The sequence below is a fragment of the Rudaea sp. genome (genome assembly GCF_036560865.1).
GTDB lineage: Bacteria > Pseudomonadota > Gammaproteobacteria > Xanthomonadales > Rhodanobacteraceae > Rudaea.
In genome coordinates, this window is sequence record NZ_DATBQK010000038.1 from 1 (window position 1) to 42,631 (window position 42,631).

The following is a 42,631-nucleotide window of genomic DNA, read 5'->3' on the forward strand; positions in this document are numbered from 1 at the left end:
CTGATCGGCGACATTTCCGGCAAGGGACTCGACGCCGCCTTCCTGATGGTGCGCGTGGCGAGCCTGTTGCGCTGGGCCGGCAAGGAAGCGCCGGCGCCGGCGGTGTGGCTGTCCAGCGTCAATGCGGAATTGTGTAAAACGCTGCAAAATGGACGTTTCGTCTGTGCCGTGGTCGGTCAGTACGACCGACGTACGCGCGAGGTCGAATTCGCCAACGCGGGGTTTCCGCCCGCGCTGCTGCACGACGGCGTCGATTTCGAGGAAATCCATGCCGACGGGCCGCCACTCGGCATACTCGGCGAGGCGAGTTACGCGCAGCACCGCGTCGCGCTTGGCACGCGCGCGCTGTACTTTTTTTCCGACGGTGCCACCGATGTGCGCGACGCGCAGCGCAACACGCTCGGCGGCGACGGCCTGCGCGAGATCATTGCGCGCCATGCCGGCCTTGCGCCCGAGCCGCGCCTGCGCGCGCTGATCGGCGAGCTCAGAAAGTTGCGCCTGGTCGACGACACGACATTCTTGCTGTTGCAGGAGCCACGCGGCACGACCGCGCACACCCTGCTCGACCTGAAATTTCCTGCGCGCGCCGAGGAAATGCGCAAGGTGCGCGCCGCCCTGCGCAGCGCACTGGACGGCGAGGAAATCGCGCCGGGGCTGCGCGACCAGCTTGTGCTTGCGGTCGACGAAGCCTCCACCAATATCATCCGCCACGGCTATTCGAACTGCGAACCGGGAACCATTGCGCTGCGCTTGACCCGCGACCGCGATATGCTTGGCTTCGAGCTGCGCGACGAGGCGCCGGCGGTCGATCCCGCGCGGATCAAGCCGCGCGACCTGTCCGAGTGCCGCGCGGGGGGAATGGGCGTGGCGTTTATCGACAAATTGATGGACGCCTGGCACGTGCAGCCGCTGCCGGGCGGCAAGGGCAATGTCCTGATCATGCAGAAGCGGCTGGCGGCAAGAAGAAAAGGGGAGAGCGAGACGTGAACAACGAATGTGTCAGCGAAACGCTGGGCGATTACATCCTGGTGCGCCTGAAGGGCGAGGTGGATCTGTCCTGGTCGCAGCAGGTGCGTCTGGCGATCCTCGCCGCGCTGCGCAGCACGGGCAAGGTCGGCGTCGAGCTGTCCGAGGTCAGTTACATCGATTCCTCGGGCATCGCCGCCCTGGTCGAAGGGTTTCAGAATGCGCGCGGCAAGGGGCAGCAGTTCGGCCTCGTCGCGGTCAGCAAGGCGGTGATGGCGGTGTTGCAACTGGCGCGCCTCGATCGTGTGTTTCCGATTTTCCCGGATCTCGATGCGGCGCGATCGGCATGATCGAGAACAGAGCATTTCGCCGCGAAAGACGCAAAAGACGCGAAGAAGGAAAGAACAAGTATTTCATTCGCTGTCTTTGCGTCTTTTGCGTCTTTCGCGGCGAAAAATTTCTTGATTTGAGCTACCGCATTTGACCAATTTCACCCGCCCACTCGAAAACCTAGGCCGCGTCACGGTGCAGTCGCTCGCCGGCATCGGCCATGCGGGAATGCTGCTGCTGGAAAGCTGTTATTTCGTCGCCACCGGCTGGCGGCACGGGCAGCCGGTGCGCCTGCGCATGGTGTTCGCGCAGATGCGCCAGATTGGCGTCGACGCGCTGCCGATCGTCGCCCTGCTGGCGTTCGTGATCGGCGTGATGCTCGGCATCCAGTTTATTGCCGCGCTGAGCGAATTCGGTGCGCAGTCGCAGGTCGTCGTCGCCGTGGCAAAATCGGTGACGCGCGAATTCGCCGCGCTGATCACCGCGATCTTGGTCGCCGGTCGTTCCGGTTCCGCGCTCGCCGCGCGCATCGGCTCGATGAGCGTGTCTCAGGAGGTCGATGCGCTCGCGGTGATCGGCATCGATCCGGTGCGTTATCTCGCCGCGCCTGCGCTGATATCGATGCTGGTCATGCTGCCCGTGCTGACCGTGTTCGCCGATGCGGTCGCGATCAGCGGCGCCGCGCTGTACAGCTCGCCCGCGCTGAATATCTCGCCGAGCGCATACATATCGCAAACGCTGACCCTGCTCACGCCGGGCGATGTCGGGCAGGGTATTGCCAAGTCCCTCGTATTCGCCCTGCTGATTTCGCTGATCGGCATCAGCACCGGATTTTCCGTCAGCGGCGGCGCCGAGGGCGTCGGCCGCGCGACCACGCGCGCGGTGGTGTTGTCGATCTGCTACATCATCGTCGCGGACATGATTTTCAGCTTCTTCCTGAATCGATGAACGCCGCCGCGCCACTCATCGAAGTCGAGCAACTCGAAGCCTGGTACGGGCGGCGGCGGATTCTGCACGGCATCGATTTCAACGTGAACGCCGGCGAGATCCGCGTGATCATGGGCGGCTCGGGTTCGGGCAAAAGCACGCTGCTGCGGCATCTGCTGGGCCTGCATAAACCGCGCGACGGTACGGTCAAGATCCTCGGCGTCGATATCGCGAAGGCGAGCGAGAACGAGATGCTCGCGGTGCGCAAACAGATCGGTGTGTCGTTTCAGGGCGGCGCGCTGCTCACCTCGATGAGCGTCGGCGACAATGTCGCGCTGCCGTTGCACGAGCACACGCGGCTCGACGAAAACACGATCCGCATCATGAGCCGGCTCAAGCTTGAGGTGGTCAATCTCGGCGGCTTCCAGGACCTGATGCCGAGCCAGTTGTCCGGCGGCATGATCAAGCGCGCCGCGTTGGCGCGCGCAATCGTGATGGATCCCAAGCTGTTGTTCTTCGACGAGCCCTCGGCCGGACTCGATCCGGTAGTGTCCGCCGAACTCGACGAACTGATCCTGCGCCTGCGCGATGCCTTGCGCATGACGATCGTCGTCGTCACCCACGAACTGGAAAGCGCGTTCAAGATCGCCGACACGATCACCGTGCTCGACCAGGGCGAAATCCTGCTGACCGATACGGTCGCCAAAGTGAAGTGCGCGGACAACGAGCGCATCCAGGACCTGCTCAACCGGCGCCCGCGCGAAACGCCGGTCGACGCCGACGCGTATCTGCGCCGGCTGACCGAGGAAAGCGCGGCCGTGGGCTAGTGAGCGAGTGTATTATGTGACAAAGTCAACAAATGCGGCCCGCGTTTCGCGTGATTCTGTGCGGCGGCCGCATTGAAACGGCACAGGCACCGGGAGAAGTATGCGTTACGGCATTGTGGTGGATTCGTGCTGCGATCTACCGGCGTCGATCTATGCGCAGAACCGGATCGTGATCATGCCGATCCGCATTCGTATCGATGGCGAATGGTTCGACGACGATCGCGATCCTGCCATGCTCGCGCGTTTTTTCGCCGACAACCTCGGCGCGCACAGCCATGCCGCGGAGACCGAACCGCTTTCGGTCGACAAGGTGACCGATCTGTTCCTCAGCCGCCTCGTCATCGACTACGACTGCGTGTTCTGCCACACGATCACCACCTCGCGCAGCCCGATCTACGCCAACGCGCGCCAGGCCGGCTTCGCGATCCTGCAGAAGTACCAGCCGATCCGCAAGGCGGCTGGCGTTCCCGGTCCGTTCGTGATGCGTCTGGTCGACAGCCGCAATCTGTTCGCCGGCCAGGGCATCGGCGTACTCGAGGCGGTGCGCATGATCGGCGAAAACGCCACGGGCGGCGCGATCCGCGAGCGCCTGGAATTCATCGCCGAGCACACGTACGCCTACATGATTCCGCGCGATCTCTATTATCTGCGCGCACGTGCGCAGAAGAAGGGCGATCACAGCGTCGGCTGGATCGGCGCGACGCTCGGTAGCGCGCTCGACATCAAGCCGGTGCTGCAGGGCTTTCGCGGTGAAACCCGGCCGGTCGGCAAGGTGCGCGGATTCGATCAGGGCACGAGCAAGCTGTTCGCCTATGTGCAGGAGCGAGTGCAGGCCGGCCTGCTGACGCCGGCGCTGTGCGTAAGTTATGGCGGCAATCTGGCCGAGCTGGAAACCATGTGGGGATACACCGCGCTCAAGCACACCTGCGCGGAGCACGGGGTCAAGGTGTACGAAAGTCCGATGAGCATTACCGGCATGGTCAATGTCGGCGTCGGCTGCGTGGCGGTCGGTTTCGCCGCGCCGGAACACAAGTTGCCTTTCTGATGTGTTCCGCAGCATGCGCAGGGATTCGCGCCGCAGCACGCCGACGCCCGTGTATCATGCGTAGAGATCGCGGCCGATGATGTTGCGTCGTCGGCTCCGCGCCTGGGTGGGATTTGAGGAGAAGCGCGCGTGCAACGCGACAATGTGAATTACGTATTGGTCGGCGTGGTCGTGGCGGTGGCGTTCGTGCTGCTGCTCGCGGCACTGGTCGCAATCACCGGGCGCGGCGGCGCGAGCAGCGACTACGTTGTGCATTACCGCAACGTCACCGGTCTGCGTTACGGCGCGCCGGTATTCTACGAGGGCTATCGCGTCGGCCAGGTCGGCGCGATTGATCCCGAACGCGCGGTCACCGGCACGCGCTACAAGGTCACGCTCGGTGTACGCCGCGACTGGCCGATCCCAAAAGACAGCGTCGCGCGTCTGACCTCGACCGGGCTGCTGGCCGACGTCGCGATCGGCATCAGTGAAGGCGCGAGCAAGCAAGCCGCCGCGCCGGGCAGCGAGCTTGCCGGTATGGAAAACGCCGACCTTTTCACCTCGATGAACGATCTGGCCATCCAATTGGGCGACCTGACGCGCAACCAGATCGCGCCGCTGGTGAAGAACCTGTCGCAGCATGTCACCTCGATCGCCGAGGTGCTCGACAAGAGCACTCCCGAGCTTATCGACCAGTCGCGCGCGCTGCTGCAGCGGCTCAACACCGCCACCGAATCGGTCAACGATCTGCTCAAGCCACAGAATCGCGCGGCGATCGGCACGATCCTCGGCAACATCCGCGATCTCTCGCACGACCTGCGTGCGACCCAGGACCAGCTCAAGGACGCGTTGACCCAGATCGACAGCGTGGTACGCGAAAACCGGTCCGGTGTGCACGATTCGATCGACGACCTGCGCGGCATCATGTCTGCACTTTCCGGGCGCATCGATTCGATCACCCAGCACCTGGAAGTCGCCTCGCGCAATGTCGACGAGTTCGCGCGCGAAGTACGCATGAATCCCAACCGTTTGCTGCTCGCGCCCAAGGGCGACAAGGTCGAGGAAGAACCCAAATGATGCGACTGCGCTTTCTGGCTCTGGCCGCTGGTACGCTGTTGCTTGGCGCCTGCGCGCCGCCGAGCGTGCCCGACGTGACTTATTTCCGCCTACCCGCGGTTGCGCCGCTGGCGCGCGCGGCAAAACCGTTGTCCGTGCTGCCGATCGAGGTCGAGACGTTTCGCGCCGAAGGCCTGTACGCGGAGCAGGCGCTGATCTACGCGACCACGGCCGACGCCGGCGCCTTGCGCGCATACCACTATCAAATGTGGAGCGATCCGCCCTCGCGCGGTCTGCAGGAGCGCCTGACCAATCGCCTGCGCGACAGCGGTATCGCGCCGCTGGTGTCCGACCGCCTGCCCGCGAGCGTCGAGGCGTTGCGTGTGCGGGGCCGGATTCTGCGATATGAGCGCGTGCCGCAGGCGCAGGGCGTGATCGCGGCGGTCGCGTTCGAGATGCGCGTCGAGCAGGACACCGGCGAACCCCTGCTCGAGCAGACCTATGCAGCCGAACAAGTCGCCACGGGCGACACGATGGCCGCGACCGTGCAGGCGTTCGCTATTGCGGTCGATGCGGCATTCGCGAAATTCCAGACCGACCTGGTCGCTCTCGAAGGCGGCGCGCACGATGGTTGATGCGGAGCGCCTGCGCATGCTGATGGCGATGGGCGTCGATGTCTACGCGTTGCGTTCGCGCACGGCCACGAACGCTGCCGCGATGCAATCCGTGTCTGCGTCGGCGAACGCACCCGCTGAAGTCGCCACGCCGCCGCGCGTGGTCGTCGTCTGCGCGCAAGGCGTGCGTCGCGATGCGCGCCTCGCACGTCTGCTCGCGCAACTGCCGCAGGCCATCGGGGTCGACGCGGTCGATTGGCTCGATGCCGACGCGCATGGCACGCTGGCCATGCCGCCATCTGCGCCCGCATATCTCGTGCTCGGCGCGGCGATGGCGCGCGCGCTCGGTGTACAATTGTCCACAATGCAGCAAAATTCCTCCACCATCGCGGTTACCGCCGACCCCGCGCAGCTGCCCGGCAGCGCAGCGGACAAGCGCGCGCTGTGGCAGGCACTCAAGCCGCTGGCAAAGCGGCTGCGTGGGCTGGCAGGTTAAACATGGTCGCGATTCTCAGCGAGCCGCGCCTGGAACTGCATGCGATGCAGGTGGGCGATCTCGACGGGGTCAGCGCGTTCGAAACCGCCGCCTACGAATTCCCGTGGACGCACGGCATCTTTCGCGACTGCCTGCGCGCGGGCTACGAATGCTGGGTACTGCGGCGCGGCGACGAACTCGTCGGTTACAGCGTGCTTTCGGTCGCCGCCGGCGAGGCGCATCTGCTCAACGCCTGCATCGCGCCGACGCACCAGGGCCGCGGCTACGGCCGGCATCTGGTGCGGCGCATGATCGAAATCGCACGCTGGCATCGCGTGCAGCGCATTTTTCTCGAGGTGCGACCGTCGAATGCGATCGCGGTCGGGCTCTACCAGCGGCTGGGCTTCAACGAAATCGCCACGCGCCCGAACTATTACCCGGCGCGCCACGGCCGTGAGGACGCGATCGTGATGGCGATGGAACTGCTGCCGCCCGAATAGATTCTTCGGGCGGGAAGCTTATATTCAGATCAAATGGATAACTACTTTTGTATCAGGGTGGCGGCTCATTCCGTAGTTTTTGCAGTTCCAGTTTGATTCGAGTTAGTTCTATCGAGAAACGATTGATACGCTCTCTTTCCTGGTAGACGACTGCGGGTGGAGCATTTGCGGTGAAATTTGCGTTCGCGAGTTTCGTCTCAGCCCGCAAAACTTCACTTTCAAGACGTTTAAACTCTTTATCGAGACGAGCGATCTCGGCTTGGCGGTCGACGAGGCCATCGAGTGGAATCCGTATTGCCAATTCACCGAGCGTGACAAGTGCGCAGAACCTTGGGGGGGCCTCGCCCACATACAGGAAGCGGATGGCGTTCGCCTTGGCTAGGGAGCGGATGGCCTCATCGAATTTATGCACAAGCGCAATGTCATTAGGGGCCCCATCGTCGAAGATCACTTCAATTGACACGGATGGTGCGATGTTGTTTTCGCTGCGCATGCGGCGGATCTGGCTCAGCACCGCACGCAGCCATTCGATAGCTGCGCTCGCAGCGGTGTCGTCCGCGGGTAGTTCGTCGGCGCGCGGCCACATGCGCTGCGCAATGCTGGTTTCCTTCAAACCGAGCAGCGGCGCGACCGATTGCCAGATTTCCTCGGTGATAAATGGCGTGATCGGATGCAGCGCGCGCAGTGTCGCTTCTAAGACATGCACCAACGTATACCGGACAGATATCAGTTTCTCGATATTTGTGCTGCTGCCGGTCTCTCCCGATAGATCGGCTGCTACCTTGGGGTTGACGTAAGGTTTGGCGAGTTCCAGAAACCAGTCGCAATATTCATTCCAGACGAATTCGTATATCACCTGAGCGAGCAGGTCGAAACGATAGTTGGCGAAATGTTCGTCGATCCGCGTCAGCGTATTTCTCAAGCGCCCAATGATCCATTGTTCTTCCGGCGTAGCTGGCCAAGATGTGGGTCGATCAAGAACCGCACTGGGCTCGATCAAATCGCCGCGAGCCTTTGCATGCTCTGGCGAGGGCACTTCCGCTTGCCAGGTCAGCACGAACCGCGCCGCGTTCCATAGCTTGTTGCAGAAATGCCGGTAGCCTTCAGCGCGCTTCAAGTCGAAATTGATCGTGCGCCCATAGGTCGCCAGTGCCGCGAAGGTGAAACGCAGCGCATCGGTGCCGACCGCGGCGATGCCCTCGGGATAATCCTTGCGGATGCGCTTCTCGACCTTCTCGCGCACCTGCGGGATCAAAAGTGCAGAAGTGGATTTTTTCACCAGCGCATCGAGCTCGATACCGTCGATCAGATCGAGCGGGTCGATCGTGTTGCCCTTCGACTTCGACATCTTCTGGCCTTCGGCGTCGCGCACGATCGCGTTGATGTAAACCTCGCGAAACGGCACCCTGCCGGTGAAATACTGCGTCGCCATCACCATGCGCGCGACCCAGAAGAAGATGATGTCGAAACCGGTGACCAGCACGGCGCTGGGCAGAAACACCTGATCCTGCTTCCAGTCGGCAACGATCTTGCCGTTCTCTTTTACCGGGCCGTTTGCCGGCCAGCCAAGCGTCGAGAAAGGCCACAGCGCCGACGAGAACCAGGTGTCGAGCACATCGTCGTCCTGGCGCAACGCGCCCACGAGTGGGGCAGTCGCATGCGCGCGCGCGTCGGCCTCGTCCTGGCCGACGAAGATGTTGCCGGCTTCGTCGTACCACGCCGGAATACGATGGCCCCACCACAGCTGACGGCTCACGCACCAATCCTGGATATTGTCCAGCCACTGCGTGTAGGTCGTGCTCCAGTTGTCGGGCACGAACTTGATCGCACCGTCGCGCACCGCGTTCAACGCGGGCTCGGTGATCGCCTTCCTGCCACCTAGGCCGGGTTTGCCGTCGACGCGCGTGTTCGACGTCAGATCGAGGAACCATTGATCGGTCAGCATCGGTTCGATGATGGCGTCGCTGCGCTGGCTGATCGGCACCTGCCGTTTATGCTTCTTCGTCTCTACGAGCAGGCCCTGCTCCTCAAGCTTGGCGACGATCCGCTTTCGAGCAACAAACCGATCTAAGCCTCGATATTCCTCGGGGATGGCATTCAGGGCATTTGCAGCTTCGATGCCCGCCTCAAATGCTTGAATATCAGTCTTGCTCAGGCCCGACTGAGCATGGGTTTTCGCATCACCTTCACCGCCGAGAATTTTTCCATCCAACGTGAAGATGTTGATCGGTGTCAGCTTGTGTCGCGCGCCGATCTGCCAGTCGTTGAAATCGTGTGCTGGCGTGATCTTCACAGCGCCGGTGCCAAATTCGCGGTCGACATAGTCGTCGGCGATCACCGGAATCTCGCGATTGCTTAAGGGCAAGGTCACGGTCTTGCCGATCAGTGCCTGATAGCGCTCGTCGTCCGGATGCACGGCCACGGCGACATCGCCGAGCATCGTCTCCGGGCGCGTTGTCGCGACGACCACGTGATCCGGTTCGCCGGGCTGCGGATCAATCACGTTATAGCGAATCGACCAAAGGCTTCCGTCCTTCTCCTCGCTGTTTACTTCAAGGTCGGACACCGCCGTCATCAGCAGCGGATCCCAGTTCACCAGGCGCCGGCCGCGGTATAGAAGTCCATCTCTATACCATTGCACAAATACGCGGCGCACCGCGGCGGACAGACCTTCGTCCATTGTGAAGCGCTCGCGCGACCAGTCGACCGAGGCGCCGAGGCGGCGCATCTGATGCGTGATCGTCGAACCCGACTCGGCTTTCCATTCCCACACGCGCTCGATGAATTTCTCGCGGCCCAGGTCGTGGCGCGTCTTGCCTTGCGCGGCGAGCTGGTTTTCGACGATCTTCTGCGTCGCGATGCCGGCATGGTCGGCACCACCTTGCCAGAGGGTACGAAAACCACGCATGCGGTGATAGCGGCTCAGCGCATCCATGATCGTCATCTGGAACGCATGACCCATATGCAGCGTGCCCGTAACGTTCGGCGGTGGCAGCAGAATGCAGTACGGTTCGCCGTTGCCGGCGGGCTTGAAATCGCCCGCAGCTTCCCACGCGGCGTACCACTTCGATTCAATCAGGGCGGGTTCGTAGCTTTTTTCCATTTGTATACTTCATCAGATGACAACTACAGCTCTTATGGGTGTAGATCATTCCAGCCTTCGCGGAACGACGAGCACTAAGGCTTACATATCGAACTTGTTCACTTCGAATCCCACAGCCTTGTAGGTCTTCCAACGCTCGCGCGAGCCGAGCCGCTGTCCCTCATCAGCCGGCACGACTTCGAGCACGCGCTCGAACAAGCCCGGCGCGCATTCGTCGCGCAGATTGATCACCAGTATGCGATCGGCAGTCTGCGCATCCGGCGGCACGATCAGAATCGGCGTGATCGCATCGTCCTCGTCGCCGGCAATCTGATGCGGGATAAACGCATCCGCGTCGAATTCCCAGAGTTTCTCGTCGAGCTGATCGGCCTGATCCACCGAGCGCACGAGGATCAGGGTCGGCTTGCCGCCGTCGAAGGCGCGTTTGGCGAGCTCGCACACGAGCAACAGGGGATCGTTGCGGAAGCGTGGTTTGTCGATCAGGTAGAAATCGGCGCGGGGCATGAGAGCGTTAGTGGTGAGTAGTAAGTAGCAAGGATGGGAAACGGTGCTTTTTCCGCGGGCCGCTCACCATCCGGCATTCACGCAACCCGATCCAGCAAATACTGCACCAGCATCGGCACCGGTCGACCCGTTGCCGAGCCCTTGCGCCCTTCTTCCCAGGCTGTACCGGCGATATCCAGATGCGCCCAGCGGAAACCTTCGGTGAAGCGCGCGAGGAAACAGCCGGCGGTGATAGCGCCGGCGTACTTGCCGCCGATATTGGCGATATCGGCATAGCCGGTTTCGAGCTGGCTCTGGTAGTCGTCCCACAATGGCAGGCGCCAGGCGCGATCGAGCGTCGCCTCGCCGGCGGCGATGAGCTCATGGGCGAGCGTATCGTCGTGGCTCATCAGACCGGTCGCGTGCTTGCCGAGTGCTACGACGCAGGCGCCGGTCAGGGTCGCAGCATCGATGATCACCTGCGGTTTATACTTTTGCACATAAGTCAGCGCATCGCAGAGAATCAATCGCCCTTCGGCGTCGGTATTGAGCACTTCGACCGTCTGTCCGGACATCGTCGTGACCACATCGCTGGGTCGCTGCGCGTTGCTGCCCGGCATGTTCTCGACTGCCGGCACGACGCAGACCAGATTGAGCTTGAGCCGCAATTTGGCCGTGGTGAGGAATGCGCCGAGCACGCCGGCCGCACCGCACATGTCGAATTTCATTTCCTCCATGCCCGCGCTGGGCTTGATCGAGATGCCGCCGCTGTCGAAAGTCACGCCCTTGCCGACCAGCGCGTAGGGCTTGTCGCTTTCGCCCGCACCCCGCCACTGCAGCACGATCAGGCGCGGCTTGTTCGCCGAACCCTGGGCGACGCCGAGCAGGGCACCCATGCCGAGCTTGCGCATGTCGTCCTCGTCGAGCACTTCACAGCTAACGCCGGCGTGGTCCAGGGCGATCTTCTGCGCCTCGTCGGCCAGATAGGCTGGTGTGCAGATATTTGGCGGCAGATTGCCGAGTTCGCGCGCGTAGCGCACGCCATCGGCGATTGCCGAAGCTTGGCGCAGAACGGCAGCGTCGGTGTCCGCCGCTGCGGCGAATGCGATCGCGCCGAATTCCGGCGTCTTGGGCTTTGTTGACGACGTGTCGCGCGGCTTGAACGTTGCGCTGTATTTGTATACCTGCGCATCGGAGGCGAGTGCCGCGCTGCGCAACTTCCAGACGCTGTCCCTGCCCGGTACGTCGAGTTCGCTCAGATACGACGTGGCGTGGTCGATCGGCAGACCCTTGAGCGCGCGCGCGGCATCGCCATTCGCGCGCGCGAATCGCGCGGCGTCGAATTTCTTCGTTTCGCCCAAGCCGACCACGAGCACGCGCGCCGCAACGATGTTGGGCAAGGCGAACAGCAACTGTGTCGCGCCGAGCTTGCCGTTCAAATCGCCGGATTCGATCAGGCGCTTGAGCGCGCCGCCGCTGGCTGTGTCGATGCGCGTTGCCGCGCCGCTCAAGGTTCGCTCGTCGAACAGGCCGACCACAACGCAGGGCGCCGTGCTGATTTCGGGGAGTTGCTGGCTCAAACTGAATTGAAGTGTCATTTCGCTACCGTGGACTTGCTATCCGTCTTGAAAAAAAGGAGGTCGCCGTGCCGGGCGAACGAGGCGATAACCCGACTCAGCTACAATTAAGGCCCTTTGAACCTCATCCAGTGTGCAATCGCGGGCTATACGCACCGCAAAGCGCACGAGCCTTCTAGTTTACCGCATCATGCCGTTACCCACGCTGCGCATCATCGATCGCTACCTCGCGCGCGAACTCCTGGTGAGTTTCGTGGCGGCGACGGCGATCCTGTTGCTGGTCACGGTCGGCGGCAATGTTGCCGACCTGCTCAACAAGATCGCGCACGGCAAGATTCCGGCGGAATTGCTGTTCGCCCTGATCGGCTTGCACACCGTGGAAGCGCTGACCGTGCTCGCGCCGCTGGCGGTGTTCATCGGCGTGCAGCTCGCCTACGGACGTCTCTATCGCGAGAGCGAGATGGCGGTTTTCGCCGCCTCGGGTCTGCCGGTGACCGGCTTGCTGCGTCCGCTGATGCTGCTTGCCGTGCCCTTGATGATCGTGATGGCACTGATCTCGTTCTGGTGGGCGCCGGCATCGGAACGCTTGTCGCAGAGCCTGGTGCTGGAAGCCAATCGTTCGCTGATCATCGCCGGACTGGAGCCCGGCCGTTTCGTCGAGCTGCCGAACAACGACGGCGTGATGTACGTCGAGTCGATGAACGAGGACGGCACGAAGTTCAAGAAAATGTTCGTGGCCAGCGAACGCACAGACGCAGCGGACAAGACGGCGCCCACCAAAGCGACAGCAGCGAAGAAGGCACTTGATAATGGCCCGGGCGACAAGTCCGTCGCCGACAACGCTGTGCGCATCAATGTGATCACCGCGGCCGACGGCGAGCTGTATCACGATGTGAACGGTTCGGAACGCTATCTCGGCCTCAACAACGGCTTTCGCGTCGAAGGCACGATCGGCGAGGACAACTATCGCCTGCTGCGCTACGAACGCAACGACGTCAAGCTGACCGATTCGGATGCGGACAGCAGCAGCGATTCGGCCAAGATCGCCGCGCCGACGCTGGATCTGCTGCGCAGCGACGATCCGGTGCAGCGCGCCGAACTGCATTGGCGGCTGGCCGCGCCGTTGTCGATGCTGGTGCTCGTCCTGCTCGCACTGCCGCTGTCGAAATCGAGTCCGCGCCAGCCGCGCTACGCCGGATTGCTGATTGCGCTGTTGTCCTGGTCGATCTATTTCAGTGCGCTGTCGTTCGGGCGCAACTGGATCAAGATGGGCAAGTTGAGCAACCTTGCCGGCCTGTGGTGGATCTACATTCCCACCTTGCTGATCGCCGCGTATCTGCTGTGGAGCGGCCAGCAATTGCCCAAACCCAAACGTGCGGCGACGCTGGCGCGCGCGGGCAGCGCATGACTGCCGCGCGCGCTCTAAGCTGGGTTTCGCCGGCGAATTTTTACTTCAAGAAGGTCGACAAGCTGGTCGCGTTGTCGGTGATCGGTTCGGTGCTGCTGGCCTGGGGCTTCCTCGTCGCTTTCGATGCGCTGTACCAGTTCGTGCAGGAGATCAACGACGTCGGCAACGGCGACTACACCTTGAGCAAGGCGGTGACCTACATTCTGCTCACCGTGCCGCGCCGCGCCTATCAGCTGTTCGTCTACGGCGGCCTGATTGGCGGCCTGATGGGCATGGGCATGCTGGCTGCGAGCGGCGAACTGACCGCATTGCGCGCGGCCGGATTGTCGAAGCTGCGTATTTGCGCCTCGGTGGTGTTCGCGCTGACCGTGATCACCGCTCTGGTCGCCGTGATGGGCGAAGTCATCGCCCCACGCGCCGAACAGAAAGCCGAAGCGCTGCAGCTTTCGGCGAAGAACCACGATGTCACCATCGGCAAGGGCGGCACGCTGTGGGCACGCGATGGCGAGGCGGTGATCAACGCCAAGCACAGCCGCACACACAGCACGAAGAACGGGCCGACCGTCGAGCTGTTCGACGTGCGCGTGTTCGAGTTCACCCCGATGGGTCAATTGCTCGCGCTGTCGATCGCGAAAACCGCGACGCACGTGAACGGCGAATGGACCATGCGTGACGTGCGTCGCACCGAGTTCGAGGGTCGCTCAGCGCGCAGCACGCTGACGGCGCAGACCCAGTGGAAATCCGGGCTCGATCCGAATGTGCTGGTGGTGTCGATGATCCATCCGGAATATCTGTCGATGAACGACCTGCAACGCAACATCGACTACATGCGGCGCAACCGCCAGGATGCGACGAGTTACCAGCTCGCCTACTGGGGGCGGATTTTCTATCCGCTCAACGTGCTCGTGCTCGCGTTCTGCGCGGTGCCGTTCGCGTTCGGTTCACTGCGCACGGGTGGCTTGGGCAAGCGTCTGTTCATGGGCATGGTGCTGGCGATCACCTACTACTTCTTCCAGAAGTCCGTGGTCAACATGGGCGCGGTATACAATTTCAATCTGGCCGTGGTGAATGCCTTGCCTTCGTTGTTGCTCGCGCTGGCGGCGTTCATTTATTTCAGACGAAATGCGTGAGAGCAGGGCTGAGGGCTGAGGGCCCATGGCTGAAGATCAAGAGCCACGGTTGCACTGCTTTTCAGCCCTCAGCCCTGCTCTTCAAGGCCCTCAGCCCGCTGTTTCTCCATCCGCACCAGCAACGTCCCCGCAGCGATGTCGTGCCAGCCACGGCGGTCGCTATCGATCAGACACCAGAGAAATCCAAGGCCGCCCGCCGCGAGCGCGACCAGTGCGGCGACGAAACGCAGCAGGGCGCGCGACGGGGTGACGGGCGTGCCATCTGCGGCGACGACGCGCAGCCGCCAAGCGCGCATGCCGACGGTCTGGCCGCCACGCAGCCAGGAAGCGATGAAATACAGCGCGGTCAGCGCAAGTACGCATCCCTGCATCAGCAGTTTGTCGCCAAGGCTACGTACATCGAGCTCGCCGCCGGTGACCAGCAGCGCGATCACCGCTGCGACAAACCACAGCGCGAGCAGTGGCAGCAGATCGTAGACCGCGGCGATCAGACGCAGGCCGAAGTGGGCCGGCGTGGCGGATTCTTTTGGGTCTTGCGCCGGCGCGGAAAATTGCGAAGACGAGTCTGGTGTCTGTGGCATGGTGGCGTGACGCTGCGCGCCAAACTGGCTTAGGCTGTGCGCGAGAGTTCAGGAAGGGCGATGAAGAAAGCCGGCAGAAGGATACCCGATGCGCGCGACGCGGTGCGTGCGGATGAGCGCGCGCTGATCGAGGGCTTCCTCGAACGTGCTTGGTCGGAAAGTGGGCTCGCGGAAAATTCGCTGGCCGGCTACCGGCGCGATCTGGAAGGCCTCGCGCGCTGGAGCGCGCGCGCGGGTACCTCGCTTGCGCACTGCACGCGCGCGCAGCTGCACGATTATCTGGCCGAACGGCATGGCGCAGGCTACAGCGCACGCAGCAACGCGCGCCTGCTGTCTACCTTGCGCCATTTCTATCGCATGCAGCAGCAACTCGGCGTGGTCGCGGCCGACCCGACGTTGCTGCTCGACACGCCCAAGCTGCCGCGTACGCTGCCGAAGGCCTTGAGCGAGGCACAAGTCGAGGCGTTGATCCACGCGCCGGATGTCGAAACGACGCTGGGTCTGCGCGACCGCGCGATGTTCGAGCTCCTTTACGCGACCGGTCTGCGCGTGAGCGAACTGGTCGGTCTGCGCGCCGATCAGGTCAATCTGCGCCAAGGCGTGCTGCGTGTGCTGGGCAAGGGCAGCAAGGAGCGCCTGGTACCGCTCGGCGAGGAAGCGCAGGACTGGATCGAACGCTATTACCGTGACGCGCGGCCGCTGCTGCTCGATGGCCGGGTCGTCGAGGCGGTATTTGTCACCGCGCGCAAGGCGGCGATGACGCGGCAGATGTTCTGGACGATGGTCAAGCGCCATGCGGCGAAGGCCGGTATCGACGCCAGACGTATTTCGCCGCATGTGCTGCGGCATTGCTTCGCCACGCATCTGCTCAATCATGGCGCCGATCTGCGCGCCCTGCAGATGCTGCTCGGCCACAGTTCGCTTTCGACCACGCAGATTTACACCCTGGTCGCGCGGGAAGCCCTGAAACGTCTGCATCAGCGGCATCATCCAAGAGCCTGAACGGTGCGCCGGAGCATTTCCGCGCCGCGCACATGCATGAGACAATGCAAGCAACCAGGCCTCAGCCCGGTCTGCACAGAGGTTGCGAACTGTTTTCCCGATTCGCTGTCCCAAGCAACGCTCTGCGCCCAACACCATCTCAACCGGAAACCGCCATGTTCAAATTCCTCCTTGCCGCTGCTGTCCTGACTCTTGGCGCCGCGGCCGCGCATGCCGACGATAGCGAAAAAGCCGTCCGCGACGCGTTGCACGCGGTAGTGCCCTCGGCGACGCCCGATAGCGTGCAAAAATCCGAACTGCCCGGTTTTTATGAGATCGTGATCAAGGGCCAGGTGTTTTTCATCAGCAACGACGGTAAATACCTCGTGCAGGGCGATGTCTACAACATCCCGGAAAAGACCAGCATCACCAGTCATGCGCAGGCTTCGTTCCGTCGCGAGTTTTTGAAAAAATTCCCGCGCGACAAGCTTCTGGTGTTTGCACCGCCCAAGCCCAAGCACACGGTGACCGTGTTCACCGATGTCGACTGCCCGTATTGTCGTCAGTTCCACAAACAGATTAACGCTTTCAACCAGGCCGGTATCGCCGTGCAGTACGTTCTGTTCCCGCTTTCGATCCATCCGGGCGCGGACAAGAAGGCGGTCGCGGTTTGGTGCTCGGCGGATCGCAATGCTGCGTACACCGCGGCGATGAACGGCCAGGATCCGGGCAAGCAGACCTGCAATAACCCGGTCGCGGAAACCACGGCGTTCGGACTCAAGCTCGGAATCAACGCCACGCCGACCATACTTTCCGAGAACGGCACGCAGGTGAACGGCAATTACGCGTCGGATCCGAAGCTGCTCTTGGCCGAACTGGACAAGATCGAAGGCACGGTCACGACCGCGAAGACGCCTGTCGCGGCGAAGTAAGCGCGGCGGTTGATTGGCGGTCGGCGCGGCGCGGCGGAATTTCTCGCCGTTGGCCGGCGCATCGGGGTAAAATAACGCCCCGTCCGAATCAGCCGATTCCCCGCATGATGGTTTTCGATGGGCAACCGGCCCTGTCGGCGTTCCGCCTGGAACGCCTGAACCGGGAAGTCAGCCGATTGTTGCCGGGCAGCAGGCTGCTCGCGTCCCGATTCGTGTACTTCGTCGCCGCGGATTCTGCCGACGCGACGATCGATCACGATGCGCTTTGCCGCGTGTTGCGCGCGACGCCCGGCGACGCCAGGCAGGCCAGCATCTGGGTCGTGCCACGCCTTGGCACGCTCTCACCCTGGTCGTCCAAGGCAACCGAGATTCTGCGCGGCTGCGGCTTCGCCGTGCTGCGCGTCGAGCGCGGTGTCGAGTTCATCATCGACAAGCCGCCGGCACCGGGTTCGAGCCACTGGCACAAGCTCGCGCAGGCGCTGCACGATCCGATGACGCAGTCGGTACTCGCGAGCCTGACCGAAGCCGACGCGCTGTTCCGCGCCGCTGCACCGGCACCGCTCGGACGCATCGTGCTCGGCGGCGATCCGGCGAGCGCGCTGCGTGAGGCGAATATCCGGCTGGGCCTCGCGCTCGCGCCCGACGAAATCGAGTATCTGATCGCGCGTTACGCCGAACTGGGCCGCGATCCGACCGATGTCGAACTGATGATGTTCGCGCAGGCCAATTCCGAGCACTGCCGGCACAAGGTGTTCAATGCGAGCTGGACGATCGACGGGCAGGCGCAGCCGCAATCCCTGTTCGCGATGATCAAGCAGACGCACGCTGCCGCGCCGCAGTTCACCCTGTCGGCGTATTCGGACAACGCAGCGGTGATCGAGGGCAATCCCGGCGCACGTTTCTTCGCCGGCACCGACGGCCGCTATGCCGCGGTAAACGAGGCGATCCCCTACGCGATCAAGGTCGAGACGCACAACCACCCGACCGCGATTGCGCCGTATGCGGGCGCCGCCACCGGTGCGGGCGGCGAAATCCGCGATGAAGGCGCGACCGGTCGCGGCGCCAAACCCAAGGCCGGCCTCGTCGGCTACACGACCTCGTATCTGCGCTTGCCCGAGATGCCGCGTCTTTGGGAGAAGGAGCGTCCGCTGCCGCCGCGTTTGGCGACCGCGTTCGAGATCATGCGCGACGCGCCGATCGGCGCCGCCGCATTCAACAACGAGTTCGGCCGCCCCTGCCTCGGCGGCTATTTCCGTACCTTCGAAACGGAGACCAGCGACGCCACCTACCGCCGCGGCTACGACAAGCCGATCATGATCGCTGGCGGTCTGGCGAACATGCGTTTTCCACATGTGGAAAAGGGTACTTTGCGCTCCGGCGATGCGTTGATCGTGCTCGGCGGCCCGGCGATGCTGATCGGCCTCGGCGGCAGCGCTGCTTCGTCCGTGGCTGGCGGCGACAGCACCGAGGAACTCGATTTCGCCTCGGTGCAGCGCGACAACGCCGAGATGGAGCGGCGCTGCCAGGAAGTCATCGACCGCTGCTGCGCGCTCGGCGCCGCCAACCCGATCGTCAGCATCCACGATGTCGGCGCCGGTGGGCTGTCGAACGCGATTCCGGAAATCCTCAACGATTCCCATGTCGGTGGCCGCGTCGAGCTGCGCCGGATTCCCTCGGCCGACGCTGCCTTGTCGCCGATGCAGATCTGGTGCAACGAAGCGCAGGAGCGTTACGTCATCGGTCTGCACAAGAATGACCTGGCGCAATTCGAGGCAATCTGCGCGCGCGAGCGCTGTCCGTATGCCGTGGTCGGTGAAGTCACCGAAGATCGCCGCCTTGTGCTCAGCGACGCGACCGCTGCCGCGCCGAATCCCGAGTCCCAACCGATCGACCTGCCGATGGACGTGCTCTTCGGCAAGGCGCCGAAGATGCAGCGCGACAGCAAGCGCAAGAGCCCGCGCATGGATATCGTGCCCGATCTCGACGGCATCACGATCGAGGACGCGATCGGGCGCGTGCTGCGTGCGCCAGCGGTGGGTTCGAAGTCGTTTCTCGTCACCATCGGCGACCGCACCGTCGGTGGCTTGTGCGCACGCGACCCGATGGTTGGACCATGGCAGGTGCCGGTGGCCGACTGCGCGGTGACCCTGGCCGACTTCGAAGGTTACGCGGGCGAAGCGATGGCGATGGGCGAGCGCACGCCGGTCGCGGTGCTGTCCGCTCCGGCATCGGCGCGGCTCGCGGTCGGCGAAGTGATCACCAATCTCGCCGCAGCGCCGATCGCGGATATCGGCCAGATCAAGCTTTCGGCGAACTGGATGGCGGCGATTGGCGTTCCCGGTGAGGACGCCGCGCTGTTCGATGCGGTGCAGGCGGTCGCCAAGCAGTGCGAGCAATTGAACATTTCCATCCCGGTCGGCAAGGATTCGCTGTCGATGCACGCGGTCTGGCAGCTCGACGGACGCAAGCACAAGACCGTGTCGCCGGTGTCGTTGGTCGTCACCGGCTTCGCGCGCGCGACCGACGTGCGCCAGGCGCTCACGCCGCAGTTGCGCACGGATGCGGGCGAAACCGAGCTGTGGCTGATCGATCTGGGCGCCAGCAAGAACCGTCTCGGCGGATCGATGCTGGCGCAGATGTACAACCGCGCGGGCGGCCTGCCTGCGGATGTCGACGATGCGGACAAGCTCAAGCGCTTCTTCGCCGCGATCCAGGCGGCGAATGCGCAGGGTCTGCTGCTCGCCTATCACGATCGCTCCGACGGTGGCGCGATCGTGACCCTGATCGAGATGGCGCTGGCCGGTCATTGCGGGCTCAATGTGGAGTTGAACGGCTGGGGCGAGTCGGCGCTGTCGGCGCTGTTTTCCGAAGAACTCGGTGCGGTAGTGCAGATCCGCGCGAGCGATCGCGCGGCGTTTCTCGCGTTGCTCGCCGTACACGAGCTGCACAAGGCCGCATATTTCTGCGGCGCCCCGCACAAGCGCAAGCGCGTGAAGCTGTGGCTGGGCGGCGAATCGATCGCGCGTTGGCCGTGGCGCGACCTGATGCAGGCGTGGTCGGAAACCAGCCGCGCGATGGCCGAGAGTCGCGACAATCCGCAGAGCGCGAAGGACGAAGATGCGCTGCGCTGCGACGATGAGATGCTCGGCATCACGCCCAAGCTCCTGTTCGATCCCGCAGTCGATATTGCCGCGCCGTACATCAATACCGGCGCGCGGCCGCAGATTGCGATCCTGCGCGAGCAAGGCGTCAACGGCCAGGTCGAAATGGCCGCCGCATTCACACGCGCCGGTTTCGATGCGTTCGATGTGCACATGACCGATCTGCACAGCGGGCGCTATCGGCTGAGCGAATTTCGCGGCCTCGCTGCGTGCGGCGGCTTCTCCTACGGCGATGTGCTTGGTGCTGGCCGCGGCTGGGCCACTTCGATCCTGTTCAACCCGGTGTTGCGCGATCAGTTCGCGGCATTCTTCGCGGATTCGTCGAAGTTCGCGCTCGGCGTGTGCAATGGCTGCCAGATGATGGCAGCGCTCAAGGACATCATCCCGGGTGCGGCGCACTGGCCGGGCTTCGAGCGCAATGCCTCGGAGCAATACGAGGCGCGGCTGGCCACGGTCGAGGTGCTCGACTCGCCATCGTTGTTCCTGCGCGGCATGACCGGATCGCGCATTCCGATCGCGGTCGCGCATGGCGAAGGCCGCGCCGTATATGCCGAGGCGCGCTCACCGCGGCTGACGATTCCGTGCCTGCGCTATGTCGACAACCACGGGCGCGTGACCGAGGCCTATCCGCTCAATCCGAACGGTTCGCCGCAGGGCGTCACCGGCCTGACCACCGCGGACGGGCGCATCACCGTGATGATGCCGCATCCGGAGCGCGTGTTCCGCACGGTGCAGATGTCGTGGGCGCCGCGTACCTGGGGTGAGGACTCGCCGTGGATGCGCATGTTTCGCAATGCGCGCGCGTGGGCGGACTGAGCGACGATGACGATTTCTCCGTTACGGCGTTTCATTCTGGCTGCCATGCTCTGGCTGCCGTTCGCGTTCTTCCTCTGGTTCGAGTTCGCCGCGCAGTTCACCTGGCCGGTGATCCAGATCGCCAAGACCGTACTGCTCAAGGCGTGGCCGGCCATTTACACGGCGATCTCCCAGGGTGCCGACGTATTGGACATGAGCGGACGTGTGCTCGCGCATCACGACTATCTGATGCAGTTCGAAAGCGCGATGTTGATCAATGTCGCGCCAGCGGGCATGCCGGCGAAATTCGGTTTCCCCGAGTACGTGATCAATCCGTTGATCTACGGCTACTCAGTGCCGTTGTTCGCCGGTCTGGTGATGGCGACGCCGAACGAAAAATGGCGCCGCGTGGCGCAAATGGCAGCGGGATTGCTGTTGCTCTGGGTCACCCAGGCATTCGGCGTCGTCTGCGAGGCGCTGGAAATCATCGGCATCAAGGGCGGCGCCGAAGGCGCGGCGGCGATGCATCAGGCGGGCATATCGCTCGATGCGATTGCACTTTGCTATCAATTCGGTTATCTGATCCTGCCACCGCTGGTGCCGGCGGTATTGTGGATCTTGTTCAACCGGCCATTTATCGAAGAGCTCACGCGATCCGCAGACACGGTGCTTCCCGCGACCCATTCGCCGCCACTGGAACCTAATCGCAACGCAAGGGTCGAAACGCAGCAGCCAGGGGATTAGAGTTCATCATGTCAGCCGTCCAGCCATTGCCGAATCCGCAGGAGCCGATCGAGTCGCTTGATGAGCGCATTTGCGCACATCTGGTCGCGCGCGGCCGTTTGAAGGAAAACGACCTGGTTCGTGCGCGCCGCCTGCTCGAGGAAAACGGCGAGGGCACCCTGGTGCCGCTGCTTACCCGGCTGGGCCTCGTTTCCGAACGCGAAATGGGCGATGCGCTATCCGAGGTGATGGGCCTGCCACTGGTCACCGCCAAGGAATTCCCGGAAGCGCCGCCGCCGAATATCTCGATGTCGATCCGTTTCCTCAAGCAGCATCACATCGTGCCGATCGGCGAGGGCGAGGGCAGTGTGACCATGCTGGTGGCCGATCCGGCGGAAACCTATCCGATCCAGGCGGTCGAACTGGTCACCGGGCGCAAGGCCGAGGTGAAAGTCGGCTTCCGTTCGGAAATCGACGATCTGATCGAACGCTATTACGGCCAAGGCCGCTCGGCGATGGGCACCATCGTCGAAAATCTTTCCGACGAGGCCTCGCGCAGCGAGGACGACATCGAACATCTACGCGATCTGGCTTCCGAAGCGCCAGTGATCCGCCTGGTCAACCTGGTGATCCAGCGCGCCGTCGAACAGCGCGCATCGGATATCCACATCGAGCCGTTCGAAAGCCGGCTCAAGGTGCGCTACCGCATCGATGGCGTACTGCTCGAAGTCGAGTCGCCGCCGGCGGCGTCGACCGCGGCCGTGATTTCGCGCATCAAGATCATGGCCAAGCTCAATATCGCCGAACGCCGCCTGCCGCAGGACGGCCGCATCATGCTACGAGTGCAGGGCAAGGAGCTCGATCTGCGCGTCTCCACCATACCTACTTCGTTCGGCGAATCGGTGGTCATGCGTATCCTCGATCGCGAATCGATCGTGTTCGATTTTCACAAGCTCGGCTTCACCGATGAGTTCCTGCCGCAGTTCAACAAGGTACTCGAACTGCCGCACGGCATTCTTTTGGTCACCGGCCCCACCGGCTCGGGCAAGACGACGACGTTGTACACCGCGCTGTCGAAACTCAACACACCCGACGTCAAGATCATCACGGTCGAAGATCCGGTCGAATACCAGATCGAAGGCATCAACCAGATCCAGGCCAAGCCGCAGATCGGGCTGGACTTCTCGCATGCGTTGCGCTCGATCGTGCGCCAGGATCCGGACATCATCATGATCGGCGAAATGCGCGATCTGGAAACAGCCAAAATTGCGATCCAGTCGGCGCTCACTGGTCATCTTGTGCTCTCCACGCTGCACACCAACAACGCCGCGGGCGGCATCACGCGCATGCTCGATATGGGCGTGGAAGACTACCTGCTTACTTCGACCGTGAACGGCATTCTCGCCCAGCGTCTGGTGCGCCGCCTCGATCTGGAACATGCGCAGCGTTATGAAGCGATGCCCGAGGTGATCGAGGAATTCGGCCTGCGTCGCTTCCAGCCCAATGGAAAAGTGGAATTGTATAAACCGATGCCGTCGCCGCTCACCTTGACCGGTTATCACGGCCGCACGACGATCATGGAATTCCTGGTCATGAGCGACCCGATCCGGCGTCTCGTCATGCAGCATGCGGACATGGGCAAGATCGAGGAGCAGGCGCGCGCCGAGGGCATGCGCACGATGTACGAGGACGGCCTGGTCAAGGCGCTCGGCGGCACCACCACCCTCGAAGAAGTGCTGCGCGTGACGCAGGAATCGTGAGACGGGAAGACGATGAAACGGGAAAACGAAGAGACGGATTATGCAAATTTCTCGGTATGAAGTCGGGTTCAATTGCAAGGCGGGCGTGAAGCAGTGGATGTGCGCCGCTGCGCTTTTTCGTCTGCCCGTCTCTCCGTCTCTCCGTCTATCCATATCTCGATCGCGCTGACCCATCTCATGGCCTTATACCGCTACAAGGCAGTCACCTCGGCTGGCGACGTCGTCGAAGGTCAGTTCGACGTCGCCTCGAACGAGGAGGCCGTGGCGAAAATCCAGGACGCCGGCAATATTCCGCTGGAAGTGACTGCGGCCGACAGCGCGGACGGCGGCAGTGTATTCGCCGGTTTGTTCAAGCGCGAGGCGATGAATCAGACCCAGGTGCTGCAATTCACCCAGCAGCTGGCGACTTTGCTCGGCGCGGGCCAGCCGCTCGATCGTGCGTTGCAGATCCTGCTCGATCTGCCGGAAAGCGACAAGGCCAAACGCATCGTCGAGCGGATTCGCGATCATGTGCGCGGCGGCGCACCCTTGTCCGAGGCGCTCGAAGCCGAGCCCGGCGTATTCTCGCGCTTGTACGTCAACATGGTACGCGCGGGCGAAGTGGGCGGCGCGCTGGACACGACGCTCGCGCGTCTGGCCAATTATCTGGAGCGCGCCAAGGCGCTCAGGGAAAGCGTGATCAACGCGATGATCTACCCGGCGATCCTCATCGTCATGGTGTTCGCCGCGCTGTTCGTGCTGCTCGTTTTCGTCGTGCCGCAGTTTCTGCCGATGTTCAAGGACATGAACGTGGAATTGCCGCTGATCACGCAGATCGTGCTGTTCGCCGGCACCACCCTGCAGGATTTCTGGTGGCTGCTGCTGATCGGCGCGGTGTTCGCGGTCTGGTTCATACGCAAGCGACTCGCCGACCCCGATACGCGCCTGGTCTGGGACGCACGCCTGCTGACGATGCGTGTGGTCGGGCCGCTCGTCGGCAAGCTCGAAACCGCGCGTCTTGCGCGCACCCTGGGAACTTTGCTCAAGAATGGCGTTCCTTTATTGACCGCCCTCGGCATCAGTCGCAATGTGCTGGGCAACAGCGCGCTGGCCGAATCGATGGACAAGGCCAGCGAGGAAGTGAAAACCGGCGGCGGCCTCGCGCATGCGCTCGCGCAGAGCAAGCGTTTTCCGCGCTTGGCGACGCAGATGATCAGTGTCGGCGAGGAATCCGGCGCGCTCGACGACATGCTCCTGAAGGTGGCCGACACGTTCGACATCGAGGCGAAGAACACCGTCGACCGTCTGCTCGCCGGCCTGGTGCCGGTGATGACTCTGATCATGACCGGCGTGGTCGGTTTCATCATGATGGCGATTCTGTTGCCGATCATGAGCATCAGCGGCTCGATCCAGTGAACCTCAACGATCCATTCGAAGAGACGAATATGAAGAAGTATAATTTTGCAATCCTGGCAATGCGCGCTCCGCGTGCGGGCGCGCAAGCGCGGCCGATGCGCCCGGCGGCTGGTTTTACCCTGATCGAAATGGTCATGGTCATCGCCCTGATCGGCATCGTCATGAGCGTGGTCGGCAGCTATGCCGTGCAACGCTTCAATCAGGGCAAGTACAACGCGGGCAGGGCCGCGGTGCACTCGATGGACATGAAGGTGCAGGCCTACATGCTCGACAACGGCGCCCCGCCGCAAAGCCTGAATGACCTCGTCACGCGCCCTGGCAATGCGGCCAACTGGAACGGCCCGTACGCCAAGCCGGGCGACGTCAACGATCCGTTCAATCATCCATTTCAGTACAAGGTGCCCGGCGATCACGGCGACTACGACATCATTTTCCTCGGCAAAGACGGCCAGGTCGGAGGCGACGGCATGAACAAGGATTACGGCAACTGGGAATAAGGAATAGCGTGAGCGGTCAGCGGTCAGCGGTGAGTGTGAGGCGACCGCCCAAATACGCGGTTGAATGCCCGATAGGCGTGCCTTCTGGTGGGTTGCGCCGACTCGGAAATACGGTTTCCGCGAACGCGGTGCCCGGCACCACGGCTCGCCGCTCATCGTTCACCGCCAACACTTCACGCGGCTTCACGCTGATCGAGCTGGTCGCGGTGCTTGTGCTGATCGCGATCACGATCAGCATCGTCACCCTGTCGTTCTCGCGCAATTTCGCCAGCGCGAAAATCCATGCGGCGAGCCGCGATCTGGTCGCCGCGTTGCGCTACACGCGCGGCCAGGCGATCGTCAAAGGCAAGGAAGCCACGTTCGATCTGGATCTTGCGCAAAACAGCTATCAGGCGCCGGGCCGCGGGCCGGTGCAGTTGCCGAAGACCATGCACCTGAATTTGTATACCGCGGAGCAGGAGCAGACCAGCGAGACGTCGGGACGCATCCGCTTCTTTCCCGACGGTGCATCGACCGGCGGCCATATTTCGGTATTGATGGATCGCATGGAGTGGCGCATCAACGTCGACTGGCTCACGGGCGCGGTCACGCGTGAGGAGCTGCGGCGGTGATGTTGTTGATCGACCGCTCTTTGCGGGCCAATGCCCCTCACCCCTTGCCCTCTCCCGCATGCGGGAGGACCCTCACCCCTTGCTCCTCCCGCTGGCGCGGGCGAGGGGGAGTGATCGTCGCGCGACGCGCGACAACGGTATTGCAATGGAGCCGGGAGTGATCGTCGCGCGGCGCGCGACACCGTCGTTTCATAAGAGCGGCGGCTTCACCCTGATCGAACTGATCGCTGCGTTCGTCATCTTCGCGCTCGGTTTCGGCATCCTGCTGCAGATCCTCGGCAGTGCGCTGCATACGACGCGGCAGTCGGCCGAATACACCAAGGCCGCGCTGTGGGCGCAGTCGCTGCTCGATGTGCAAGGCATCGGCGAGCCGCTCAAGGAAGGCGGCAGCAGCGGCCAGTTCGACGATACGTACGGCTGGCAGCTCAACGTCACGCGCTATCAGCCACAAGCGGTTGCGGGCGCGACCCAGGTTGGAAATCCGGGCGCGCTCGTCGCGGTGGCGCCGGGGCAGCCGGAAATATTCCAGCTCGAACTGATCGTGAGCTGGGGCAATGCCTATCTGACGCATCACGCACGGTTCGTGACCTTGCGCGTGATGGGTCCCACTGCGCCCGGTAACGCGCCCGGCAATCTACCGATCGGTAGCATACCGGGATTCGGATGACCATGCACAGGACGCAAAGCCAACGCGGCTTCACCCTGCTCGAGATGCTGCTCGTGATCATGCTGCTCGCGCTGCTGCTCGGCGGTGCCTACGGCGGCATCAGCGCGGCGGTGCGCGGCATGCGTTCGGGCGAGGCGGCGATCGAGCGCGTCGACAAGGTGCGCACGGTGCAGGAATTCCTGCGCCATCAAATTTCGCGCACGCTGCCATTCCCGTATGCGCAGACCCAGACCACGCGCGAGATTTTCCATGGCGACGACAAGTTCATGCGCTTCGTCGCGCCGATGCCCGGCTACCTTTCGCACGGCGGCGCCTACGTGCAGACGCTGCAACTGGCGTCGGGCGAAAACGGTCTGCAGCTGGTCTTCACCAGCACCCTGCTCAACGGCTTCAGTACGGACAAATCCGGATCGGGCCAGGTATCGACCGTGGTGTTGCTCGATCATCTCCGCGATGGCAAGTTCAGTTATCGCGGCCTGGATCCGCAACATCAGCTCACCAATTGGAGCGACGACTGGCCGGATCCCAGCGCGACCCCGCTCATGGTCAATATCGATCTCACCCTGGCGGCGGGCGGGCAAATCGACTGGCCGACATTGTCGATACCGTTGATGATGGATTCCAGTGCGCAACGCGGCGTAGGCGCTGCGGGGCTAAGGCAATGAGACGAATTCAATCGCGTGCACCCGCGCGTGGTGTCGCGCTGATCCTCGTGATGTGGGTCATCGCGCTGATGGGAATCCTGCTCGGCAGCTTCGCGCTGATCGCGCGCACCGAAAATCTCGAGGCACGCCACTTGTTCGACACGACCACGGCGCGCTACGACGCGATGGCGGGCATGGAGCGAGCAGTGTTCGAACTGCGCAATCCCGACCCGGCCCAGCGTTGGGTCGCCGATGGCCGGCCCTACGAGTTCCCCTATGAGGGCGCGCAGGTGCGGGTCGAGATCACCAACGAATCGGGCAAGATCGACCTGAATATCGCCGACGGGGCGATGCTGATTCCGCTGTTCGAGTCGGTCGGGGTCGATGCGGCAAATGCGGAGGCGCTGTCCGACGCGATCCAGGATTGGCGCGATACCGACGACATGCCGCGGCCGCATGGCGCCGAGGTCGAGCAATACGCGCAGGCCGGTCTCGACTACGGTCCGACCAACCGGCCGTTCCAGACCGTGTCGGAGGTGCAGCAGGTACTGGGCATGAATTACGAGATCTACGGGCGCATCGAACCTGCAATCACCGTCTATTCCGGGGTGGGCATACCAAACGCCGCGTACGCGCCGATCGAGGCTCTGCGCGCGATTCCCGGCATGACCGAAGCGCTTGCGCAGCAGATCATCGTGACCCGCCAGTCGGCGCCGCCGGGAACCGCCGGTGCGATCGGCGGTCTGACCTTGCCTGGAGGGGTCGCTCTCGTGGCATCGGGTGGGGGCCTCACGTATAGTATCAACTCCAGCGCCACCCTCCCCAACGGCGTCAGCACCGTGTTCGACGCCAGCGTGCGCGTGGGCGGCGTCAGCGCGGCGGGACGGCCTTACACAGTACTGCGCTGGCGCGATGACGAAACATTGAAATGACGATCACAGACGCCTTAGACATCCCGCTTGCCCGCTTGCGCGTGCGCTACGCCAAGACGCCGCTGCCGCAATTTTTTGCGTGGTGGCGGGGCGAACTCGTGGGTCTGCTGCCCGCGCGCTGGCGGGTTTTGGTCGCCGAGCGTCCGCAAGAGCTTTTGCTCGATGCGCGGCCGCATGAATTTGGCGTGTGGCGCTCGTCGAGCGCGGGCTGCGCGGACTACGGACGTATTCCGCTCGACGTGCCCAGCGAAGAACAGCGCGCGGAATTCCTGCGCCTGCGCGGGCAGATCGATGAGCCCAATGTGCGCGTGTTCTACTGCGTCCCCGCCGAACGCTGCCTGCGCCGCGAGCTGACCATGCCCGCCGCCACCGAGGACAAGCTGCGCCAAGTGCTGGCCTTCGAAATGGATCGGCAGACGCCGTTCAAGGCCGATCAGGTGTATTTCGACTATCGCATCATCGAACGCGACATTGCGGCGAAGAATCTCAAATTACATCTCACCGTGCTGCCGCGCGCGCAACTCGACGCGGAGGTCTCGACGCTCGCGGCCTGCGGCATCGCGCTCAGCGGCGTGGATTGCTGGCGCGATGCGCCGGGCAGCGGACGCGCGGGCCTCAACCTGTTGTCGCCCGAGCGGCGCGCCAAGCACAAGGATCGGCGCCTGCGCCTGAATCTGGCTCTGGCTGCCGCGGCGTTGCTGCTGCTCGTGTTTGCAATGGAACAATCGCTGGCCAATCGCCAGGCCTCGCTCGATGCAATGACTGTAGAAGTGGAAAAAGCGCAAAATGACGCAAAACGGACCGCGGCGCTGGCAAAGCAACTGCAAGACCACACTGCGTCGGCCAACTTCCTGTTTCACATGAAGCACGACACGACGACGGTAACCGAGTTGCTCGCCGATCTGACCAAGCGTCTGCCCGACGACACCTTCCTCGAGCGCCTGACGATCGATGAGAAGGGCAAAGTCGATGTCACCGGACAAAGCGGCAATGCGGCGAAACTCATCGACGGGTTGCAGAAATCCGAGGTCCTGGTCGACCCCAAGTTCATCGGCACGATCCAGACCGATCCACGCACCAGGAAGGAGCGCTTCAATTTGACCTTCCAGTTGCGCAAGTGGCCGCAGGGCGAGGCCGAGCGCAAGGATGCCAAGCAAGCCGACGACAGAACTGACAAGCGGGCGGAGGCCGGGCATGCGTCTGCTACCTGAGTCCGCGCGCAACCAACGCTTCCTTGCGGTCGTGCTGCTGCTGATCGTCATCCTCGTGGCGTATCTGCTGTTTGTGCACTGGTGGTTCGTCGCGCCGCACCTGACAATCAGCGATCAGCGCCGCGACCAGCTCGAACAGCAGCATCATTTCGCCGAATTGATCCAGCGCAAACCGGCGATTGAGGCGCGGCTTGAGGAAGTGGCGTCATTCGAGCGCGGCAACCAGGCCTTCCTCAACGATGCGGATGCGACCAGCGCATTTTCCGATTTGTCGGAGCGCCTGAAGCATGTGGTCGACGAGAACGCCGGCGCGCAGTCGCGCTGTGTGGTCGTCGGCGTATCTCCATACGCGAATCGCGAGCAGGAGGTGTACCAGCGCGTCTCGGCTGCGGTAGTGATGACCTGCGACTCGGAGGTTCTCAGCAAGATCCTGTACGCGCTGGAAACCAGCAATCCCTATCTGTTTATCGATCGCCTGGTGCTCTACCGCCAGCAGGCCATGTTCGTACCGGGCGCCAAGGGGCCGTTGCCCGCGGCCCCGCTTGGCGTGCAATTCACGTTGTCGGGCTTTTTGCGCCAGCCCGGCAGAGGCAAGGGCGCAACATGAATTCGCGCCTCTCGCAACTTCTGACCGTAGCCCTCGCCGGAACCTGCGGTGTCCTGCTGCTTTTGATCCTGATGTTCGAGCTTGGCCTTGGGCGTGGCTACAGCTGGTGGCCGCTTGACGATGCGCAGAGTTCCACGGTCAAGCAGGACGAATTGAACCGCTCGACGTTCAAGCTTGCTGCCTGGCAGGAATTTGCCGACGTCAACGTACGCCCGCTGTTCAACGAGGATCGCAAACCATCGCCGCCGGCGCCGCTGGACGCACAGCGCGACGGCAAGCCGATTCCGAGGTTGAATGTGGTGCTTTCCGGCGTCGTCATCACGCACAAACTGCGCATGGTGATGGTCAGGGAGAATGGCAAGACGGAAACGACCACGGTCAGGGAGGGCGGCGCCTTGTCGGGCGATCTGGGCGCATGGAGCCTCGTTCGGGTCGAGCCGCGCAGGGCGATATTCAAAAATACGGCGGGCGAAGATGCCGAGGTGGAACTCATTGCCACCGGTAACGGTCAGAAACCTCCGCCACCGGCCATTGCGGCTTCTGCGCATCCACTCGGGCCGGGTCAGTCTGCCATTGCGGCAGCGGTGCCAGCTGGTGCGGGACCGGGGCAAATCAAACCGATCGAACAGGCAGCCACCGAATTGCAGCGACGGATCGAAGCCCGTCGTCAGCAGATACGCGACGAGAGCACGCGTACGGCGCCGCCGCCAACCCAGCCGGCTGAGCAACAACGTCAATAATGCAATTTTGGAGCGAATGTTATGCCAACGAAAATTTCCTACTTGAGTCTGGGTTTCGCAGCGATCCTTCTGGCCGCCTGCGGCAATTCCAGCCCGCCACCACCGAAGGCCAAACCGGCGGCTGCGCCGGTCGCCAAAGTGGCGACAAGGCCCGAGGTCGCGCCGGCGGATACTGCAACCGTAAATCCACCACAAGACCCGCCGTTTGAGGGGTACGTAGGCGTGGCGCCTCCGGGCAAGGTGGCGTTTGGTCCCGCTCCGCTGGATAGGGATAGCGCTTATCAGGAGGAGCTGAAGAGTAGGATGGAGGCAGAAGCGAAGCAGAAGCAGTCTTCCAAACCGCAGACTCCTGCAAACCAGGACGCCAGCCAGCATTGAGCAAGAAACCAAGAACGGCTAACGGTTCAGGAGTACTTCCGCAATGACTCTACGCCCCCAAAGCGTGACGATTTTTTTTCTGCTGGTTGCGCTTTCGGGATGCACGCAGTTTGGTGCGCACAAACCCGATACGCTGGAAACCGAACTCGGCACGCAGAAGCCGGTAGCGGGCTCATTGCCGGCGCGTCCGGTTGCGGCTGAAGATCAGCCGATCAGCGTCAAGCAAAGCAGCGGCAGCAAAAGCCATACGGCGGCGACGATCGAACCGGGCAATGGCAGGCTGATCAACTACGAGGCTGCCTCTCGTCCCGCGCCGACCGGTGCGGCACCCGCCGGCGTCCAGGGCGATGAAACCACGCTCAATTTCGAAAACCAACCCATCCAGGCCGTCGTGCAATCGATTCTTGGCGCCTGGCTCAACGAGAACTACACGATCTCGCCCAGCGTGACCGGCAACGTGACGTTCTCCACGTCCAGGCCGATCAGTTCGGCGCAGGCGCTGCCCGTCCTCGAAATGCTGCTCGCGTGGACGAACAATGCCCTGATCCACAAGCAAGGCCGCTACGAAGTCGTACCGATCAAGGACGCGGTGGCTGGCAACCTCAGTCCGGTCATTACCACGGCGAGAATGCTTCCAGGTTATCAGGTGCGTGTGTTTCCGCTGAAGTACATCTCCGCGACCGAAATGCAGAAGTTGCTCAAGCCCTACGCGAAGGCGGAGTCGGTCGTTTCCGCGGACAACGCGCGTTCGATGATCGTGCTCGCGGGCACCGCGGCCGAATTGCAGAACTACGAACACACGATCGACGTGTTCGATGTCGACTGGCTCAAGGGCATGTCGGTCGGCGTGTTCGGACTGCGCAATGTCGATGTGGTCAAGGTCATTCCCGAACTCGACAAGGTCTTCGGCGACAAGGCCGATTCGCCGCTCGCCGGCATGTTCCGCTTCATCCCGATGGAAACGACCAATTCGGTCATCGTGATCACGCCGCAGCCGGAATATCTGAAACGCGCGCAGGAATGGTTGTATCGCCTCGACGTCGGTGTCGGCGAAAACGGCACCCAGCTCTATGTCTACGATGTGAAGAACGTCAAAGCCGTGGACCTGTCCGATCATCTGAATGCGATCTTTACCGGGCGCAGCAGCGGTACCAGGAGCACCTCGGGCAACACCGCGCCCGGGCTCAAGGCGACCAACATTGGCGGAATGGGCGGCGCGACGACCGGCGGCATCAACGCGACGAATTACTCGACCGGTCTGACCCAGAGGCCGGCGACGACGAACACGCCCAACGCGAATCTCACCACGACCGGTACGGGCACGCCCACGACCGGGGCCAACGGCAAGGAAAGCGACATTCGCATCACTGCGGTTGAGGAAAACAACCAGCTGCTCATCATGGCTACACCCGGCGAGTACGATTCGATTCTCGCCGCGATCCATCGCCTGGACGTGTCGCCGTTGCAGGTGCAGATCGAGGCCAAAGTACTCGAGGTCACGCTATCGGGCGATCTGGAGTTCGGTGTGCAATGGTGGTTGGCCGGGTTGATCAACAACAAATCCACCACGCCGGGCTCCAGCACCGGAAATACCTACGACTACCCGTTTATCAACAAGAATGGCGTCACCGATAGAACGCGCGCGGCGCTGGGAGGAAGCTCGCCGCCCTCGGTGAACGGTGCGGCAGGTCTGTTCTATTCGTTCTTGAACAAGAATTTTCAGGTCGCGTTGAACGCGCTGCAGACCAGCGGCAATTCCAAGATTCTGTCCGCACCGTCGATGGTCGTGCTCAACAATCAGGAAGCGCAGATTACGGTCGGCACGCAAATCCCGATCGTGCAAACCTCGATCATCGGCTATCCGTCGACGACCGCCGCGACCGGGACGACGGCGAACCCCGTCACCAACACCGGTATCGGGCAGGTTTCCTATATCAGCACCGGCGTCACGCTCGACGTCAAGCCGCGCGTCAATCCGGGCGGCCTGGTCTACATGGAGATATCGCAGGAAGTCAGTGCTCCCGGACCGGCAGCGGCGGGCAGCAATCCGCCGATCAGTCAGCGCAGTCTGCAGACCCAGATCGCGGTGCAGAGCGGACAGACCGTCCTGCTCGGCGGGCTGATTTCCGAAAACGACATCCTTTCCGATTCCGGCGTGCCGGGACTGAGTAGCATTCCGCTGCTGGGCAAGCTGTTCGGCAACACGTCGAAGACCCGCTCGCGCACGGAGATCATCGTCCTGATCACGCCGCAGGTGATCACCAACGCCGAGGATGCGCGGAGCATGACCGACGAATACCAGAAACGCTTCGAATCGCTGGCGCCGCTGCGTGCGAAGAATTCCACATCAAACCCGGCTGCCGCCGCCCCCGCGCACGAAACGCCCCCAGCCGGCTCGCCCAAGCAATGACAACCAGGATACAAAAGATGAAAAATATAAAAGTATATTATTGGATTCCGGCGCTCGCCGCCGCGCTGATGATGCTCGCTGGTTGTCAGAAGCAGGATCCGGCGGCGGTCGTGAAGCAGCGCGCGGTCGAGCGCTGGAGTCTGCTGGCTGAAGGCCATCCGGTAAAAGCCTACGAATATCTGAGCCCGGGCTACCGCACCACGCACACGCTCGATCAATATGTGGCCTTCGTCGCCACCGCGCGACTCAAATGGAGATCTGCAAGAGTCGTGAAGCAGGAGTGTGAAGCCGAGGTCTGCACCGTGCATCTGATCGTGGAATCCACGGTTCCGGCGACACTGGCCAATACGCCGCGCGATCTGCAGCTGCAAACGCCGCTGACCGAGCAATGGATAGCGAGCGGCGGCCAATGGTATTTCCTGCCGGACGCCGCCGGCACGGCATCGCCCGCGGCGGGTTCAGCAGCGCAGAATGGCGTCAACCCGGCCGGCGCCGCTTTAGCCCCGGTTCCGCCTCCCGCGCAGTCTGCGTCCGACCCCGCGCCGCCGCCGCCGAGCGATGCCGGCAAATAGCCTGTCCGTTGTCGGCGCCCGCGCCCGCCAGGCCGATTTTGGGCAACCCCTTGCTGTGCAAGGGGAAAATGCCGTGATCCGTAGTTGCGTGCCGCGCGCAAGATCTTCGGACCGTGGTAGTTGCGTCAAGTTTCCGTTTGTCGTAGCATTGCGGCGCTGCTGCTTGCCCTCGTCGGGCCCGTGCTGTGTTTTGGCGGGAGAGCGCGAAAAAGGCGGGCCGGCAAATAACATAAGCCCTGTGGTCGATTCTAGGAGTGTCGAAATGAAAAGAACCAGTCTTACTACTGCTGTCATCGCCGGTATCGTCGGCGTAGCTGGCATCTCAAGCTTGGCAAATGCTGTTTACCTCAATGGTGACGGTCTGGGCCAGGCGCTTGTTTATCCGTATTACACGGTCAATTCGTCCAACGGCAGTGCCAACGGCACGGCTCTGACGATCGTCAATACGACCAATCAAGGCAAGGCCGTCAAGGTGCGTTTCCTTGAAGGCTATAACAGCCGCGAAGTGCTCGACTTCAATCTTTACATGTCGCCATACGATGTATGGACGGCGCAAATCGTTCCCAACGGGAACGGCGCTGGCGTGTTCTCTACAGACAACTCCTGTACGGTTCCCGCCCTGCCGACCAGCTCGCCGGGTTTCGCGTTCTCGACGTTTGGCTTTGATGGCACGACGCTGGCGAAAGACGGCGGTCCGACGGACGCATCGCGTACGAAGGAAGGCTATGTCGAAATGATCGAAATGGGTACGGTAACGAATGCCAGCGCCAACAAGACTCTGACGGCCATTACCCATGTCAATGGCGTGCCGAAGGATTGCGCGCAGCTGATTACCGCTTTTACCCCCAACAGCAGCAATGCCTACTGGGTTCCTGCCAGTGCTGGCGGCACTGGTAATCTTTCTACCGATATCGCTGCCGCTTCGGGTGGCCTGTTCGGCTCGGGCACCATCGTCAATGTGCATGCGGGTACCGTCGAAGGCTACAACGCGGAAGCGATCGATCGCTATTGGGATGCGGGTGGCGTGCTCAAGCAGTTCAACCACACCGACCCGAGCAGCTTGGCCCCGAGTCTTTCCGGTGGCTCTTCGGTTACCAGCTATGTCTTCGCGCAGTCGGCGGCCAATGTAAGCGGCGCGGCGCTGATCACGACGTCGTATGCCCAGGCGCGTGATGCGGTTTCCTCTTTGTTCATGGCCGACACCATTTACAACGAATACTTTACCGGCGGCGGTACGGCCCTGAGTTCGGAGTGGGTGGTGACGTTCCCGACCAAGCGTTTCTATGTCGATCCGCCTATTTCTGGTTCGGCGACTGTCATTGCACCGTTTGATGTGTTGTTCACCAAGGCTGTCGGCAACAACGGTCTGCCGGGCAGTTCGTGCTCGCCGATCGGCGTCGGTTACTACGATCGCGAGGAGAGAACTCCGGGCGCGCAGCTCGGCACCATCTGCCCGTCGCCGTTGACCTGCGGTCCGGTCGCCGTGAAAACGACCCTCTGCTACGAGGCGAACGTCGTGACCTTTAATCAGGCGGGTCCGAAGAGTTCAGTACTCGGCTCCAACCTGGTCACCCCGATCACGACCGGATACGACAGCGGCTGGGCGAATATCGACTTGGTCGACTCTGCTGACAATCGAAGCCAGCATAGTCTTGCAGGCGCCAACGTGTTCCTGGGTCTGCCGGCGACCGGCTTCTTTGTGACCCAGTTCCTCAACTCCAACGTCAGCAATGGCGTGTTGGCGAACTACACCTCGCTGTACAAGCACAAGGTTCATCGTGCGGTCCAGGTGGCATCGTAAGGGTTAACAACACCATGTTGTAAGTCTCATCAGGAGGGGGGCTTTAGGCCCCCCTTCTGCTTTTTGTGGGGATCCAACCGATTAGCGGCCACGTCTGCCTGGGCAGGCGGTCATACCGATTAACGAGTCTCTACGCCATAGAACGATATGATCGATCAGATTTGCGTCAACCTTGCGAAATTTGGAGTACAGAAGTGAAGAAAACTTTTTTATGCGGCTTGGCCCTGTTTTTTGCGTCCAGCGCGTTCGCGCAGACCACGGCGATCACCTTCCCAACCCCGGGCCAGAACTTGAGCATCGGCGGCTGCACCTTTTCTGGCGTGACCAGCTTGTCGGTCAATACCGCAAACGGTACCGCGATTACCGCCAATGGCACCGCGACAAACGGCTGCGCCCCGAGCGCACCCGGCGGCGGTGCGACCTCGACCGTGGGCGTCAGTCTCGCTCCGTCGAGCTACACGATCGGCGATACGAATGCGGCCAACTTCCCGGTTGTTAGCTGGTCCAGCGCGGACACGGGCGTAACCTGCACGGCTGTCAGCACAAGCATTCCCACGGGGTTTACCGCGGTGCCTTCAAGCACCAGCCTAGGCAGTGGCAAAATTACCTTGCAACCCACGGGAACGCCGGTAGCGAACACCTACTCCGTCGTCGTGCAATGCACCACCAGCACGGCCAGCACCACCGTCAGTCCGAGCACCTCGACCCTGAGCCTGTCCGTCGGTACGGCATCGCCGCCCGGCGCCTGCAGCGCGAGCCAGACGAGTACCACGTTCTCGAACGGTGCCGTGTTGTCGCGACAGTGCGTCGGCACGATTGGCTGGGGTCAATACAATACGTCCGACAACAATGTGGCGTTGACCTCCCTCGATACGGAGATGCGCGGTACTTTCGGTAACTACCGCTATGACGGTTTGACTATGATTCCGTATGTGACTGCCGGCCAATACATTTCCCTGGCCTTTACTCCGACGGTCGTGGGCAGCCTGCAATTCAATCTGAACCCTACGTACGGCATCGGCGGCACCATATCCCTGAGCACCACACCGGGAAGCTTCACGCCGGTGAATCCCAATTGCATCGCAGCCAATGGAAACAGCCTGAACCTGGTCGCAGGTGTGAACTATCCCACATTGTGTAGCCTGAGCCTCGGCACGACGTACTACGTCAATTTTGCCGGGGTGTTGAGCGACGGGTCGCAGGCATGCAATCCATTGTCCGGTGGGTCCGTGCCGACGAGCTGCAGTAGCGCAAAATTGGCGTACTACACCCAATAACGGGCGGGCCGCGAACTTATCGCCAAATTGGCAGTCGAAGCTTTTCGACATCAGTCGCCGGGTGCAGATCACGCACCCGGTGTTGTCGTGATCGGCGGCGCCAATCGACTGGATGCCCGACCTGAAGGTCACCAACGCCGGAGCGTTCCGGCGTTTTTCGTTTTCTCAGAGGACGTTATTCGATGATGCGCAAGATTCTGGGCGTGGCACTCATGGCCGGCGCGCTGACCTCCGCGTTTGCCGCGGATGCGGATGTACAGATCGTAAGTCAGGGCGGAACAACCGTGACCCTCGCCGATATCAATGCCTTCATGCAACGGATACCGGCCGATCGCCGGGTCGGCTTTCTCGACAACGCCGAACGCGTCAATCAGATGGTGACCAACGTGCTGCGCGACAAGCAATTGGCAAAACTCGCGACCGAACAGAGGCTCGACCAGGATCTCGCGGTTCAGGCGCAGATCGCTTTCGCGACCCGGGAAATCCTGTCGAAGGAGTACATGCTCAACCTGGACAAATCGTTCAAGATTCCGCCCATGGAGCAGGCAGCCAGGGAACAGTACCTCGCGCACAAACGCGACTATGTCAGCAGCGGTTCGGTGGAAGTCCAGCATGTGCTGATCTCGCCCAACGGCCGGCTCGATATCGAAGTCAAGGCCCTGGTGGACAAGGTGCACAGCGAAGCCGTGGCCAATCCGGGCGGCTTCGATCAACTCGTGGAAAAATATTCGGACGATCCATCCAAGAGCAAGAACAAGGGCCACATCGAAGACGGCACATCGGACAAACTGGTGCCGGCCTTTGTCGCCGCAGTGAAGAACCTCAAGACCGAAGGCGAGATTTCTCCGGTCGTGCAAACGCAATTCGGTTACCACGTCATCAAGCTGGTCAAGAACCATCCGGGTCGGCAACTTGCATTTTCGGAAGTGAAGGCGCAGATCGAGGCGAAGCTCAAGCAGGACTACATCGCCGAACAGCGCCGGATTTTTCTGTCCAAATTGGATGAAGACACGGCGACGGTCAATCCGGACTTGGTCGAATTGCTGCACAAACGCTATGCACCGGCGGGTACACTGACTCCGACCGAGGCGGCCAGAGGGAAGGTGCAGTAAGCACCGGACGCTGCGTGGCGGGATAATCGGCGCGCAATGACGTGCGCGCGCCCGCTGGGGCAGGGAGATTTGAGCGGGCGATGAGGCGCAGCGCGTGAATACATCGATGGCCCTGGTCGCGCATTTTGTGCGACGCGAATTGCAAAACCGCTATCTCGGCAGCATCAGCGGCAGCCTGTGGGCCCTGATGCAGCCGCTGGCGCAATTGGCGATCTACGGCTTCGTCTGGGCCTACGTGTTCAAGATGCGGCCACCCGGCGACGACGCCTCCCCCGGCGCGATCGTGCCGTTTCTCGCGCTGGGCATGTGGCCGTGGAATGCGTTCGCCGAAGCGGTGACGCGTTCGACGACGGTGATTCAGGACAATGCAGGTCTGATCGGCAAGGTCGCCGTGCCGCGCGCGGTGCTGGTATTTTCCACGGCTGCGGCGAGTTTCCTGCTGCACGGTTTCGGCTTCTGCGCGATCATGGTGGCCCTCGGCCTCGCCGGAATGTCGGTGCATCTGCTCATGCTGCCAGTCGCCCTGCTTGCGTTCGCGCTGCTGTTCCTGCTCGCGCTAGGGTTTAGTTTTTTGTTCGCCGCGGTGCAAGTGTTCGTGCGCGATCTGTCGCAGGCGCTCGGGCAGATCATGCCGCTGTGGATGTTCGCGTCACCCGTGCTGTACGCGCGCGAGCAGTTGCCCGAGGCGTACCGCGGCTGGTTCGGTTTCAATCCATTCTCGTTTTATCCCGAATATTTGCGCTCGCTGATGCTCGACGCCGGCCGTGTCGACGTGGTCGCACAGTCGATTGCGGTCGTTGTCGCGATCGCCGTCTGCGCGCTCGGCTACGTGGTGTTTCGCCGACTGGACCCACGCTTCGAGGATTTCCTGTGAGCGCGATCGTCGCGACCAGCAGCCCAGGTGCCGTTACGGACGATACCCTGGTCGCCGCGCATGGCTTGGGCAAGTCGTATCCCAAGGTATTTCGTCCGCGCGATCGTCTGCGCGCGCTCGGCAGGCTTTTGCTCGGCAGCGACATCGCCGACTCGGTGCCGGTGGTGCGCGAGGTGGATCTGCGCGTGCGTCGTGGCGAATCGCTGGGTCTGATCGGTGAAAATGGCGCGGGCAAGTCCACTTTGCTCAAGCTGCTCACGGGTGTGCTCACGCCGAGCGCCGGCACGGTCGAGGTGCACGGTCGCGTCGGCGCGCTGCTCGAACTCGGCGCGGGCTTTCATCCGGAATATACCGGCCGCGACAATATTGCGATGTCGGCCGCGCTGTACGGCCTCACCGGCGAGGAGATGCGCGAGAGACTGCCACAGATCGTGGAGTTCGCCGATATCGGCCGCTACATCGACGAGCCGGTCAAGCACTATTCGTCCGGCATGGTGGTGCGGCTGGGCTTTGCCATCGTTGCCGCGCTCAAGGCCGATCTGCTGATCACCGACGAGGTGCTCGCGGTCGGTGATGAATCGTTTCAGAAGAAGTGCGTGCGCTGGATTGAGGATTATCTGGACGACGGCGGCACCCTGATTCTCGTCTCGCACAGCATGTACCACATCCAGAAACTGTGCCGGCAGGCGTGCTGGCTGCATGAGGGCGTGATTGCGGCGGCGGGCGATGTGTTCGAGGTCACCCAGGCCTATCTCGCGTTTCACGAGCGCAAACTCGCCGGGACAGCGCCAGTTCGCGATACGATCGCCGCGCAAGGGCTCGAATTCCATCTGCTCGATCTCAGCGTCAACGGGGTCGCCCAGGAAACACCGCTGTTCCTCGATCGCGGCGACAACCTGCGCGTGCGCGCGCGCGTGCGCTCGCGCGATGGCCGTGCGCCGGTGGTCGCGTTCGGCATCGTGCGCGCCGACGGCAGCGCGGTGTATGGAGTCAGCAGCGAGATGGACGGCGTGCTGCCTTTCGCCGAAAGCGAAAATGTATACATTGCCGAAATCGAATTCGCCAACCTCGCCCTGCTGCCGGGCGCATACGCAATAAGGGCGCATCCGCTCGACAGCGAAGGCGTGCGCCTGTTCGATACGCTGGAACGCGGCATCGTCGTGCGCGGCCATTCGCGCGAATTCGGCATCGTGCGTCTCGATCATGTCTGGCACCAGACGCCGTCGCCGACTGCCGCGGCGCAGGATACTCGTCTGCTACGGGCAACGAATCCATGAGCGGCGTACCGGCTGCCACCGCCCCAAACGCCGCCGCATTGGAGTTCAGCGGCGAACGCTTCACCCCGGAATGCGTGCGTGAAATCTGGTACGAGCACTGGCATCGCTACGCGTTCGCGCGTGCGTTCGCGCGGGACAAGCGCGTGCTCGATGCCGCCTGCGGCGAAGGTTACGGCAGCGCATTGCTTGCCGGCGATGCGCGCGAGGTACTCGGCGTGGATATCGCCGAACCAGCCATCGCGCACGCCCGCGTGCGTTATGCGACGCATGCCAATCTGCGTTTCGTGCAGGGCGACTGCACGGGCTTGACCCTGCCGGATGCGAGCGTTGATCTCGTCGTTTCGTTCGAGACGCTTGAGCATGTGGCGGCGCAGGAAGCGCTGGTCGCCGGATTCGCCCGTGTGCTCACGGACGACGGCGTGCTGATCGTCTCTTCGCCGGACAAGCGCGCCTACAGCGACGCAAGCGGCTTTCGCAACGAGTTTCACGTGCGCGAGTTGTATCGCGAGGAATTGCTCGCCCTGCTCGGCGCACATTTTCCCTTTGTATACCTGTACGGGCAGAAGCTTCTGTTTCAGTCGGCGATCTGGGCGCTCTGCGCCGGGCAAGGCGGCGGAATCGCGGCGGCGACCGCCACGGGGCCGGATTCGATGAAATCGGGCCTGCACTACGATCCGCTGTACTTCATCGCGGTCTGTGCGCAGCAGCCGCTGAACGCGTTGCCCGAGCTCGCGCTTTTTGGCGACCGCGAAGAATCGGTGTATCAGCACTACAATCACGAAGTGCGCAAGAACATCGCGGCGGGCGGGCGCATCGCCGAGCTCGAAGGCGAACTTGCCACTTTGCGCGGGGAACTGGAACAGCGCAAAAAGGCCGGCGCGGAACCTTAGACGGTGCGGCACCACCCATGAAAGCAATGCCGCCGCGCGTGTCGCCAAAGCGTCCGCGGCGAGTGGAATGAATCGATGGAAAACACCCTGAACTACCAATTCAACTACGCCGCGCCGCCACTGGTGGCCCCGCTGCCGAAGGCCGACCCGAAGGCGCCGACGTTCGCTTCGGAAGACGGTCTCGTCGCGTCGCTGTCGAGCCAGGAATGCATCTTCCAGGTCCGGCGCACCGGTGAGCCGCATGTGATGACCTTCCAGGTCCTGCAGGCAATGGATCAATGCCGCGAGTTTCGTACGCTCGACGAACATGCCGCGCGCATCCAGTCGACCCTGCCGGCCCTCGCCGGCAAACGCGATGACGTCAAGCGCGTGCTCGACAGCCTCGTGCAGCGCGAATTGCTCGTTGCCGATCGTGCGTTTGTGGGGCGCCTGGGTACCGCCACGCCGCGCGCACAGGCAGAGCTGCGTGCGGTATTCATCCGTGCCTGCGATCGTCCCGAGCAGCTTGCGCATCTGCTCGCCTCGCTGACCGAATACGAGCGGCGATTCCAGGCTGGCAGACACTATGTCCTGCTCGACGATTCCGCGCTGCAGGCGAGCGTGAACGAGCAGCGCGATCTGTTGCGCGAGTTCGCGCGAACCACCGGCTGCAAGATCAACTATGTCGGTCATGCCGAACGCGGAAAAATCGTCGAAAAATTGATCAAGGCTTCGCCACAGGCCAAGGTTGTGGTCGAAAACCTGCTGGCACGCGACAAGCATGCGCAGACGCAGCGATTCGGCGGGGGCCGTGGCATGAATCTCGCCTTGTTGCTTTCCGCCGGTGCGCGCCTCGCCGTGCTCGACGACGATCTGCGTCTTCCCTTGAAACGTTCCGAATTCGCCCGATCCGGTCTCGATCCAGATCCGAATGCGCGCGCGCTGGTGCACTTCCACGCAAATATTGAGGAGACCCTGGGTTCGGGTAGCGAGATCGCTTCCGATCCATTCGAACTCAATCTCGCTGCGTGCGGCCAGACGCTCGGTTCGCTTGCGGACTACTCGCTCGACCCCACCGCGTTGCGCGGTCTGAACCTGAGCCGGCTCGATTTGATCAAGGGTGAGGCACGTATCGTCGCGACCCAGCTCGGCAGCTACGGCAGCTCGCGGACTGCGTCCGGACTGTGGCTGTATGAGCTCAATCCGGCAAGCCGCAAGGAATTCTGGCGGGAACGGGCAGAATATCTGCGCAATGTCGAAGCGCAGCACATCTGGTACGGCGTAGCCCAGGCGCGGGTGCTTGAGGTGAGCGGCTTTACCCCGTTTGCGATGGACAACTCGCAGTTGCTGCCGTGCACGAATCCAGTTGGGCGCGGAGAGGACAGTCTGCATGGAGCGCTCATG

The 42,631-nt window shown here is 62.5% G+C and carries 39 protein-coding genes; 35 read left to right on the top strand and 4 right to left on the bottom strand.

Annotated elements, in window-relative coordinates:
* The 9 genes from VIE67_RS04525 to rimI all read left to right on the top strand — a co-directional run.
* Window positions 1–987: ATP-binding SpoIIE family protein phosphatase (locus tag VIE67_RS04525; RefSeq protein WP_332023697.1), on the top strand; the 987-nt coding region annotated here is incomplete at its 5' end.
* Window positions 984–1,316, top strand: coding sequence for an STAS domain-containing protein (locus tag VIE67_RS04530; protein ID WP_332023698.1), 333 nt, complete (start codon window positions 984–986; stop codon window positions 1,314–1,316). The genes VIE67_RS04525 and VIE67_RS04530, both read left to right, overlap by 4 nt.
* A 130-nt stretch (window positions 1,317–1,446) precedes the next feature.
* The gene (locus VIE67_RS04535) at window positions 1,447–2,244 is read left to right on the top strand and encodes an MlaE family ABC transporter permease (protein WP_332023700.1); all 798 of its coding nucleotides are present in this window, start codon (window positions 1,447–1,449) and stop codon (window positions 2,242–2,244) included.
* Window positions 2,241–3,050, top strand: coding sequence for an ABC transporter ATP-binding protein (locus VIE67_RS04540; protein WP_332023702.1), 810 nt, complete (start codon window positions 2,241–2,243; stop codon window positions 3,048–3,050). The genes VIE67_RS04535 and VIE67_RS04540 overlap by 4 nt, the downstream gene beginning before the upstream one ends.
* 100 nt (window positions 3,051–3,150) lie before the next feature.
* Window positions 3,151–4,095 (top strand): DegV family protein, encoded by a 945-nt coding sequence (locus VIE67_RS04545; protein WP_332023704.1) that lies wholly within the window; start codon window positions 3,151–3,153, stop codon window positions 4,093–4,095.
* 129 nt (window positions 4,096–4,224) lie between these two features.
* Window positions 4,225–5,151: an MlaD family protein gene (locus VIE67_RS04550; RefSeq protein ID WP_332023706.1), complete on the top strand. Its 927-nt coding sequence runs from the start codon at window positions 4,225–4,227 to the stop codon at window positions 5,149–5,151.
* Window positions 5,148–5,765, top strand: a complete 618-nt coding sequence (locus VIE67_RS04555; protein ID WP_332023708.1) for an ABC-type transport auxiliary lipoprotein family protein — start codon at window positions 5,148–5,150, stop codon at window positions 5,763–5,765. Before VIE67_RS04550 ends, VIE67_RS04555 begins: the two co-directional genes overlap by 4 nt.
* Window positions 5,758–6,240: a hypothetical protein gene (locus tag VIE67_RS04560; RefSeq protein ID WP_332023710.1), complete on the top strand. Its 483-nt coding sequence runs from the start codon at window positions 5,758–5,760 to the stop codon at window positions 6,238–6,240. Before VIE67_RS04555 ends, VIE67_RS04560 begins: the two co-directional genes overlap by 8 nt.
* 2 nt (window positions 6,241–6,242) lie before the next feature.
* Window positions 6,243–6,719: a ribosomal protein S18-alanine N-acetyltransferase gene (gene rimI, locus VIE67_RS04565; RefSeq protein ID WP_332023712.1), complete on the top strand. Its 477-nt coding sequence runs from the start codon at window positions 6,243–6,245 to the stop codon at window positions 6,717–6,719.
* 52 nt (window positions 6,720–6,771) lie between these two features.
* Here the strand turns inward: rimI and VIE67_RS04570 are convergent, their stop codons facing one another.
* From VIE67_RS04570 to VIE67_RS04580, 3 genes are all read right to left on the bottom strand, one after another.
* The gene (locus tag VIE67_RS04570; RefSeq protein WP_332023714.1) at window positions 6,772–9,822 is read right to left on the bottom strand and encodes a valine--tRNA ligase; all 3,051 of its coding nucleotides are present in this window, start codon (window positions 9,820–9,822) and stop codon (window positions 6,772–6,774) included.
* 81 nt (window positions 9,823–9,903) lie between these two features.
* Window positions 9,904–10,326, bottom strand: a complete 423-nt coding sequence (locus VIE67_RS04575) for a DNA polymerase III subunit chi (RefSeq protein WP_332023716.1) — start codon at window positions 10,324–10,326, stop codon at window positions 9,904–9,906.
* Window positions 10,327–10,403: 77 nt separating this feature from the next.
* Window positions 10,404–11,903, bottom strand: coding sequence for a leucyl aminopeptidase (locus VIE67_RS04580; protein WP_332023718.1), 1,500 nt, complete (start codon window positions 11,901–11,903; stop codon window positions 10,404–10,406).
* Between the two features lie 169 nt (window positions 11,904–12,072).
* On the opposite strand from VIE67_RS04580, the gene VIE67_RS04585 reads away from it, so the two are divergent.
* Together VIE67_RS04585 and lptG are read left to right on the top strand one after the other, a co-directional pair.
* The gene (locus VIE67_RS04585; RefSeq protein WP_332023720.1) at window positions 12,073–13,290 is read left to right on the top strand and encodes an LPS export ABC transporter permease LptF; all 1,218 of its coding nucleotides are present in this window, start codon (window positions 12,073–12,075) and stop codon (window positions 13,288–13,290) included.
* Window positions 13,287–14,420, top strand: coding sequence for an LPS export ABC transporter permease LptG (gene lptG / locus VIE67_RS04590; protein WP_332023722.1), 1,134 nt, complete (start codon window positions 13,287–13,289; stop codon window positions 14,418–14,420). Before VIE67_RS04585 ends, lptG begins: the two co-directional genes overlap by 4 nt.
* 68 nt (window positions 14,421–14,488) lie before the next feature.
* Here the strand turns inward: lptG and VIE67_RS04595 are convergent, their stop codons facing one another.
* Window positions 14,489–15,001, bottom strand: coding sequence for an RDD family protein (locus VIE67_RS04595; protein ID WP_332023723.1), 513 nt, complete (start codon window positions 14,999–15,001; stop codon window positions 14,489–14,491).
* A gap of 36 nt (window positions 15,002–15,037) precedes the next feature.
* On the opposite strand from VIE67_RS04595, the gene xerD reads away from it, so the two are divergent.
* The 24 genes from xerD to VIE67_RS04715 form a co-directional block, all read left to right on the top strand.
* Window positions 15,038–16,003 carry a site-specific tyrosine recombinase XerD gene (gene xerD, locus VIE67_RS04600; RefSeq protein WP_414707287.1) on the top strand — a complete coding sequence of 322 codons (966 nt, stop codon included), beginning with the start codon at window positions 15,038–15,040 and terminating at the stop codon, window positions 16,001–16,003.
* A gap of 155 nt (window positions 16,004–16,158) precedes the next feature.
* Window positions 16,159–16,914, top strand: a complete 756-nt coding sequence (locus tag VIE67_RS04605) for a DsbC family protein (RefSeq protein ID WP_332023728.1) — start codon at window positions 16,159–16,161, stop codon at window positions 16,912–16,914.
* A gap of 104 nt (window positions 16,915–17,018) precedes the next feature.
* Window positions 17,019–20,891, top strand: a complete 3,873-nt coding sequence (purL, locus tag VIE67_RS04610) for a phosphoribosylformylglycinamidine synthase (RefSeq protein ID WP_332023730.1) — start codon at window positions 17,019–17,021, stop codon at window positions 20,889–20,891.
* A 6-nt stretch (window positions 20,892–20,897) separates the two neighbouring features.
* Window positions 20,898–21,614, top strand: coding sequence for an exosortase H-associated membrane protein (locus tag VIE67_RS04615; RefSeq protein WP_332023731.1), 717 nt, complete (start codon window positions 20,898–20,900; stop codon window positions 21,612–21,614).
* An 8-nt stretch (window positions 21,615–21,622) separates the two neighbouring features.
* Window positions 21,623–23,353 carry a type II secretion system ATPase GspE gene (gspE, locus tag VIE67_RS04620; protein ID WP_332023733.1) on the top strand — a complete coding sequence of 577 codons (1,731 nt, stop codon included), beginning with the start codon at window positions 21,623–21,625 and terminating at the stop codon, window positions 23,351–23,353.
* Window positions 23,354–23,530: 177 nt separating this feature from the next.
* Window positions 23,531–24,748 carry a type II secretion system inner membrane protein GspF gene (gene gspF / locus VIE67_RS04625; protein ID WP_332023734.1) on the top strand — a complete coding sequence of 406 codons (1,218 nt, stop codon included), beginning with the start codon at window positions 23,531–23,533 and terminating at the stop codon, window positions 24,746–24,748.
* Between the two features lie 29 nt (window positions 24,749–24,777).
* On the top strand, window positions 24,778–25,245 hold the full coding sequence (gene gspG, locus VIE67_RS04630; protein ID WP_332023736.1) for a type II secretion system major pseudopilin GspG: 468 nt from the start codon (window positions 24,778–24,780) through the stop codon (window positions 25,243–25,245).
* A 128-nt stretch (window positions 25,246–25,373) separates the two neighbouring features.
* Complete coding sequence (locus VIE67_RS04635) at window positions 25,374–25,856, top strand: GspH/FimT family pseudopilin (RefSeq protein ID WP_332023738.1); 483 nt, start codon at window positions 25,374–25,376, stop codon at window positions 25,854–25,856.
* A gap of 157 nt (window positions 25,857–26,013) precedes the next feature.
* A complete protein-coding gene (locus VIE67_RS04640) occupies window positions 26,014–26,523 on the top strand; it encodes a type IV pilus modification PilV family protein (RefSeq protein WP_332023740.1) in 510 nt (169 codons plus the stop codon).
* A 2-nt stretch (window positions 26,524–26,525) separates the two neighbouring features.
* The gene (locus VIE67_RS04645) at window positions 26,526–27,188 is read left to right on the top strand and encodes a prepilin-type N-terminal cleavage/methylation domain-containing protein (RefSeq protein ID WP_332023742.1); all 663 of its coding nucleotides are present in this window, start codon (window positions 26,526–26,528) and stop codon (window positions 27,186–27,188) included.
* A complete protein-coding gene (locus tag VIE67_RS04650) occupies window positions 27,185–28,099 on the top strand; it encodes a type II secretion system minor pseudopilin (protein WP_332023744.1) in 915 nt (304 codons plus the stop codon). Before VIE67_RS04645 ends, VIE67_RS04650 begins: the two co-directional genes overlap by 4 nt.
* Complete coding sequence (locus VIE67_RS04655) at window positions 28,096–29,310, top strand: PilN domain-containing protein (RefSeq protein WP_332023746.1); 1,215 nt, start codon at window positions 28,096–28,098, stop codon at window positions 29,308–29,310. The genes VIE67_RS04650 and VIE67_RS04655 overlap by 4 nt, the downstream gene beginning before the upstream one ends.
* Entirely contained in the window at window positions 29,294–29,917 is a 624-nt protein-coding gene (gspM, locus tag VIE67_RS04660; protein WP_332023748.1) for a type II secretion system protein GspM, read from the top strand. Before VIE67_RS04655 ends, gspM begins: the two co-directional genes overlap by 17 nt.
* The gene (locus VIE67_RS04665; protein ID WP_332023750.1) at window positions 29,914–30,657 is read left to right on the top strand and encodes a type II secretion system protein, XpsN-like; all 744 of its coding nucleotides are present in this window, start codon (window positions 29,914–29,916) and stop codon (window positions 30,655–30,657) included. Before gspM ends, VIE67_RS04665 begins: the two co-directional genes overlap by 4 nt.
* A gap of 21 nt (window positions 30,658–30,678) precedes the next feature.
* Window positions 30,679–31,035 carry a hypothetical protein gene (locus VIE67_RS04670; RefSeq protein WP_332023752.1) on the top strand — a complete coding sequence of 119 codons (357 nt, stop codon included), beginning with the start codon at window positions 30,679–30,681 and terminating at the stop codon, window positions 31,033–31,035.
* A gap of 43 nt (window positions 31,036–31,078) precedes the next feature.
* Window positions 31,079–33,445, top strand: coding sequence for a type II secretion system secretin GspD (gene gspD / locus VIE67_RS04675; protein ID WP_332023755.1), 2,367 nt, complete (start codon window positions 31,079–31,081; stop codon window positions 33,443–33,445).
* A 17-nt stretch (window positions 33,446–33,462) separates the two neighbouring features.
* Entirely contained in the window at window positions 33,463–34,017 is a 555-nt protein-coding gene (locus VIE67_RS04680) for a hypothetical protein (protein WP_332023757.1), read from the top strand.
* Between the two features lie 262 nt (window positions 34,018–34,279).
* Window positions 34,280–35,818 (top strand): hypothetical protein, encoded by a 1,539-nt coding sequence (locus tag VIE67_RS04685; RefSeq protein ID WP_332023759.1) that lies wholly within the window; start codon window positions 34,280–34,282, stop codon window positions 35,816–35,818.
* A 194-nt stretch (window positions 35,819–36,012) separates the two neighbouring features.
* Window positions 36,013–37,095 (top strand): hypothetical protein, encoded by a 1,083-nt coding sequence (locus tag VIE67_RS04690; RefSeq protein WP_332023761.1) that lies wholly within the window; start codon window positions 36,013–36,015, stop codon window positions 37,093–37,095.
* A 182-nt stretch (window positions 37,096–37,277) separates the two neighbouring features.
* Entirely contained in the window at window positions 37,278–38,207 is a 930-nt protein-coding gene (locus VIE67_RS04695; RefSeq protein ID WP_332023763.1) for a peptidylprolyl isomerase, read from the top strand.
* A 94-nt stretch (window positions 38,208–38,301) separates the two neighbouring features.
* Window positions 38,302–39,081 carry an ABC transporter permease gene (locus VIE67_RS04700; RefSeq protein ID WP_332023764.1) on the top strand — a complete coding sequence of 260 codons (780 nt, stop codon included), beginning with the start codon at window positions 38,302–38,304 and terminating at the stop codon, window positions 39,079–39,081.
* Entirely contained in the window at window positions 39,078–40,358 is a 1,281-nt protein-coding gene (locus tag VIE67_RS04705) for an ABC transporter ATP-binding protein (RefSeq protein WP_332023765.1), read from the top strand. The genes VIE67_RS04700 and VIE67_RS04705 overlap by 4 nt, the downstream gene beginning before the upstream one ends.
* Window positions 40,355–41,248 (top strand): class I SAM-dependent methyltransferase, encoded by an 894-nt coding sequence (locus tag VIE67_RS04710; protein ID WP_332023767.1) that lies wholly within the window; start codon window positions 40,355–40,357, stop codon window positions 41,246–41,248. Before VIE67_RS04705 ends, VIE67_RS04710 begins: the two co-directional genes overlap by 4 nt.
* Before the next feature lie 75 nt (window positions 41,249–41,323).
* Window positions 41,324–42,631 (top strand): hypothetical protein (locus VIE67_RS04715; protein WP_332023769.1); only part of this gene is annotated, 1,308 nt, incomplete at its 3' end.

Excerpts from the sequence above, each read along its gene's own strand:
- gspM (WP_332023748.1), top strand. The coding sequence starts at position 29,294 with ATGCGTCTGCTACCTGAGTCCGCGCGCAACCAACGCTTCCTTGCGGTC.
- purL (WP_332023730.1), top strand. The coding sequence starts at position 17,019 with ATGATGGTTTTCGATGGGCAACCGGCCCTGTCGGCGTTCCGCCTGGAA.
- VIE67_RS04575 (WP_332023716.1), bottom strand. The coding sequence starts at position 10,326 with ATGCCCCGCGCCGATTTCTACCTGATCGACAAACCACGCTTCCGCAAC.
- VIE67_RS04710 (WP_332023767.1), top strand. The coding sequence starts at position 40,355 with ATGAGCGGCGTACCGGCTGCCACCGCCCCAAACGCCGCCGCATTGGAG.
- rimI (WP_332023712.1), top strand. The coding sequence starts at position 6,243 with ATGGTCGCGATTCTCAGCGAGCCGCGCCTGGAACTGCATGCGATGCAG.
- VIE67_RS04585 (WP_332023720.1), top strand. The coding sequence starts at position 12,073 with ATGCCGTTACCCACGCTGCGCATCATCGATCGCTACCTCGCGCGCGAA.
- VIE67_RS04655 (WP_332023746.1), top strand. The coding sequence starts at position 28,096 with ATGACGATCACAGACGCCTTAGACATCCCGCTTGCCCGCTTGCGCGTG.
- VIE67_RS04680 (WP_332023757.1), top strand. The coding sequence starts at position 33,463 with ATGAAAAATATAAAAGTATATTATTGGATTCCGGCGCTCGCCGCCGCG.
- VIE67_RS04580 (WP_332023718.1), bottom strand. The coding sequence starts at position 11,903 with ATGACACTTCAATTCAGTTTGAGCCAGCAACTCCCCGAAATCAGCACG.
- VIE67_RS04665 (WP_332023750.1), top strand. The coding sequence starts at position 29,914 with ATGAATTCGCGCCTCTCGCAACTTCTGACCGTAGCCCTCGCCGGAACC.
- gspG (WP_332023736.1), top strand. The coding sequence starts at position 24,778 with ATGAAGAAGTATAATTTTGCAATCCTGGCAATGCGCGCTCCGCGTGCG.
- VIE67_RS04670 (WP_332023752.1), top strand. The coding sequence starts at position 30,679 with ATGCCAACGAAAATTTCCTACTTGAGTCTGGGTTTCGCAGCGATCCTT.
- VIE67_RS04605 (WP_332023728.1), top strand. The coding sequence starts at position 16,159 with ATGTTCAAATTCCTCCTTGCCGCTGCTGTCCTGACTCTTGGCGCCGCG.
- VIE67_RS04545 (WP_332023704.1), top strand. The coding sequence starts at position 3,151 with ATGCGTTACGGCATTGTGGTGGATTCGTGCTGCGATCTACCGGCGTCG.
- VIE67_RS04555 (WP_332023708.1), top strand. The coding sequence starts at position 5,148 with ATGATGCGACTGCGCTTTCTGGCTCTGGCCGCTGGTACGCTGTTGCTT.
- gspF (WP_332023734.1), top strand. The coding sequence starts at position 23,531 with ATGGCCTTATACCGCTACAAGGCAGTCACCTCGGCTGGCGACGTCGTC.
- VIE67_RS04560 (WP_332023710.1), top strand. The coding sequence starts at position 5,758 with ATGGTTGATGCGGAGCGCCTGCGCATGCTGATGGCGATGGGCGTCGAT.
- VIE67_RS04645 (WP_332023742.1), top strand. The coding sequence starts at position 26,526 with ATGCACAGGACGCAAAGCCAACGCGGCTTCACCCTGCTCGAGATGCTG.
- VIE67_RS04540 (WP_332023702.1), top strand. The coding sequence starts at position 2,241 with ATGAACGCCGCCGCGCCACTCATCGAAGTCGAGCAACTCGAAGCCTGG.
- VIE67_RS04570 (WP_332023714.1), bottom strand. The coding sequence starts at position 9,822 with ATGGAAAAAAGCTACGAACCCGCCCTGATTGAATCGAAGTGGTACGCC.
- lptG (WP_332023722.1), top strand. The coding sequence starts at position 13,287 with ATGACTGCCGCGCGCGCTCTAAGCTGGGTTTCGCCGGCGAATTTTTAC.
- VIE67_RS04695 (WP_332023763.1), top strand. The coding sequence starts at position 37,278 with ATGATGCGCAAGATTCTGGGCGTGGCACTCATGGCCGGCGCGCTGACC.
- gspD (WP_332023755.1), top strand. The coding sequence starts at position 31,079 with ATGACTCTACGCCCCCAAAGCGTGACGATTTTTTTTCTGCTGGTTGCG.
- VIE67_RS04650 (WP_332023744.1), top strand. The coding sequence starts at position 27,185 with ATGAGACGAATTCAATCGCGTGCACCCGCGCGTGGTGTCGCGCTGATC.
- gspE (WP_332023733.1), top strand. The coding sequence starts at position 21,623 with ATGTCAGCCGTCCAGCCATTGCCGAATCCGCAGGAGCCGATCGAGTCG.
- VIE67_RS04595 (WP_332023723.1), bottom strand. The coding sequence starts at position 15,001 with ATGCCACAGACACCAGACTCGTCTTCGCAATTTTCCGCGCCGGCGCAA.
- VIE67_RS04685 (WP_332023759.1), top strand. The coding sequence starts at position 34,280 with ATGAAAAGAACCAGTCTTACTACTGCTGTCATCGCCGGTATCGTCGGC.
- VIE67_RS04615 (WP_332023731.1), top strand. The coding sequence starts at position 20,898 with ATGACGATTTCTCCGTTACGGCGTTTCATTCTGGCTGCCATGCTCTGG.